Here is a 57,671-nt window from a genome sequence, read left to right as displayed (position 1 = left end):
CTGGAGTAGTTCTTAAGGCTGAAAAACGATAAACCTTAATTCCATTAGCAGATAGTACTTCTGCTACGGTTTGAGAAAGCGTATCGCTATTATGCCTACAGTCGTACGCTATAACTACCTTGATTTCTTGCCCAGCATAGATTTGTTTTAAGTAATTGCTTAAACCTTGTGTGTTTTTACCCAACGTATATTTGTTAATACGGTTGGTGCCAACACCCATTACCCCACGCATACCTCCAGTACCAAATTCTAGGTTTCTGTAAAAAGAATCTTGTAATTCTTCTGAATCTTCTTTGATGAGACGATTGATTTCTTCTTTTATCTGAGGATCAAAAAAATCTGTAAGCCAGGATTGTGCGGTCTTAATGATGGAGTCCATATCTTTTATCTATTTTCTTTAAGAATTTTCTTGCTAATTGAAGTAACGACTAAAGTATTAAATTATTTAAAAGTGATGCCTACTAAGCACTTAAACTTTTGGTTAATCTACTTCTGCAACAGAATCTGGGCTAATAACTGCTGCAATTTTGTAATTCTGAGGTGCCTTTTTGGTTCGGATGAATAATTCGCCAATAAAGCCAGCTAAAAATAATTGTGTACCAATGACCATACAGCTCAGTGCTATAAAAAATTGCGGTCTACTCGTAATTAATCTTCCAGTTGGGTTGATAAATAATTTATCTATTCCTAAATAAACAGAAAAAGCAAAACCAATAATAAAAACCATTGCGCCTAAAGCCCCAAAAAGATGCATGGGTTGTTTGCCAAATTTAGAAACAAACCATATGGTAAGTAAATCTAAAAATCCATTTATAAAACGCTCCATGCCAAACTTGGTAGCACCATATTTGCGTGCTTGGTGTTGTACTACTTTTTCTCCAATTTTACTAAAACCTGCATTTTTAGCTAGAACAGGGATGTAACGGTGCATTTCCCCAGAGACCTCTATATTTTTAATAACCTTAATGTTATAGGCTTTAAGGCCACAATTAAAATCGTGCAGCTGCACGTTAGAGGTGCGTCGTGCCGCCCAATTAAATAGCTTAGAAGGTAGGTTTTTTGCAAGGACGGAGTCGTACCGTTTTCGTTTCCAGCCAGAGACTAAATCATAGTGTTGTTCTTTAATCATTTGGTAGAGCTCTGGTATTTCTTCTGGATTGTCCTGTAAATCGGCATCCATGGTAATCACCACATCACCTTGCGCCATTTTAAATCCAGCATGCAATGCCTGCGATTTTCCAAAGTTTTTTAGAAACCGAATCCCTTTTACTTGTGGGTCTTTTTTTGACAATGCGTCTATAATTTCCCAAGATTTGTCTGTGCTACCGTCATCAATAAAAATGATTTCATACAAAAAACGATTGGATTGTACCACGCGGGCAATCCAATCGTATAATTCGTTCAAAGATTCTTCTTCGTTAAGTAAAGGGATTACAATGGATAATTGCATTGTTTGTTACAGTAATTCCCCTCAAAAGTAGTGTTTTTGTTTAATATTGAGGTTCACTCTTTTTTAAAGCTAGGGCAGGGATTAAGGTCCCTACAAAACCTATAAATAGATTAAAAATTAGACCACCAGCAATTTGTAGTACGTAATTGGGATCTTTTTGGCTTTCAATTTGTTTTTCTACCATTTCTGGGTCCATACCAGATTCTAACATCATATTAGTAGAGTACTCTATGGCTTTATCCGTCATATCTGGGTCAATGACATGTGCTAGTACAAAACCAAAAATAATTCCGATAAGCCCGCTAATCAGGGTAGCACCAACACCAATTTTTAATCCTTCTGGAAAAGAAATAAAACCGTTGTTCGCTTTGCGAAACTCTAAAATCCCTAATATTGAAGCAATTATTGTTAGCACTACACCTAAGCCTAAAGCAAGAAAAATTCTGCTCATATCTATTTGGTAATGTAAGTCTTGAAAATATAGCATAAGATTAAAAGCAATACCAATTAATCCTAGAATAATACCATATTTTAAAGCTACCTTGCCTGTGGTGGGTTTGTTGTTTTCCATCTTTGTGTTTGATTTAGTTGATTACAGCTAGTAAGTATTCTTTTTTTAAATTTTGTTACAACTTTAAAAATATTTTTTAGATTTTTACGCTTCAGGCATTGTGTGTGAGTATTTTTTGACTAAATTTGCAGCCTGAAAAATTGAGATAGATTTAAAGTTAAGGTAGTAATGAAAACAGGAATACACCCAGAAAACTATAGATTGGTTGCTTTTAAGGATATGTCCAATGAGGATGTTTTTATCACAAAATCAACCGCAGAGGCTAAAGAGACCATTGAAGTTGATGGTGTTGAATATCCTTTGGTGAAGTTGGAAATCTCTAGGACCTCTCATCCTTTCTACACAGGTAAAACTAAATTGGTGGATACTGCAGGTAGAATTGATAAGTTCAAGAACAAGTACAAAAAGTTCAAGAAGTAATAAACTTTTGTTTACGATGATATCAGAACGCTTTCGTTATTGTAACGAAGGCGTTTTTTTATTTTTACAATCTAGAAAAACTCAGGCATGAACTACATTCTTTTTGATGGTAATGACAAGCAAGCATTATTACCATTTACGTACACACGGCCAATAGGTGAAATCCGTGTTGGTATTTTATCCATTAAGGAAAAATGGGAAAATTACTTAGCTACAAAGGTTTCTTATTTTGTAGAAGATTATTTAGCTCAAAAATTTCCTTTACAATTAGGAAAAACCAATGTGGTAATTAACGCCACTTATTTACCAACAAAGACATTGCTTGCAGAAATAAACGGGTTGAAGATTGGAGAAGCATTATTTTTTAAAGAAGATATTGTTGCGTATGTTTCTAAGGAAGATTCCTTACAATATGATGCTTCCAATTATAAGATAAAGCAGTTAAATGATGTAGGATTAACTATAAAACATACTTGGGAAATTTTTGCAAAGAATGATGAGGCTATAAGGGAAGATTTTAATCTTTTAACAACGGGTAGGATAAGTGCACCAATATCAACCACTAATACGGTTATAGCACCAGAAAACATATTTTTAGAAGAAGGAGCCAAGGTAGAATGTAGCATTCTAAACGCATCTACAGGACCTATTTATATAGGTAAAGATGCGGAAATTATGGAAGGGTGTATTATCAGAGGTGCGCTGGCCATGTGTGAGCATGCTGTGTTAAAAATGGGAGCAAAAATTTATGGAGCATCTACATTTGGACCGTATTGTAAAGTAGGGGGAGAGGTTAATAATTCTGTCTTGTTTGCTTACAGTAATAAAGGTCATGAAGGTTTCCTTGGCAATTCTGTTCTAGGAGAGTGGTGTAACCTAGGAGCAGATACCAACACCTCTAACTTAAAAAACAATTACGCACCAGTGCGTCTTTGGGACTACCAAACGGAAGGTTTTGCGCATACCGGTTTGCAATTTTGTGGGTTAATGATGGGGGATCATAGTAAAGCTGGTATTAATACGATGTTTAATACAGGTACTGTTGTTGGGGTGAATGCCAATGTTTTTGGTAGTGGCTTTCCGCGCAATTTTATTCCTAGTTATAGTTGGGGTGGTGCCTCCGGTTTTACTACCTACAGGACCAATAAAGCTTTTGAGACAGCCAAAGCCATGATGGGGCGAAGAAATATAGAATTTGATGCTGTAGAAAAAGAACTTTTTGAAGCTGTTTTTGAGCTAACTAAAAAGTGGCGTAAAGATTAATTTACACACATTAGTTCAAGTGTAATTACATTGGCTAAATGCTTAAAAACCGCAAATTTTGTACCTTTGCAGGCCATTTTAGATAGGTAATGAAGAAGAAAGTAGCATTTTATACTCTTGGTTGTAAGTTAAATTTTTCTGAGACTTCTACGATAGCTCGGAAGTTTGAAGGAGAAGGTTTTGACCGAGTAGATTTTTCTGAGAACGCAGATATATATGTTATTAATACCTGTTCAGTAACTGAAAATGCTGATAAACGCTTTAAAACTATTGTAAAACAAGCACAAAAATCTAATCCCGAAGCCTTTGTTGCTGCGGTGGGATGTTACGCACAATTAAAACCAGAAGAGTTAGCTGCTGTGGATGGAGTTGATTTGGTTTTAGGTGCTACTGAGAAATTTAAAATCACCGACTACTTAAATGATCTTACCAAAAATGATAAGGGAGAGGTGCATTCTTGTGAAATTAATGAGGCTGACTTTTATGTGGGTAGCTATGCTATAGGAGACAGAACAAGAGCTTTTTTAAAAGTGCAAGATGGGTGTGATTATAAATGTACCTATTGCACTATACCCTTAGCTCGTGGAATTTCTAGAAGTGACAGCTTAGAGAATGTATTGAAGAATGCGGCCGAAATTGCTTCCAAAGACATTAAAGAAATTGTTCTAACGGGTGTCAACATTGGGGATTACGGCAAAGGGGAGTTCGGAAATAAAAAACACGAGCATACTTTTTTTGAGTTAGTGCAAGCCTTAGATAAAGTTAATGGGATTCATAGATTGCGTATATCTTCTATAGAGCCAAATCTTCTTAAGAACGAGACTATAGATTTTGTAGCTCAAAGCAATGGTTTTGTGCCACATTTTCATATTCCTTTACAAAGCGGTAGTGATAAGATTTTAAAGTTGATGCGTAGAAGATATCTTACTAATCTTTACGCAGATAGAGTGGCACGCATAAAAGAAGTGATGCCACATGCATGCATTGGTGTAGATGTTATTGTTGGTTTTCCTGGGGAGACCGATGAAGATTTTATAGAAACCTATAATTTTTTAAATGCTTTAGATATTTCTTACTTACATGTTTTTACGTATTCTGAGAGGGATAATACCGTTGCTGCAACAATGGACGAGGTAGTCCCTAAAAATGTGCGTAGTAAGCGCAGTAAAATGCTAAGAGGGTTATCTGCTAAAAAGAGGAGAGCTTTTTACGAGAGCCAGTTAGGAAGTATACGAACTGTATTGTTTGAAGGAGAAAACAAAGAAGGATACATTCATGGTTTTACAGAAAATTATGTAAAAGTAAAGACGCCTTGGAATCCAGCATTGGTAAATCAGTTACACCAAGTAGAACTGGGTTCAATAGATGAAGATGGCTTAGTACGATTTTCTTTTGTTACTCAACAAGAAATAGCATAAAAAAACCCTGACTAATTTGTCAGGGTATAATGTCTTAGATTCTGATGCCTACTGGCAACATTTCTTTGTATTGCCTATTTTTTCTAAGGAACCCGGCAATGTGGGGACTGGTTGGCACCACACGGAGATTTTGTTCTTGCAAGTGGTGTAATACGGCTTTGATGAAATTTTCTTTAAAACCTTCTTGCGTAACGCCTTCTGGGATAACTAATTTGGTTAAAAATACTTTTCTTTCTTGAGAAGAATACTCAATCTTGGCAAGTTGTCCATCAACTGTAGCTTCAAACTGGCGTAAGAAACTGTTGTCATTAATCTCCATTTCCATTATATAGTTTTGGTTTACTTTTAACTTTAAGCAAAAAAATAAACAATACCTTAGTATCGTATTTAACGGCTTAAATTCTATAATCCTATAGATAGGTTTCTTTCCAATTAAGGATAGACTGTAAAGTTAGTTAAAATATTGGTAATATCCTAGTAAATACAAGGCCTTACACATTGAGCACCAATAAAATCCACGTCTATTTTGTCCCTGGTATGGCGGCTAGTCCTGCCATTTTTGACCATATACAATTAGACCCTGAGCTGTTTACTTGTCACTTTCTAAAATGGCATCTTCCAGATAAGAAAACTACCTTAAAAGCATATGCGCAACAAATGGCTCATCAAATTAAACATACAGACCCAGTATTGATAGGGGTTTCTTTTGGTGGATTGGTTGTGCAAGAAATGGCTAAATTTCTAAAGGTTAGAAAGTTAATAATAATTTCTAGTGTTAAAACATATAAAGAGATGCCAAAACGTATTAGGTTAGCACGATTAACTCAAATCCATCGCATTTTTCCGATGTCTATTTTTGAGAACGTAGAGTTTTTGGCTAAATACGCTATGGGAGAAAAAGTCAAAAATAGATTAAAACTGTATCAAATCTATTTAGATGTAAGGGATAGGAGGTATTTGCATTGGGCTATAAATCAAATTGTAAATTGGAAACAAGAGTTGCCTCCTAAAAATATCATTCATATTCATGGCGATACAGATAAAGTTTTTCCTGTAAACAATATAAAGAATTGTATTACAGTTAATAATGGTAAGCATACCATGATAATTTACAGAGCTAAATGGTTTAATGAACATTTACCAGCAATAATTTTAGGAGAAAGTGACGTATTTTCATAGTATCTTGCTTTAAAATAAGAGGTAATAATGAAATATTTAAAAAATATTCTGGCAGGCATAGGGTTCCTTTTTGTAATGGGATCACTTATATATGCAGTACAACAGCAAACAGAAGAAAATGATGAGGAAACTACAATTTCTACATTTAGTAAAGTAGACAAAAATGTGGCAGATACCTATCAAATTAGCGCTATAGATATTCCGGAGAATTTGAATTTTGCTGGAGAGCCGGCGCCAATGGACGACCCAGAAATAGTGGAACGTATAGATAGGGAGTTTTTGGTGAATACCTACTGGCAGAGTAATGCCGTACTTTTAATGAAACGTGCGCACAAATATTTCCCTATCATAGAACCTATATTAGCTAAAAACGGCATACCAGAAGATTTTAAATATTTGGCTGTTGCAGAAAGTGGTTTGCAAAATGTAGTAAGTCCTGCTGGGGCAACAGGTTTTTGGCAGATAATGCGTGCTACAGGACGCGAATATGGATTAGAGGTGAATGATAATGTAGATGAACGATACCATATAGAAAAAAGCACTCAAGTGGCGTGCGAATATTTAAAGCGATGGAAAGATAAGTTTGGTTCATGGACGCTTACTGCAGCTGCGTATAATGCCGGTCCTGGTGGTATTCAAAAATATATGAAAATACAAAACGTGGATGACTATTACGATTTGTTATTGGGGCAAGAAACTGGTAGATACGTTTTTCGTATTATGGCGATAAAGGAGATTCTTTCAAACCCAGAAAAATATGGTTTTCAATTAGAAAAAGAAGATTACTATACACAAGTGCCAACATTTACTGTGGAGGTAGATACGGCTGTAACCAGCTGGGCAGAGTTTGCATCACTTTATGAAATTAACTACAAAGTGCTTAAAAGGCATAATCCTTGGTTGCGAGAGCCGCACTTAAACAACAGTTCTCGTAAAAAATATACCATAGAAATCCCTAACAAGGGGTATTACAGAGAGAGTAAATAATATTTTGTAGGCACAACAAATGAAGAAGATTAAATCTTCTTCATTTGTTGTTGCATCATTTTAATTTGCTCTGTGAGCATGTTGTTTTTGTCTAATTTTTTAGCTTCTTGTAAAAGGGTTGTTGCTTCTCTTTTACGTCTTTTTTGCATAGCAATACCTGCTAAACTTAATTTAGCCATAGCTACATCATAATCCATATTTAGCCCAAGCTTAAGTGCTTTTTTAAAGTATTTTTCTGCTTGCGTTAGATTTCTTTGAGAATAAATAATACCGTGTAAATAGTTGTAATATCCTTGTTGTTTTTTAACTAGAGAAGCTTCTGGATTTTTAATTTTAGTTAACCATTGCTCTGTACCTTCTAAGTCTTGTTTTCTCATTTTTAAGAAAGACATCAATATAATTTCGTTTCTAAAGTATAAGAAAACAAAAATACTAGCCAATAGAATTAATGCAATTCCATTGCCAATATTTCCTTCAATAAATTGATATACAGCATACCCAATAATAAGAGCAGCAATGACTAGTTTTATGTTTTTGTTGAACATAGGGGTGTTGTTATTCTGTAATTAATTCGTAAGTAATTGTTTGTTCTAAGGTGGTAGGTATTTCCATACCGTTCGCCAAGATAACAGATGTTCCGGTTCCTTGGCCAGAAACCATCATTTTATTTATAAATCCAGTAGAGGCATTTGCCTCTACCAATAATTCTTGTGTTCCTGTCAAATCTATAGAAAATCCTGCATCTGCATTTTGCATGGTCATTTCTGCGTTACCAGAAGTAAAAATTGTTTTACCTACTACTTTTTCTAGCGTCCAGTTGTTGGTTGCGGTTATTTTTCCTTTAAAATTGGTTTGCCATTCTTCACCCACTTTTTTGGGTTGTGTAGGGTAGATGTAGGTCATTTGTTCAAAACTGTTCGCTAATCCTGCTGAACTGAATTCTTTACTCAAAGAGTTCTTCATGATTTTTTTAGTATTCTCATCTAAATCGCCTGCATTGTTTACCATATTATCAACCAGTTCATCACCACCGTCTACTGTTATAATTTTACCTTCTCTGGTCATAGTAAGGATTAAAGGTCTATCCACAAGTTGCGCAAACATGTTATAAGTAACATCACCTTCAATAGGATTATTAGTATGCACCTCTATAATCACTCCTTGCAAATTTGACTCCGTTTTTAATCCAAATTCAACAAATTGAAGTTCAATTTTAAAAGCTGAGGGCTCTTTTTCTAGAATTTTAAATTGAAAAATTCCACTTAAATTATTGGTTAATTCGTGTTTTGTTCCTTGAATTTCTTGAGTCATTAACTGTTTGGCTTCTTGTTTTATCTTAAAAACAGCACCAGGCTCTAAGTTATAACCTAACTGTGTTTGGGTGTAACTTGTTGTTATACAAATAAAAAGAAGAATTATTGTTAGGTGTAAGTTTCGACGCCCCACTTTTTTTGGTTTATTTTGTTCTGCAACAAAACTAATACAAACATTTTTTAGAAAGGGTTTGTTAATGCAAAAACTCTTTGTATATTTGCGCCCAGAATTTTTCAAGACGCCTTTGGTTTTATAATAAAAGAGATACAATGAAAAGAACATATCAGCCTTCAAAGCGAAAAAGAAGAAATAAGCACGGTTTTAGAGAGCGCATGGCAACAGCCAATGGCAGGAAAGTTCTTGCTAGAAGAAGAGCTAAAGGGAGAAAAAAACTTACTGTTTCCTCAGAACCACGACACAAGAAATAAATGATTGTCGATAACTTATAAATTAATAGGTGCTACTGTTTCAGTTTAGCACCTTTTTTTTGACCTATATTTAACGATTAAAACAATACCCATAGTAGCATGCCAAAAAGAGAAGACTTAAAATCAATTTTAATCATCGGTTCCGGTCCAATTATCATCGGTCAAGCTTGTGAATTTGACTATTCTGGCTCACAAGCCCTTAGATCTTTAAGAGAAGATGGTATTGAGACCATTTTAATTAATAGCAATCCTGCCACTATTATGACAGACCCGTCAATGGCAGACCATGTGTATTTAAAACCGCTGAATACAAAATCGATTATAGAAATCCTAAAAAAACACCCAAATATAGATGCGGTTCTACCAACCATGGGAGGCCAAACCGCGCTTAACCTTTGTATTGAGGCAGATGAAAAAGGCATTTGGGAAGATTTTGGTGTAGAAATTATTGGTGTAGATATAGATGCAATTAACATTACAGAAGACCGAGAAAAATTCCGTGAGTTAATGCTTAAAATAGGTGTTGGTATGGCACCGCAATCTACAGCAACCTCGTTCCTAAAAGGTAAGGAAATTGCTCAAGAATTTGGTTTTCCATTAGTAATTAGAGCTTCTTTTACCCTTGGTGGGGCTGGAGCCTCTATTGTTTATGAACCAGAAAAGTTTGATGACTTATTGAGTCATGGTTTAGAAGTATCTCCTATCCACGAGGTAATGATAGATAAGGCAATGATGGGTTGGAAGGAATATGAGTTAGAATTGTTACGAGATAAGAATGACAACGTAGTTATTATCTGTACCATAGAGAATATGGATCCTATGGGGATACATACGGGTGATTCTATTACAGTAGCACCTGCAATGACCTTATCTGACCGTACTTTCCAGAAAATGCGAGATATGGCCATTAAAATGATGCGTAGCATCGGGGATTTTGCTGGGGGTTGTAACGTTCAATTTGCTGTAAGTCCGGATGAAGAAGAAGAAATTATTGCCATTGAGATTAACCCAAGGGTGTCTCGTTCTTCTGCATTGGCTTCTAAAGCTACGGGTTATCCCATTGCCAAAATCGCAGCTAAATTAGCTATAGGGTACACACTAGATGAGTTAGACAACCAAATTACAAAGTCAACCTCAGCATTATTTGAGCCAACATTAGACTACGTTATTGTTAAGATTCCAAGATGGAATTTTGACAAATTTGAAGGTTCTGATAGAACATTGGGTTTACAGATGAAGTCCGTAGGAGAGGTAATGGGTATAGGCCGTTCTTTCCAAGAAGCATTGCACAAAGCCACGCAATCTTTAGAAATTAAGCGTAATGGATTAGGGGCAGATGGTAAAGGCTTAAAAGATTACGAAACCATAATACAAAAACTTACTGTTCCTAGCTGGGACCGTGTTTTTGTTATTTATGATGCCATACAATTGGGTATCCCGTTAAAGCGTATTAACGAGATTACTAAAATTGACATGTGGTTCCTTAAACAGTATGAAGAATTACATTGTTTAGAGCAAGAAATTAACAAATATACTATTGCAAGCTTGCCAAAATCATTGTTATTAGAAGCTAAGCAAAAAGGTTTTGCAGACCGGCAAATTGCGCACATGTTAGATTGTTATGAGAGCGAAGTACATAAAAAACGTATGGAGTTCAATATCAATCGCGTGTACAAATTGGTAGATACCTGTGCCGCAGAGTTTACAGCAATGACTCCTTACTATTACTCCACTTTTGAAGAGGAAATAGAAACCGCAGATGGTAAACGTTTTGTAGCCAATGATTCTGTAGTAACAGATAGAAAGAAAATAGTAGTATTAGGCTCAGGACCAAACCGCATAGGACAAGGTATTGAGTTTGACTATTGCTGTGTACACGGAGTTTTGGCAGCAGCTGAGTGCGATTACGAAACTATCATGATTAACTGTAACCCAGAGACGGTTTCTACCGATTTTGATACCGCAGATAAGCTTTATTTTGAGCCTATTTTCTGGGAACATATTTATGATATTATTTTGCACGAAAAACCAGAAGGCGTAATTGTACAACTTGGTGGGCAAACTGCTTTAAAACTAGCAGAAAAACTAGATAGATACGGTATTAAAATTATTGGTACTAGCTACCAATCTTTAGACTTAGCAGAGGATAGAGGTAGTTTCTCTACACTTTTAAAAGAGAATAACATTCCTTATCCAAAATTTGGTACAGCGGAAACTGCAGATGAAGCTTTGGATTTAGCAGATGAGCTTGGATTCCCATTGTTGGTAAGGCCTTCTTACGTTTTGGGTGGCCAAGGAATGAAAATTGTTATAAACAAAAAAGATTTGGAGCAACACGTGGTAGATTTACTGCGTAAGATTCCAAATAATAAGTTGTTGTTAGACCACTATTTAGATGGAGCTATCGAGGCAGAAGCAGATGCCATTTGTGATGGGGAAGATGTGTATATAATTGGTATAATGGAGCATATAGAGCCTTGTGGTATCCACTCTGGGGATTCTAATGCTACCCTGCCACCATTTAACTTAGGGGAGTTTGTAATTCAGCAAATTAAAGATCATACCAAGAAAATTGCTTTAGCGTTGAACACCGTAGGTTTAATTAATATTCAATTTGCTATTAAGGATGATACGGTATATATCATTGAAGCGAATCCTAGAGCTTCTAGAACAGTGCCATTTATTGCAAAGGCTTACGGAGAGCCTTATGTAAATTATGCTACAAAAGTGATGCTAGGCGATAAAAAGGTAAAGGATTTTAACTTTAACCCACAACTAGAGGGCTATGCTATTAAGCAACCCGTATTCTCTTTCAATAAATTCCCTAATGTAAATAAGAATCTTGGTCCAGAAATGAAAAGTACTGGAGAAAGTATCTTGTTTATAGATAGCTTAAAAGATGACGAATTCTATAATTTATATTCAAGAAGAAAAATGTACTTGAGTAAATAATAAGGAAAGTTATTTCATAAAAAATGCCCCGTATATCGGGGCATTTTTATTTTAGGGCTATCGTTTAGGCTTCCCATTCCGTATGGAAAATACCTTCCCTATCAATTCTTTCATACGTATGTGAACCAAAATAATCACGTTGAGCCTGTATTAAATTCAATGGCAAACGTTCAGAGGTGTACGCATCAAAATAGGTTAGCGAATTGGATAAACCAGGTAAAGGAATGCCATTAGTAGCACCATAGGCGACCAATTCTCTAGTAGCTTTCACTGTGTTTTGTACTTTCTCTACAAAGCTTGGTGCCAACAATAGATTTTGTAGTTCTGGATTGGCTTGGAACGCTTCCGTAATGTCTGCCAACAACCCAGCTCTTATAATACACCCGGCTCTCCAAATTTTTGCAATTTCGCCAAGGTTAAGGTTGTAACCATATTCTTTGCTGGCATCTGCTAATTGGTGCATACCTTGAGCATAGGCCATAATAAAAGCAAAGTAAAGTGCATTTTCACTTTTTTCTACTAGTGCTTTTTTCATAACTTCTTCTGGGGTAGGTCTATCATATAGTTCGTCTGCTTTGGTACGTTCTGCCTTTAATGCGGAAATCTCCCTCATACTCACGGCAATATCAATCGTGGGTACGGGAATACCCAAATCCATTGCATTTTGAGAGGTCCATTTGCCAGTTCCTTTTTGCTTTGCTTTATCTAAAATCTGGTCTACCAAATCACCATCGGTTTCGGTGTCTTTTTGTGCAAATATTTCTGAGGTAATTTCAACTAGGAATGATTGTAATCTTCCTTGGTTCCATTTAGCGTAAGTTTGGTGCAACTCTTCGTTGGTAAGATTACCTGCTTTTTTTAGCAAGTCATAAATTTCAGAAGTCAGTTGCATTAGACCATATTCAATGCCATTGTGCACCATTTTCACATAATTCCCTGCCGATTTAGGTCCTAAATAGGCTACACAAGGCTCGTTATTATATTTGGCAGAAACGGCTTCAAAAATAGGTTTTACGTGTTGGTACGCCTCTTGGCTTCCTCCAGGCATAATACTTGGCCCTTTACGTGCACCCTTTGCTCCACCAGAAACACCAGCACCAAAAAAGTTGATGCCTTTCTCCTTTAGATAGGCCTCTCTACGGTCTGTATCTGTAAAAAAGGAGTTCCCTCCATCAATTATAATATCTCCCTGATTCAAAAAGGGTAAAAGATTATCTATAACGCTATCCACAATTTTACCTGCGGGCACTAAAAGCATAATTTTTCTAGGGGTATTCAGTGCATTAACAAACTCCTTAGCGTTGGTGCTTGCATTTACCTTGTCTGGGTCACCACCTTCTTCTATTAAAGCAGTTACCTTTTCTTGGTCCAAGTCGTTACCGAAGGCCGTAAAACCATTATCAGCTACATTAAGGATAAAATTGCGTCCCATAACCCCGAGACCAACCAATCCAAAATCATATTTGTTTGTCATAATTATTGTATTTACGTCTGTTAAGACATTGCTAAGTAAGTGAATTCTGAGAATCTTTACCTAAAATAAATGTTATATTCGACCCTTCAATTGATAGGTGATGGCCAAAACAAAAAAAACAGAAAATCAAATATTAGTAATATTTGGTGCCTCTGGCGATTTAACAGCGCGCAAATTAGTTCCAGCGTTATTCAATTTATACTTATCTGGGCATTTGCCTACCAATTTTGTAGTTCTTGGGGCAAGTAGAAGTGACATGACGGATAAGCAATTTAGAGCTCGCGTAGTTACGCAAAGTGGTTATTTAAAAAAGAAATTTCAAGATTTATCTGAGGCTAAAGTAAAAGCGTTTGCAGATAAATTTTTTTATGAAGATTTGGGAGGTAGCTATGATACCGATTACAGCCAGTTGCGTAAACGCGTAGAAACTTTAAAAGCTAAGTACGAGACCACGGGCAATATAATGTATTACTTGTCCACGCCACCTACCTTATACAAAACCATTGCCCAACGTTTGGCAGATGCGGGTATGAATACACAAAAAAATGGTTGGAAACGCTTAATTGTAGAAAAACCATTTGGATATAGTTTAGATACCGCCAAAGATTTAAATAGTGGCTTACAAGAATTTTTCAAAGAACATCAGATCTATCGCATTGATCATTATCTAGGTAAAGAAACGGTTCAAAATTTATTAGTGACGCGTTTTGCCAATAGTATTTTTGAACCACTCTGGAACCGTAATTATATTCACCATGTAGAAATAACTAATGCTGAGAGTGTAGGGGTAGAAAAACGTGGTGGTTATTATGATAAATCTGGTGCGTTACGTGATATGTTCCAAAATCATTTGTTACAAATTGTTTCTTTAGTAGTTATGGAGCCTCCGATAAGTGATGCTCCGGAAGATATAAGAAATGAAAAGGTGAAAGCTTTAAAATCCCTGCGAGTGATGAAAAGCGTTCAGGAATTATATGACAATACCATCCGTGCGCAATATGTAGAATCTACAATTGATGGAAAAAAGGTAAAAGGTTACCGAGAAGAAGAAGGGGTGGACCCAAATTCTACCACGGAAACCTTTGCAGCGATAAAGTTTTATGTAGATAACTGGCGCTGGAAAGATGTACCATTTTATGTACGTACAGCTAAACGTATGCCAACCAAGGTAACGGAAGTGGTCATTCATTTTAAAACGCCGCATCATCAAATATTCAAAGATTCTGGAATGGAAAACAGGGATAATAAGCTGATTATTCGTATACAGCCAGACGAAGGGATATTGATAAAATTTGGGGTTAAAGTTCCAGGGCAAGGTTTTAAAGTGGAACGTGCCAATCTTGATTTTTACTATTCTAGTTTGGCAGAGACCTACGTTATGGAAGCGTACGAACGTTTAATTTTAGACGCGATGCAAGGCGATGCTACTTTATATGCCCGTGCCGATGAAGTGGAAGCGGCCTGGGAGTTTGTAGATCCAATTTTGGAATATTGGGAAAAAGGTAAGGATGTACGCATGTATGGTTATGCTGCTGGTGTTTGGGGCCCAGAGAATTCTCATGACTTAATAGATGGTATTGGAGAATGGCGTAATCCCGGTCCGCATTTAACGGACGATCCCGGTTATTGTGTAATTTGTTAAGGATTAAAAGAAAATGGAAGTTAAAATATACGAGGATAAGCAAACGGTAGCAACGGAATTTTCTGCTTATTTTGCAGAACAAACAAGGCAAGATAAACCTTTTCATGTAGCATTATCTGGTGGTAGTACGCCTAAAATTGTTTTTGACACGCTTGCAGATGCTTATGGCGAAAATATAAATTGGAAAAATGTTCACTTTTATTGGGGAGATGAACGTTGTGTGCCGCCAACGGATGAACAAAGCAATTATAAGATGACAAAGGAACATTTATTTGATAAAATTGATGTTCCTGAAGAAAACATACATCGTATTTTGGGGGAAAATGACCCTAAAGGTGAAGCCATGCGCTACGCCAACTTGTTAGAGATAAATCTAGATAGGGTAGAAGGCGTACCGCAATTCGATTTAATTATCTTGGGTATGGGAGACGATGGCCACACGGCGTCTATATTTCCGCACGAGATAGAACTTTGGGATGCAGAGGACCATTGCGTGGTAGCTACACATCCAGATTCTGGTCAAAAAAGAGTATCCTTAAACGGGGCTGTAATAAATACTGCTAAAGAAGTTGCTTTTTTGGTTACGGGAGCAGCTAAAGAAGAAAAAGTAGCCATTATACATCAAGAAAAGGAGGGTTTTAAACAGTATCCTGCGGCGTTGGTAAAACCCAAATCGGGTAATTTACTTTGGTTTTTAGATAAAGAAGCAGCAGCTGGACTTTAGTCCAGCGCTAGCTTTATATTCTCTTCTTTAAGTTGACCCAAGTAGTCTTCTACCTTAAAGTTTTTATCATCAAATTTTGTATCGCGTTGAAACATGGCCATTTTACGTTCTATACTACGTGCAAAACGGCGTAATGCTTGTTTATCTTTGATTATAAGTCCCGGAACTTTTAAATTTTTTCCATTATCACCCTTTGCAACCATGGTAAAATAGGACGAGTTACAATGTTTTACTACTCCGGTAGTTACATTTTCTGCTTCTACACGTACCCCAACCACCATACTGGTATTTCCTGTATAGTTAATAGAGGCTTTTAGGGTAAGCAGTTCACCTACTTCTACAGGTTGTAAAAAATCTACTCTGTTAACACTTGCGGTTACACAATAGGCTTGAGAGTGTTTACTGGCACACGCAAAGGCTATTTGGTCCATTAAGTTAAGAATGTGACCACCATGTACCTTACCTCCAAAATTAGAATGAGAAGGCAGCATTAATTCTGTGATAGATACTTGTGACTCTTTGGCCGATTTATACTTTTTCATCCTAATTATTAAAATGAGGTGATTTTTCCTGTTTTACATCGGTTATAAAGTATTTGGTATCTCCCAACCAAAAGAATGTTGAATAACGCTCTATGTAGGTAACTTTCACGTACTCTCCTTGGTAATCTTTTAATTTTTGAATCACCTCTTTTTCAGAATCTTGCACGGAAAACGAAAAGATTTGCGCACCAGAGATACCCTGGCTTATTTCCCCTTCCCAAGTTTTTACCATTACGCCTTTTCTACTAAACTTGATTAACTCTCCAGAGCGGTACCCCTCGCTAAACGGAACATAATAGATGAATGCAAAATAACTGGCCAATCCTACTACAACAGCGGCAATGACTATGAATAAAACTTTTCTCATTATAACTTTAATTTAGATTGTTCTTCTAATTGTTCAGGGGTTTCGTCTTCTAAATCTTCCTTAGCGCGTTTTAAAATAGGTTCTGGTAACGATTTTTTCGCTTTAGCCCCCATTTTTTTAAGTTTCTCTATGCTGGTAATGATGTTGCCTCGACCTTCAAACAGCTTGTTCATGGCACCTTTATATTCGCTTTTAGCCTCGTCCATTTTTTTGCCCACCTTGGTCAAATCATTCATAAAACCTTCAAACTTATCATATAAAGCACCCGCTTGTCTTGCAATTTCAATAGCATTTTTTTGTTGCTTTTCATTGTTCCACATGGTGTCTATGGTACGTAAGGTGGCCAAAAGGGTAGAAGGGGTAACTATGACAATATTTTGCTCAAAAGCTTTATTATAGAGCGTACTATCCTCGTTAATAGCAATGGCGAATGCAGGCTCTATAGGTACGAACATGAGTACAAAATCCGGACTCTCCATTTCATATAAATCTTCATATTTTTTAGCAGAAAGTTGTTCTACATGGCGTCTTAAAGAATTTATGTGGTCTTTTAAAAACCTGGGTTTGTCTATTTCTTCCGCATTGGTAAAACGTTCGTAATCTGTTAAAGAGACCTTAGAATCCACTACCATTTTTTTGCCGTCTGGTAAATGGATGATTACATCTGGCATTACCCTACTACCATCTTCCCTTTTAAAACTTTGTTGTACGCTATATTCACGGTCTTTTTCCAATCCAGATTTCTCCAACACGCGCTCTAGCACCAGTTCCCCCCAATTACCTTGCATTTTGCTATCGCCTTTTAATGCTTTGGTCAAGTTTTCTGCTTCTTGCGTAATTTTTAAGTTTTGGCTTTGTAAATGAATCAGTTGCTCTTTTAAAGCTGAATGTATGCTGATGTTCTCTTTCTGTGTTTGTTCCACCTTACGCTCAAACAGCTGAATTTTTTCTTGTAACGGACTCAAGATTAATTTGATGTTCTTCTGATTCTGTTCTGTGAATTTCGAACTCTTTTCGTCTAAAATCTTATTGGCCAAATTTTCAAAATCCTTGGTGAATTTTTCTTGAAGCTTTTCTACTTCATCTTTTTGTTCTTGATTTACCTGTTGCAAGTGTTCTAAATCTGCTTGGTACCGAACAATTTTATTACCCAAAAGTTCTTTTTCTTGCAGAATTTGACGCTTTTCTTCATCTGAGGCTACCAGTTTTTGATTTAAACTAGTTAATGTGGCGTTCAATTGATTTTCTCGCTCCTGCCATACATCGGTGCTCGACTTTGTTTTTAGCTTTTGAATATAAAGCCCTAAAAAAATGCCTAATCCCAAGCAAACTAAAGCTAGGATAATGTAAATAATAGTAGTGTCCATGGAAATAAAAAAACTTCGGATAAAGATAAAATAATCTGCGCCAAGTAGGGGGCAACTAGGTTATCTATTTTGTGATTTTAAAGCTACCCGTACGTGCATCAAATTGTATTAAATCTTTTGGGAAGAGGTATTCAAAACTTCCTTTTTCTATAAGTTCGCATGGAGCGGCAAAGGCATTTTCTTTTCCATCTAAAAGCAACATATAATCGCATAATTGGATGGCTAGCTCTACCTCATGGGTTGTAAAAACAATGGTGCGTTGGTGTTTTGTTGCAAAACGATGTAAGAGTTTTAAAATATGCACTTTGTGCGATAAGTCTAGATGCGTAGTAGGTTCATCTAAATATACCAAAGGGGTTTCTTGCGCCATAGCACGTGCAATGAGTACGCGTTGCATTTGCCCATCACTCAACTCAAAACAATATTTGTCTTTCAAGTCTTCTAAAGAAAAGATATGTAGCTGTTGTTTGATAATTTCTTTATCATAGCCACCCAATGTGCCTAGCCAGTTGGTATACGGATGCCGACCCATTGCTATTAGCTCTGCAACTTTTAAATTTTTGGTTGCTATGGGGGTAGTTAAAACCAATGCCTGTTTTTGTGCCAAGGTTGAAGATGTATAGTCTGCTATCTGTTTACCGTCTAAGCTTATAGTGCCTGACAATGGAGGTTGCATACCAGACAGTGTACGTAAAAGTGTAGATTTTCCTATTCCATTAATGCCAACAATTGCCGTTAAGGATCCCTTTGGTATACTAAAGTTTAATTTGTTGGCAATGCTGGTTTTACCGTAGCCTATATTTAAATCCTCTACTTGGATGTATTTTTCCATTAAAACAGCATTTTACGTTTTCTTACCAATAGCCAAATTACAACAGGCGCACCAACAATAGAAGTGATGGCATTAATAGGTAATACAGTGGCAGAAGTTGGCAATTGTGCAATAGTATCGCAAATAAGTAACAATAAGGCACCGTATAAAAATACGGCAGGCAATAATATTTTGTGGTCCATAGTTTTGAACCATTGCCTGGTTAGGTGTGGAACGGCAAGCCCAATAAAAGCAATTGGTCCGGCAAAAGCTGTAATGGCACCAGCAACTATTCCTGTGGCAATAATTATAAAGAATTTTGTCTTTTTTACTGGAATACCCATGCTTTGCGCGTATTGTTCGCCCAAAAGAAAGGCGTTTAACGATTTTATACAAAATAGGCAAATGGTAAGCCCTACGAGTAATAGCAGTGCCAAAACACCTACTTTTTGCCAAGATAGATTGCCCACAGAACCATAAGACCAAAAAATAAACCGTTGTAATTGTTCAGCTTTGGAAAAGTAAGACAGAATACTAACTACAGCAGAAGTTATACTACCGAACATTAAACCGATGATAAGTAAGGCCATAGTATCTTTTACGCTATTGGCAACTACTATAACAATTAAAAGTACCAGAAAACTACCTAAACTTGCAGCTATGGCAATAGCTACATCATTTAACCAAAATAATTGGGTTAAGCCCAAACTAGTACCACCCAGTAGTAGTAAGGCTGCCCCTAAACTTGCTCCAGAGCTAATACCCAATACAAAAGGACCTGCTAAAGGATTCCTGAATAAGGTTTGCATCAAGAGTCCGCTCACTGCTAGCCCACCACCTATTAGAACTGCTGCAATGGTTTTGGGTAAGCGATAGTTCCAGATAATATACTCCCAGCCCTTTTCGGTTGTTGGTTGCCCCAATAAAATACTAAAGGTGTCGCCTAACGGAATGGAAACAGAACCTAAGCTTATGCTAATTAGCATACACAAGAGTAAGAGTAGAGTTAGCCCAATAAAGCCTAATTTATAAGACGATGGTTTTGTCATTACCGCAAAGGTGTAAAAAAATACGGGTTATAATTAGGTAAAAGGTCTGGATGAAGCCAATGTACCAAATCTTTTAAGACCAAATCTGGTCTCTGTGGGGCTAATTCGTAATATAACAAACCGCCGGTAAGCCCTTTGGTGTTAGAAAAGGTATATACTTTTTTATCTGTAAATGCTTTAAATTGTTGGTAATGTGGGTTAGCAGCATTCATTTCTTGGTAAGCGGTAAATTGCGCAGGTCCAATCCAATAATCTGCTTGGGTTCCTTTTTGTAAAACGGCTTCTACACTTAAGGCCAAGCTACCATTGCCTTTAGTATCTCTATATAGATAATTACCGCCAGCGTCTGCTATAAACTTGGCGGCCCAACTTTCTCCGGTAGGCATATACCAAACGTCTTTGTACAATGCACCAGATATTACCGTAGGATTATTGGTTTTGTTCTGCGCTAGTTTTTTAGTAGCGTTATAGTCTTTGGCAATCTGGGTAAAGATACTGTCTGCTTGTTTTTCTTTTCCTAATAGTACACCAAAGAATTTTATCCATTCCGCTTTTCCTAACGGATGTGTTTCCGCCCAATCACCATTGTATACAACTGGAATATTGGCTTGTTCTAAAGTGGAGTAGGTACTATTTTGGTTGTCTATACTGAAACCTATGATAACATCGGGCTGTAAGGCAATGGTCATTTCTGTGTTTAACTTTTCATTCTGCCCAAGTTCTTTTATTAGCCCTTTTTTAATTCGCTCTCTAGCCGGCATAGAAGAAATGTATTTCGTGTCTGGGAAACCAACCAACTTGTCCAATTCGCCCAAACTTTCTAAAGCAGGAATATGGGTGGTAGAGGTTACAACTAGTTTTTTTATCGGTGTGGTAATTACCGCATCATAAGCGTCTGCGGGGAATGTAATAGTTGGTAAAATAGAATCTGGAATTACCGCATAGGTAAATGCTTGTTCGGCACCCGGCCAAGGTTTGTTCACTTTTATGATAGGATAATTGCCATTTATATCTATAGAAAATCCATCAGCATACGCAACTTTTAAAAATGATTGTTGTGATTTTGAGTTGGTGGGTAGTTGCTCTTTTTTAACATCGCTCTTACAAGCATTAAAAAATAACACAATTGCAAGTGCAAAAAGTGGTATGGTAAAGGTCCGTTTCATGCACCAAAAGTAAATGAATTTAATTTTTATGAAATAACCTTAAACAAAATATGTAGTTTTGCCCGGATTTTTTGGTTCAGTTGTCTAGTGCAATTGATTAAAAGGGAATCTGGTGCAACTCCAGAACTGTTCCCGCAACTGTAAGTTTATACCAAACTAGAGTTTGGTTCCCCAAAAGGGATGCTGTTTTCTACAAAACCACTGTCTGGTTTTTAGGATGGGAAGGTAAAATAGCATAAAACAAGTCAGGAGACCTGCCAAAATTCATTAATTAAACTAGAAAAGCCTTCGGGATAAAGGTTTTAGAGTTATGAAAACTATTTACTCTTTTATTCTTTTTTTAGCTTTAGGTACTAGTTGCCTTCAAGCACAGGATGTGCCTATAACCCAATTGAAGGAAGTTGTAGTTGCAGATAGTCGCTTGCAAAAATTTAGTGATGGACATCAAAAAACGGAACTTAAAGATTCTATTTTAAAGAAAAATGACCCATTGTTGGCCAATGTTTTGGGTTTTAATACTCCAATTTACTTTAAACAAAATGGTTATGGTATGGTGGCGTCACCTTCATTTAGGGGGACCAATGCATCTCATACTGCAGTTGTATGGAATGGTATAAACGTGAACAGCCCTTTAAATGGACAAATAGATTTTAATACCATTAATGCACTAAACTACGATGCTATTACTGTTAAAAGCGGTGGAGCTAGCGCTCAATATGGAACAGGTGCTATTGGAGGCAGTGTACATTTAGGTAATGAACTCAGATTTAATGCAAAAACACATACTAAATTGTTTGCTGGTTACGGTAGTTTTAACACCCTTAATACAAGTGCTAAACACCATCTTAGTTCAGATAAATGGGCTTTTTCCTTAGCGGTTAATCAATTACAGTCAGACAATGACTATAAATATTTAAATACAAATCAAATAAATGAAAATGGAGCGTTCTCCCATACGGGAATAAATATGAATGTAGCTCACCGTTTGCGTGAGAATCAAATTTTAAAAATATACCATCAAACGCAACTAGGAGAACGTGAATTTAGCGGCACGCTTACAGCACCATCCAGAAGTAAGTATAAAGATTTAAACTTAAAAACTCAGCTGCACTTGCATTGGAAGCATCAGAAAGCGACTTCTCAAATACGTTTGGTCCACTTGTTTGAAAAGTACAAGTATTTTGAAAACAAGCAAAGCGATTTTTTTTCTTTTGGACAAGTGAATACGTTGCTAGCAAGATATGAATGGGAAAAAAATATAAGCCAGAAATGGACGTTAAATTCATTTTTAGAAGCAACTCATTTGGTAGGTGAAGGTTCTTCCATAGAAAAACCAAACAGGAGTAATGGTGGAGGTACATTTTTAGTAAAATATAAAAATTTAGACCGCCTAAATGTTACTTTACAAGCAAGAAAAGATTTCAATTCAGAATTTAGTTCTCCTTTAATTTTTGGAACAAACGGAGAATGGCAAATATCTAACAACTATGCACTAAGGTGGAATGCATCTCGTAATTATAATCTGCCTACGTTTAACGATTTGTATTGGCAGCCCGGTGGTAATTTAGAGTTGATTCCAGAAAATTCGTATCAAATAGATATTGGTAATGCTTTAGATTTCAATAATCTCGAAACAGCTTTGCATGGTTTTTTGATAAAAACAAAAGATATGATACGGTGGTTGCCAAACTCTAATGGCATTTGGTCCCCTGTTAATGAAGATAGTGTTACCATTTATGGCTTAGAATATAAACTTAATTATGCTGCAGCGTTTTTTCAAAAACTACAATTCTCTTCTAGCCTTAATTATAGTTTTACACGTTCTATAGATGATACAACAGACTTGCAATTATTTTACGTGCCCAAACATAGAGGTAATGTAAATATTGATTTTTACTATGGAGGCGTTCGTTTTTCTTACCAGCAATTGTATAACGGAGCTGTTAGGGTAATTGGGAATGAGTTAGAAGATTATACTGTAGCCAATGCAAGTCTTTCAATCCCGTTAGTCAATAAAAAGTCGCTCCAAACTACGCTGGGAATAAGAGTGCAAAATTTGTATAACACCTATTACGAAAATGTTGCTTTTAGGCCGATGCCAAATAGAAACTATAATTTTTTACTAACACTTAACTTTTAAATATGAATATGAAAAAAATCTTTTTAAGTATTATCACAGCAGGTGTACTATTGGTCTCTTGTTCTGATGATGACGATGTAACCTTACCAGAAGGTACTGTAAGTATTTCTTTATCTACTACTACCGTTAATGAAGAAGACGGAGATGTGGAAATTACATTAAATACTAATAATCCGTTTTTGACTGATGTAGAAATTGCATACGAATTATCGGGTACCGCTACCATTAATGAGGATTACACTATTGCTACTAGCCCCGTAACCTTGTCAGCAGGTGCAACTACCGTTAATATTACCCTATCAATAATTGATGATGAAACGGTAGAATTAGAGGAAACAATCACCATAGCAATTACCGGTATTACTGGTGATGACATGGCGGAATTTGTTGATGAAGAATTGACCATAACCCTAGTTGATAATGATAGTTATCCTTACGAAAATGGATTATTGTTGTTGCATGAAGGTAATTTTGGCCAAGGAAATGCCAGAATAGATTTCTTATCTAATGATTTACAAACAAATCAAACTTCAATTTTTTCTGAGGTAAATGGGAGACCATTAGGGGATACGGGACAAAGCATTGCATTTAGTGGAGATGTGGCTTATATCGTTTTAAATAATTCACAGAAAATAGAAGTAGTAAATCGTTTTACATTTGAGTCAATTACTACTATTGATAGTGGATTGCTAAACCCTAGATTCATGGCAATTGTAGGGAAAAAAGGATATGTTACTAATTGGGGAGACGGTACCAATCCTGACGATGATTATGTTGCTGTTGTAAATTTAACCACCAATAGTATAGAAAGTAATATTGCTGTTGCTGAAGGTCCAGAAGCTATTTTAGCCAATGGAGAAACAGTATATGTTGCGCATCAAGGAGGTTTTGGACAAAATAATATTGTTTCCGCAATTAATACTACAAATAGTGCTGTTGTTGAAATAACTGTAGACGATTCTCCAAATTCCATGCAGCTTACAGCAGAGGGAGAATTATTTGTGTTGTGCGGAGGTGTACCATCTTGGGCAGGTACTGAGTCTGGCGGGTCTTTAATTGTTATTGAAACAGCGGATAATACAGTTGCTAGGACACTAGAATTTTCAGAAACGGAGCACCCAGGTAGCCTAGAAGTTGATGCAGACGGGGAGTTATATTATATGGTAGCTGGTAATTTGTTTACCATGAATGTAGACGCTACCGAATTGCCAACAAATCCCATTCTTACCGGCAAATTTTGGTATGGTATGGATATAATTGGTACAACCCTTTACGGTTCTGATGCTAAAGATTATGTAAGTAATGGAGCAGTGGAAGTTTATGATTTAACAGATATTTCCTTGATTTCAACCCTAGATGTTGGCGTTATTCCAGCTGCCGTTTATGAGAATGTCTCTTCTAACTAAATAAAGAAGTGCTTAAAGTAAAAAGCAGCCTAATGGCTGCTTTTTTTATTTTAATCTAGGAGGATTGTCTAACCACATATTGTTTTTGACTGCCGTAAACATTTCTGAGCCTGTAAGTTCTTTTCTGTTGTACACCACCGGAGTAAAACCTTTAGCCGTAGCGCCCGTAATTTCTTGTAAACAGCGTGCTAACAGAGGCTCTGTTTCTTCGCCCAATACACCGAGGTTACCATAATCTTCTCTTTGGTAAAAATCTGGTGCAATACCTGCGGTATAATCAGAAAATCCATCTGCATTTTCATTGCGACCTACCAAAGGTTGAATAGCCCAGCTATTATCAGGATTGATGTTACCTTCTCTGGAAGAACGGTAGATATAACTATTATCTGGGTCGTCTACCATGGTAATGGAAAACTCGTTCTTACCTCGAGTAGTATCACCTACCTTTATCATTTCTATATACGGATTTAATCCGTTTATCAGCAATTCACTTGCAGAGGCAGTTCTGGCAGAGGTGATAACATACGCTTTAGATAAATTCAATGTGTTTAAAGCAGTGCCGTCTACATCGGCAGCAAAATAATCTTCTACATCTGCAGGGTCAAACTGAGCCTGAATTTTATCATTCCAGCGTTGTTTTATGTAAAGGTCACTTGTGTTTGTACCATAAACCATACTAGCCAAAAGGCGACTAGAATTTACAGAACCTCCAGGATTGTATCTAAAATCTAGTACTAATTCTGTAGCACCATTGGCTTTAAACTCAGCAAAAGCGTTATTCAATTCTTTATCGTACTCATTGGTGAAGCCATTGTACATTAAATAGGCAATTTTTGTTCCCTGTACATCTAATGTTTTGGCTATTAAAACAGGATTTTCTGCTAAACCTTCAAATTTGGTGAGGCTAACCTCTTCTTCAAGCTCTGTAATTTCACCTTCATTAAACGTGGCTAAACCCAAAGTGTAGGTGTCGTTACTGCCAAAAAGTAATTCTGTATAATTAGCATCTGTGAGCTGTTGCCCATCCACGCGATTAAAAATATCGCCACGAACAATATCTTTGTTAGAAGCATCAGAATTTGGTACTATATAACGTACATAACCAAAAATATTAGATCCTTCTGGGTAGCGTACCAAGCCAAATTCTAATCCATTACTTTTAGAAATACCACTAAGGTTGTTGACCAAAGTTTTATAATTAGGATTAGAAAAGCTAAAACGGTCTTCTTCTACTTGTAAGTTTTTGTAAAATAATTCAGGGTCGCTGGTTTGCGCTAGATAGTCTTGATACTCTTCTTCACTGCTAAAGCGGTCGTCTGCTAAATCGTTGACGTCTTGTTGCCAAAAGTACCAAAGATTCATAGCGCGCCACATAAAGTTTTGAGTGACAACATTGTTTTTTACTGTGACGTCATCGTCATTATTGCAGGCAAGTATCGATAAACCTAAAAGTAATAGGGATAAAATTTTTAACTTTTTCATACAAACATTTTAAAGGGTAAAATTTAGTGATAATTCATCAATAATGCATCACATTATATATCAGTTGTAGCATAAAACATGCCAATTATTTTAAAAAAAGGTAGTTTGCCTTGTAACAAATTTAAATGAGCATCGTCTGCATTATAGAAACCACCTTAAAGGTGTTTTAAACAATCAACCAAAAAATGAAACAACAAGAGTTTTTAGCAACAGTAATGCCTTTTAAGGATAAGCTGTATAGACTAGCAAAAAGGCTCCTTGTCTCTAAAGAAGAGGCAGAAGATGCAACTCAGGAAATTCTGTTGAAGTTATGGACCCGTAATGAGGCTATGACAAAGTATAAAAGTGTAGAGGCATTTGCTATGACCATGACTAAGAATTTTTGCTTGGACCGCCTAAAAAGCAAACAAGCAAGTAATTTAAAGTTAGTGCATAGTAATTATGAAGATGAAGGTAAAAAAGTACAGAAACAGATAGAGCATGCCGATAGTATTTCTTGGGTAGAAAAAATTATGGAAGAGCTCCCAGAGCAACAGAAAATGGTGTTGCAGCTCAGAGATATTGAAGAATATGATTATGAAGAGATAGAACAAATGTTAGATATGAAGCCTACGGCAGTAAGGGTAACCTTGTCTAGGGCTAGAAAAGCAGTGAGAGAAAAATTAATACAAAAACATAACTATGGAATCGCATAAACACATAGAAAGTTTAGTAGAAAAATATTTGGAAGCCGAAACTTCTTTGGCGGAAGAAAAAGAGTTACAAGCGTATTTTGCACAAGAGCAAATAGCACCACATTTGGTACAATACCAACCTATGTTCAGCTATTTTGCTAATGCCAAAAAAGAAACCTTTACAAAGCAGATACCATCAAAACCTAGTAAAAAAAGAAATTTTGGGTGGTTATCTACGGCGGCAGCGGTAGTTGTGGCCATAGGAGTATATTTTGGACAAGATACGTACCGTAAACAACAAGAACAGAAACGCATAGAACAAGAACAAGCTATGTATGCCTACCAAGAAACCAAAAAAGCATTAAATCTATTGGCAGAAAACTTTAGTAAGGGTACAGAGAAAATAGCTTATTTAAAAGAGTTTGAAGCTTCTAAACAAAAAATTTACAAAACAAATTAATAAGAATAAAAATGAAAAAGACAATTTTAATTGTATTGGTAGCTATACTTCCTATCTCTGCCATGGCACAGTCACTTTTTGATAAATACGAAGAGTTAGATGCGGTAACATCTGTGGTAGTAAACCAGAGTATGTTTAACCTTTTAGCTAAAATAGATGTAGAGGTTAATGACCCAGAAGCGCAAGACTTTGTGGATATTGCCACAAGTCTTAAAAGCTTAAAAGTTTTTACGACAGATAATAGAGATATTGGTGCAGATATGAAAGTTTCTGTAGACAAATACTTAAAAACAGCTTCTTTGTCTGAGTTAATGCGAATTAAAGATAAAGATGCCAATGTTAAGTTTTACATTAAAGAAGGTAAAGACAGTGACCACGTGAGTGAACTCTTAATGTTCATTACTGGAATTAAAGATGTAGAAGCTAACGGGCGCAAGTTTGAAACGGTTTTGCTTTCCTTAACGGGAGACATTGATTTAAATAAAATAAGTTCGTTAACCAAAAAAATGAATTTACCAGAGCAATTAAATGAAGCTGGTAAAAAAAGTAAGTAAATAATATACATCGGGTGGTGTAGCTGCCCGATGTTTTAAAACTATTCATCATCAATCTTAAAACAATCAATCATGAAAAAAGTATTAGCAACCCTTTGTTTGGCAATTTTACCAATTTTTGCAATAGCTCAATCTGTTTTTGATAAATATGAAAATTCTAAAGACGTAGCCACCGTGTCTATTGGTAAAGGGCTTTTAAAGTTAGCCTCTCATATAGATATTGAAACAGATGACCCAGAGGTAAAAGATTTTCTGAATTTGGCTAAAAACATAGACGAAATAAAAGTGTATGTCACAGAAAAATCTTCCGTAGCTGCAGATTTAAGCCATGCTGTAAAAGTACACCTTAAAGAAAGACGCTTAGAAAGTTTAATGAAGGTAAAAGACAAAGATGCCATTATTAATTTTTATGTAAAAAACACTAATAATGATGAAATTGTAAAAGAGTTATTAATGCATGTTGAACACAGAGATAGCCATAGAACCGAATCTGTTGTGGTGAATATTACCGGTAAAATTGAATTGGAAAAAATAGGTGCTTTAGTAAACCAATTGAATTTGCCAGAAGAAGTAAAAGAAGTAAAACGTAGTAAATAACAGTGGGTAAACTGGCTATTTTACCACCTAAAATCAACCAATATGAATAAAATTATAAAAGGGATAGCACTAGTTTGTGTGCTCGTATGCACGGCTTGTAGTGAAAAGCAAACTCTCCAAGAATATTATGTTGAAAATCAAGAAAACCCAAAGTTTTTAATTGTGGATATACCCGCAAGTGTGCTTAACATAGATGCGGTAGCCTTAACGGACACCCAACGAGAAGCCGTTAATTCTTTACGTAAATTAAATGTACTGGCTTATCAAAAAAAGGATGATAATGAAGCGGAGTTTACGGCAGAAAAGACCAAGGTTAATGCCATACTAAAAGACGATAGGTTTGTGGAATTGATGAAAATCAATACGCAATTTGGAAAAGGCGTGGTTAAGTATTTAGGGGAAGAAGATGCTATTGATGAGGTCGTTATTTTTGGCGCTAGCGATGATAAAGGCTTTGCAGTGGTAAGGGTTTTAGGAGAAAATATGAATCCTGCTCATTTAGTACAGTTAATCCAGGCTTTAGATAAATCTGATTTTAATGGGGAAGGATTAGAAGGAGTCGCAGACATATTTAAATAACACAATTCAGTTTTTAAATACTAAAATCCTGAACTACAGTGTGGTTCAGGATTTTTTTTGCGAATAATTCATCTTAAGTTAAGATTTACGTGTGACTTTATTCATACTTTGGTTTCTAAACTTACAAACACTATAAAAACCAATTAAAACATTATGGAAAACGCAGAAGTTTGGATAGAAAAAGGTATTGGCTTTGTAACTGAATATGGCCCTAAAATAATTGGTGCTATATTAATTTACATTATCGGTTCTTGGATTATCAAGAAGTTAACTGGTATGCTAAGAAAAGTGATGGCTAAAAGCAATTATGACGAATCACTTCAAAAATTCTTATTAAACCTAGTTACTTGGGGTCTTAAGATTTTTCTAATCATTACAGTAATATCAAAGTTAGGTGTAGAAACCACAAGTTTGGCTGCAGTAATTGCCGCAGCAGGTTTGGCTGTAGGTCTAGCCTTGCAGGGTTCACTTAGTAATTTTGCAGGTGGAGTGCTGATTATGATTTTTAAGCCTTATAGAATAGGTGATTTGATAGAAGCTCAAGGCGTATTAGGTGTAGTTAAAGAAATAGAAATTTTTACGACCAAGTTAGTTTCTCCAGAGAATAAATTAATTATAGTGCCTAATGGTGCTATGGCCAATGGCAATATTGTTAACTATACTGCTGAGGGCAAAATTAGAGTAGATACCGTTATCGGTGTTGGTTATGGAGAAGATATAAAGAAAACAAAAGATGTGTTGTTAGAGGTACTAACCTCTAATCCAAAAGTTTTGCAAGACCCCGCTCCTTCTGTTAATGTTATGGAATTAGCAGATAGTTCTGTAAACTTTGCGGTAAGACCATTTTGTAAGCCAGAAGATTATTGGGATGTGTATTTTGCAACGTGCGAAAATTGTAAGATTGCGCTTGATAAGGCTGGTATTGAAATTCCTTACCCACACAGTGTGGAAATTCATAAAGACGCTTAAATTACGTCCCCTATATATTTTAAAAAGCCCTGTTATAGTATTAAACAGGGCTTTTTTTTAATCTATATTACACTGCTAAACACCTGTGTAATTTGCGGGTGTTATTAGCTTTAATTCTTCTTTAATAGCTGCGCTAACTTCTAGCGTGTCAATAAATGCAGCAATAGAATCTTTTGTTATTTTTTCATTGGTACGGGTTAATGCTTTTAAGGCTTCATACGGATTAGGATAACTTTCTCTTCTTAATACCGTTTGTATTGCTTCTGCAACAACCGCCCAATTGTTTTCTAAATCTTCATCAAACTTAGCTTTATTTAATACAAGTTTGTTTAAACCTTTTAGTGTAGATTGTAATGCTATAATGGTGTGCCCAAAAGGAACGCCCACATTACGCAAAACGGTACTATCTGTAAGGTCTCTTTGCAATCTAGACACAGGTAGTTTTGAGCTTAAATGTTCAAAAATAGCATTTGCGATACCTAAATTACCTTCAGAGTTTTCAAAATCTATAGGATTTACCTTGTGGGGCATAGCAGAGGAGCCAACCTCACCTTTTTTAATCTTTTGCTTAAAATAATCCATAGAGATGTACGTCCAAATATCTCTATTTAAATCAATGTAAATTGTATTAATTCGTTTTAGGCCATCAAACAAGGCGGCCATATGGTCATAATGTTCAATTTGTGTGGTAGGGAAAGAGTGATGTAATCCTAATTTGCCCTGCACAAAATTTTGCCCGAAAGCTTTCCAGTCAATAGAAGGATAAGCCACTTTATGTGCATTATAATTACCCGTTGCACCACCAAATTTTGCAGCAGAGGGAATATCGTTTAGCAAATCAAATTGTTGTTTTAAACGCTCTACAAAAACAGCTAATTCCTTTCCTAACCTGGTAGGAGAAGCAGGTTGCCCGTGGGTGCGTGCTAACATAGATACATTGTCCCACTCTTCTACCAATGCCTTGAGTTTATCTAAAACTTCTAAATGTAGGGGTACATATACCGCATTCATGGCGTCTTTAATAGAGAGCGGAATTGCTGTGTTGTTAATATCCTGAGAGGTAAGTCCAAAATGAATAAACTCTTTATGTTTTTCTAAGCCTAATGCATCAAATTTTTGTTTTATAAAGTATTCCACTGCCTTAACATCATGATTGGTGGTTTTTTCTATTTCTTTAATAGCCAGCGCATCATTAGCAGAGAATTGCTTGTAGATTTCTCTTAAGGCATCAAATTTAGAGGAATCAAAATCTGCGAGTTGCGGTAAAGGAATTTCGCATAGTGCGATAAAATATTCTATCTCTACCAAGACACGATACTTAATTAGAGCTTCTTCAGAAAAGTAGTTACCTAAACTTTCGGTTTTATTTCTATACCTACCATCTATAGGAGAAATGGCATTTAAAGGACTTAAAGACATTTTGTTGCAATTTTAAAAGCCCAAATATAGCTAAACTTAAAGAGTCCTTAACCTTGTTTTTGTAGCAAGTCTAGCGTTTTTTTTGCCCTACTTTGGTAACCCGCAGTACCTGTATGTATTTCTGTTTCTAAAATAGCTTGCAATTGCGGATGTATCCACAAAAAATCCAAGCCTAAATAATACAAACTAGTCATGGCAAATACCTTTGTGGCCACCTTGTGCTCACCAATTAACCAATCAAAACAAAGTGTAGTTAATGTTTCTAGATGATTTGTTTGTATAACCTGTCTAAAACTAAAATGTTTCTCTTTGTAATAAGCAATGCAAGTTAGTTGTAATATATGTGCAAAGGGTCTAAGGCAAGATTCTGTTTTTACCGTTGCAAGTCCCTCTATATAAAGATTTAAATAGGGGAGAAGGAGGGTCTTTTCTTTTCTTAATGTGTGGTCTAGAACCCAACTTGCATTAAAACTGGTTTTAAGCGCGTCTTGTTCAAAGCTTGTAGTGATAAGCGGGTGCATTAGTTCTGGTTTATCTAGAACGAGTTCTACTAATGTTAGTATTTCATCTTTATTTAATCTTTTTTGATTGAGTTTTTGAACAAATGATGCTGTATTCATTGGTTTTATTTCAGCAGTTCTTGTACAAGTTTTGGAACACCATTAGCGGCTGTTTCTTGTATTATAGTAAGCTTGTCAAATTCGTTAGTATTTACGCTAGGGCTTGGGTCTATAAAGTAAATAGGTGTGTTGGGTTTGGCATAATTAACTAAACCCGCTGCGGGATATACTTGCATGGAGGTGCCTATAATTATAATTATGTCAGCTTTCATGGTATAGGTGATGGCTGGTTCTAGCATGGGAACTAGTTCTCCAAACCACACAATATGGGGTCTTAGCTGATGTCCTTTTTCGTCCAAATCTCCCAGCATTAAATCACCTTCCCAATCCAGAATTAAATCTTCATTTTTTGTGCTTCTTACTTTAAGCAATTCACCATGGAGGTGTAATACATCAGTACTACCAGCTTTTTCATGAAGGTTATCTACATTTTGTGTTATTATTTTTACTTCAAATTTTTCTTCCAATGCAACTAAGGCTTTATGACCAGAATTAGGTTGTACGTGGTGCAATTGCCTTCTTCTTTGATTGTAAAAATTGAGCACCAAAGCTGGATTATTTGCAAATCCTTCAGGTGTAGCTACCTCTTTTACATCGTGACCTTCCCAGAGTCCGTCTGCATCTCTAAATGTTTTAATACCGCTTTCCGCGCTCATGCCAGCGCCAGTTAAGATTGCTATTTTTTGCTTCGCCATAGTGTAAAAATACCATTTTCACTATCTTTCTCGCTATGTTTGATTATGATTTATTAGCGTACTTACAAGGTTATCTTACCGAGGAGCGTAAACTTAGATTCGAAGAAATTTTGGCCAATCGTACCAATTACTTAACCGTGGCTATAGAAGATGTGTATCAGTTGCATAACACAAGTGCAATAATAAGGAGTTGTGATGCCTTTGGTATCCAAAGTGCACATGTTATAGAAGATAGATTTGGTAAGCGATTAGATAAAAATATAGCCATGGGAGCACAACAATGGGTAGACGTTAAAAGATACGGTACACCAGAGGCTTGTCTATCTTACTTAAAAGCAGAGGGCTATGCAATAGTAGCAACAACGCCACATGGCAATTGTGTAGATTTACCAGATTTTGAGTTTAAGGGCAAGACAGCACTTTTTTTTGGTACGGAACGCACGGGCCTAAGTGACGCAATTTTACAACAGGCAGACTTGAATCTTAAAGTGCCTATGGTCGGTTTTTCAGAAAGCTTAAATGTTTCAGTATCTGCAGCAATCACAGTACAGGTTTTAGCAGATAAATTGCGTAAAACAGATTTACCTTGGCAATTGTCTAAAGCCTTTTTGCAAGAGAAGCGATTGGATTGGGCTAAAAAATCTATTAAAAGCGTAGAAGGAATAATTGAACGTTATTTAGCGGAGCGATAAAAGTTGTATATTTAAATTACAACCTAACACCATATTAATTATGTACATTTTCCTCTACGTTGTCATCAGCTTGCTGGCGCTTATTTTGTTATTAACCCTTTTGGCTCCAAAGGAGTATGATGTTTCTCGTTCTATTTTCATCAACAAGCCAAAAGCTGAAGTTTTTAATGTGTTACGCTCTTTAAAAGAGCAAGATACTTGGTCTCCTTGGGCTAAAAAAGATCCGGGTATGCATAAAGAATATCGTGGTGTGGATGGCGAAGTAGGTAGTGTTAGTTATTGGAATGGCAACAAGGAAGTAGGGGAAGGAGAACAAGAGATAACCAGCATAAAGGATGGTGAACGCATAGAAGGACAATTACGTTTTTTAAAACCTTTTAAATCAGAATCTAATTGTTACTTTATTACGGAAAGCGTAAATCAGGGAACTAAAGTAACTTGGGGATTTAACGGAAAAAATAAATTCCCGATGCGTATTATGATGTTGTTTATGAGTATGGATAAAATGGTTGGTAAGGATTTTGAGGAAGGTTTGGCTAGTTTAAAATCCAAAATGGAATCATAATTATGGATACTTTAGTAGGTTGGTTTGAGATACCGGTGGCGGACATGTTACGTGCGCAAAAATTTTATGAGGCAGTTTTTAATTGTACTATAAATGTTCAAATTTTTGGAGGAACTAAAATGGGGTGGTTCCCGCAGGGCGAAACTAAAAATGGGGCGTCTGGTTCTTTAATTGAACAGCCTAATCATTACCAATCTAGTGCTACTGATGGTGTACTAATCTATTTCAATTCTGTAGACGTACAGCATACGTTAGATAGGATTGCCAAGGCAGGTGGAAAAATATTGAAAGAGAAAACTTTGATAAGTCCAGAAATTGGATTTATGGGCTTGTTTTTAGATACTGAGGGGAATAGAATAGCACTACATTCTAGAACATAAGGAGCTTAAGTTAGTGTAGTTTATTTTCCTTAGGTTGGTGAGCTATAATGCAATATCAACCATCTCTTTTTTAAGATTAAAGTTCTTTTTTCTAATTACTCTTTAAATTTTAGTTTCAGCGATTTACTGAATTTTAGCTAAAATAGCTGTTTTGCAAAGCAAAGTTAACGCCCTTAGTAGGTGGTTTACCTTCCATATCCGTGTTAGATGACGATAGCATCATGATTGTTTTGGATAATTTTTATATGATTGTCGGTTGCTAAATTGAGTTTTTAGATTGTTTACAGGTTAAAAAACTAAGGAACGATGAAAATAAGAACAATAATAGGTGCTTCTTTCGATAGAATTACTGTTTTAATTCTAGTAATGCTGTATCGTATTCATTGTCTAAAACAACTTTTCCATTTTTAACTACAACCTCTTGTTTAGAATAAGTGTCATATAAAAGGGTGCCATCTCCAAAGAAGCCTTTAACAGAAAGTGCTTTTTTACCGGTTGGTAAATCTAAACCAATTACCACCTTGTCTCTCATTTCACCCTCTGTAAAACTTCTGGAAAATACATATGGTTTCTGAGAAAGTCTTTTGTGCTTACCCATCCCCACAGCCAAGTGGTTTCTTCTAAACTGCCCTAGTTTCTGCCAATGGGTATGAATACGTTTTGTAGTTGCTAAGCTATCTAGGTCTTGCCAGTTCATAGGAGAGCGCAAATTAGCATCGCCAATGGCACCTTCTACTTTTAAAGGGCGCATGGTTTCGTCACCGTAATATACTTGAGACGCACCTGGAGCTAACAAGAGCATATTTGCAGATTTGTACGGTTTGGTGCGGTCAACATCAAAAGGCGAGCTATCATCATGGCTACTTATGTAATTTAGAAACCCTTTTCCTTTAAACTTTGTATGTAGTAAATAACTGTATTTTCTAAAAACGGATTCGTAGTCTCTTTCTGCATCACTACGGAGCTCAAAATTGATTAAGGCATCAAATCCATTAGCAAAATAATCTACTTTTTTATCACCAAAGTCGTACATTCTTCCATTAGAGATGCCATAGAAGTATACTTCACCAACCATGTAAAAGGGTTGATTATCAAACACTTTTTCGGGATTTTTTTTCTTCCAAAGATTAAAGGCGTAATCGGCTTCTTTTCGTAATTCTCCCCATGCGTTTTCATTTACGTGTTTTACCGTATCTACTCTAAAGCCATCTACACCAAACTCGTGAATGTAATCTGTTAGCCATTTTATGATATAAAAACGTGGAGCTCTAGGGTATCCAGTCCTTTCAAAGAAGCGATTAAGTTCATCTAATTCCTTAGATAATCGGCCTTCCTTTTTCCATTTTGCTAATAATGCATCTGGTAATTCTACGGCTTCATCAGATTCGGTTAAAATATCTGGTAGATTTTCTACTAAAGTGCAGGCTGTTGTACCTTCATAACTTTCAAAATCGCATTGAGGACTTGTTCTTACCCATTCTTTTGGCCATACGGGATCTAATTCTGTAACAGGTCCAGTGTGGTTCAAAACAACATCTAATAGAATACGAATTCCTTTTTTGTGTGCAGTTTCTACAAGTTGTCCTAGTTCTTTCTTAGAGCCAAAATTTGGGTCTATCGTTGTCCAATCTTTGGTCCAATATCCATGGTAACCATAGGTTTGGCCCGTACCTTCATCAACACTTCCTTGTATTTGTTCCACAACAGGTGTAAACCAAATGGCATTAATACCTAAATCCGTAAAATACCCTTCTTCTATTTTTTGAGTAATACCAGCAATATCGCCACCCAAAAAGCCACGTAGAATTGCTGTAGAATCTTTACGTTCAAAATTGATGTCATTTTCGGTTTTACCATTATTAAATCTATCGGTAAGCAAAAAATAAATATTGGCAGCATCCCATTTAAAAGGCGTTTGTTGATGGTTAACTACGGCGGTGGTTTCTACTTTTTCTATCTCGGGCGCTGTTTCTTTCTTTTGATTTTTGCAACTACCCAATAAAGAAAATATAGCCATTGCAATAAGTAGTTTTCTCATAGTTGAGGATTTTGGCTAAAGCTATAAAATGCCCTTCAGAAAATAAAAAAAAATTAAGGGGTATGGGTATCAAACTATAATTTGATGTCTTACCTACGGTTTAGCACTTTATATTCTTCATAACAACTACTAATGGCATCAAGGATTTGCAAATCATTAGCGGTTTCTATAAATGAGCGTGAATAATTACAATTGTTTAGAATATCCTCAATATCCATCTTATCTAATTGTAATAACTGTGTAAGCGTTTCTCTATCAAACTTAGATGCTAGTAAATCGCGAATATTATCGTCCTCTTTCATCTGTCTAAGCTTGCGCATTTGCGCAGGTTTTTTACCAAAGAGGTTTCGTAATAAATCTGCAGGATTCATGATAGCTCCTAATACCTTAGTTACTGCTCCAGGGTTTTTGTTACCAGCCTCATAACTTTTATTAAGGCCAGAAATACTGTATTGATACCCTGTGTTAATAGGTAAGTTTTTTACATCTATTTCTAAGTAGCCCGTTAGTTGATATGGTCTTACAACCACTTCTTCTAACGCATAGGCAAGTTCTGTTAAGGCTACTTTGGTGCCTTGAAATTTAAACATGTCGTTGGTAACTCTAACTTTTTGAGGTTTAAAACCTAAGAAAGTAAAATAAAGAGTGTCGTTTACCGCTGCTTTCACGGTAAACTCACCCTTTTCATTCGTTATAGTACCAACTACTTTATTAAGGTTGATGATATGTACGCTCTCTAGTGGAAAATCAGTTTGAGCGTTGACAACTATGGCTTTTAATTCGCCCTCCTGTGACTCTGCATCATTGGTTTGCGCTGTCAGCGCTCCAAATAATAACAGAAAAATGGGCCAAATACGTAGGTTCATCTAATAATTTCTATGGTAAAATTACAAAACAACAAAAAATTAAAAGCTATGCCTACTTTTTAGCAAGGGATTAACTAAAAAAATCCGCCTCCCTTTTTTCCTTTTTTACCACCTTGTCCGCCACTTCTTTTCTTTTTAAAATTGCCGCCGCTACTATTACGGTCGCCTCTGCGTCTGTCACCGCCTCCGCGTTTACGATCTCTACGCTTACCTTTTCCTCCGCTTCGACCACCGGGGTTTTTAGAAACCTCTACGTTGACAAATCTGTCATTAACTTTAAATTCTTTAAAGGTCTCTAATACCATTGGAGCAAACTGTGCATCTGTATTAAAGAAAGAGAAGGTGTCTTTGGTATCTACCTTAAAAATATCATCACGGTCTAAGCCCAGATTATCCCTTAAAAAATCTTTGAGAGACATCCAATCATAGCCATCTTTTTCACCAACATTGATAAAGTAACGTACAGAGCCTTCTGTAGGAATTTCTCCAGGAGAAGAATCACTTCCTCTAGAACTACTATTAATATCTTTAGATTTGTTGTAGTAGTTGAAGAACCTTGTAAATTCTACAGAAACAATCTTTTTTATCAACTCTTCTTTATCAAGATTTTTTAGAACATCATTGATAGCTGGTAAATAGGATTCAATTTCTGGATTAATCGTAGTGTCTCTGATACTACTCGCTAAATGATACAATTGTATTTCACAAATTTCCATTCCGCTTGGAATTTGCTGCTCTAGAAATTTAGTTTGTATTTTCTTTTCTATAGCCTTTATCTTACGTATCTCACTACGGGTTACAATGACCATAGAAATACCAGATTTACCCGCTCTACCTGTTCTACCGCTACGGTGGGTGTAAGTTTCAATTTCGTCTGGTAGTTGGTAATTAATTACGTGGGTAACGTCATCAACATCTATACCTCTAGCAGCTACGTCTGTAGCAACAAGCATCTGTATTTGCTTTTTTCTAAAGGCATTCATTGCTAAATCTCGCTGATTCTGGCTCAAATCACCATGCAAGGCACCTGCATTGTAACCGTCTTCAATCAGTTTTTCAGCAATCTTCTGAGTATCCCTCTTAGTCCTACAAAATACTACTGAGAATATACCAGGATTGGCATCTGCCAATCGTTTTAATGCAGCGTATCTATCTCTACCACCTACAACATAATATTCATGCTGTACAGTATTAGCGCCAGAATTTTTTGAACCAACCGTAATTTCTTTAGGTTGATGCATGAATTTCTTAGCAATTGTAGCAACTTCTTTAGGCATGGTTGCAGAAAACAACCAAGTAGATTTCTCTTTTGGGGTATTAGATAAAATATCTTTTATGTCTTCATAAAAGCCCATGTTCAACATTTCGTCGGCTTCATCTAGAACACAATAATCAATCTTAGAAATATCTACCATTCCACGACCAATCATGTCTTTCATACGGCCTGGAGTAGCCACTACAATTTGCGCCCCTCTTTTAATTTGTTTTGCTTGGTCTGTAATACTTGCACCACCATAAATGGCAACAATGTTAAGGCCCTTCTCATATTTAGAGTAAGCCTTCATTTCTTTAGCAATCTGCAAGCAAAGTTCACGTGTAGGAGATAGTATTAACCCTTGTGTGGTTCTACTTTCCGTAACAATTTTCTGAATAAGCGGAAAACCAAATGCTGCAGTTTTTCCAGTACCAGTTTGTGCTAACGCAACCAAATCGGTCTCGTCTTCTAATAAAATAGGGATAGCTTTTTCTTGAACCTCAGAAGGAGTTTCAAAACCCATGTCTGCAATAGCAGAAAGTAATGAGGCGTTTAGCCCCAAAGAATCAAAATTTGACATAAATAGTTTATAAGTACTCGCAAATACGTGTGTTGCATGGAGCGTAATTACCTATAAACCAAAGCTCTGCGCAACACCCCAATCCTGTTATTTAAGGACCATCGGCGTAAATTAAGCGGCAAAGGTACGCTTAATTCTTTAGTTGAAACGATTTAAGTGAGATTTCTTTTAAAAGTGACTGTTTATGAGGTTTTTAAGAAGGCTAGCAACTTTTCTAAAGCTCTAGCGCGGTGACTAATGGTGTTTTTTGTTTGTAGTGGGAGTTGAGCAAATGTTTGGTCATAGTTTTCTGGAATAAAAATTGGGTCGTACCCAAAACCTTCTGTTCCTTGTTGTGCTAAGGCAATTGTTCCATGAACTTCCCCGTTAAATTGGTGTTTTTCTTTAGAATTTAAATTCAGCGCAATTACGGTCTTAAAATGTGCTTTACGATGGTCTTTATTTTCCAATGCAGCTAACAACTTATTCATATTGTCGTTTGCATCCTTTTGTGGGCCAGCGTAGCGAGCTGTATATACTCCAGGTGCGCCATCTAAGGCATCTACTAAAAGTCCTGTATCATCTGCAAAACATGGCAAATTGTAGGTTTTGGTAACATAATCAGCTTTAATTTGTGCATTGGCTTCCAACGTTAGACCAGTCTCGGCAATTTCTTCTGTACAGCCAATCATATCTAGGGTTACAAGCTCAATATGGTTAGGCATAAGCGCTTTTATCTCGGTATACTTATTTAGGTTATGGGTTGCGAAAACCAATTGCATAGTTGTAATTTTAGCGCTAAGGTAAAATTAGAATAGATGAAATTAAAATTGATTCCTGCATGGGTCACCGTTGTATTTGGTTTAGCAATGTTTGGTGTAGCAAAATTGTTGCCTTTTGGGCAATTTACCTTTTTTGGGCAGCAATACCTTATGTATGGATTGGTTTGCTTGGCAATTTGCATTGCATTAGCGGCATTATTGCAATTTAAAAATGCCAAAACTACTATAAGTCCGGTTGCATTACAAAATACAACTACATTGGTTACTACAGGTATTTATGGGTATACTCGCAATCCTATGTATTTGGCTTTATTATTGGTTTTATTGGCTTGGGGCTTGTATCTAGGTAATGCCTTTAATACTTTGCTTGCAGCGGGCTTTGTGTATTACATGAATGCCTATCAAATTATACCAGAGGAGCAAATGTTAATTTCAAAATTTGGTAAAGCATATAGAAGTTATTTAAAGGGGGTAAGACGTTGGTTTTAGTTTGAAAAAAAGAAAGGGAAATCCTTTTTTTGATAGGTAAAACGTAATGCGAAACACATTTTAAAATCAAATTGTTAATTAGTAGATGGTATTCTTGTTTTTTACTGAATTAAATCTGCTACCCAACTATTAATCCTTAATTTTACCGTCTATTCTGAGAACCTATCATGATAGCAACTAGTAGAAAATATATATTTGATTTTGACAGCACCTTGACAAGGGTAGAGGCTCTGGATGTCTTGGCAGAAATGACTTTAAAAGACAACCCAAAAAAAGATGAGATTCTTCAAGAAATACAAAATATCACCAATTTAGGGATAGACGGAGAGATTTCTTTCACGGAGTCTTTAGAACGAAGAATTCGTTTGCTCAATGCTCATAAATCGGACTTAAACGATTTAATAACAGAACTACGTCAAAAAATCTCCAAATCCATAGAAGAAAATATGGATTTTTTTCATTCACATTCAGATGACATCTACGTCATTTCTTGCGGATTTAAAGAGTTCATAGATCCAATTGTAGAAGAATTCAACATTCCATCAGAAAGGGTGTATGCCAATACTTTTACGTTTGATGGGAATGGAGCTATCGTTGGTTTTGACCGTGAAAATGTGTTGTCTTCCCATAATGGAAAAATACAGTGTTTAAAAGACTTAAACTTAGAAGGCGAAGTGCAGGTGATTGGTGATGGTTACAGTGATTATGTAATGAGAGAAGCCGGTATTGCCGATAAGTTTTTTGCATACACAGAAAATGTGCATAGAGATAAAGCTGCCAACAATGCAGATTATGTTACTCCTAACCTTAATGAATTTTTATTTGTGAACGATTTACCTAGAAAAATATCTTATCCCAAAAACAGAATTAAAATATTATTGTTAGAAGGGGTGCATCCAGACGCATTACAACGCCTTTCTGATGAAGGATTTACTGTAGAATTATTAAAGCATGCTTTACCGGAAGATGAGTTAATTGAGCGCATTAAAGGAGTACATGTATTAGGTATACGTTCTAAAACACAAGTAACTAAAAAGGTGCTAGAAGCCGCAGATAGATTGATGGTGGTGGCTGCTTTTTGTATTGGAACTACACAAATAGATTTAGATGCTGCTAAGAAAAATGGAGTAGTGGTGTTTAATGCTCCTTATAGCAATACCCGTTCTGTAGTGGAATTGGCTATAGGGCAAATTATCATGCTAAAGAGAAGCATTTTTGCTCGCAGTACAGAAATACATAAGGGGCAGTGGTTTAAAACAGCTTTGAATGCTCAAGAAGTAAGAGGAAAAAACCTTGGAATTGTAGGGTATGGTAATATTGGTAAACAATTGTCTGTGCTGGCAGAGGCCATAGGTATGCATGTGTATTATTATGATGTGGCAGACCAGTTAGCTTTAGGTAATGCCACCAAGTGCAGTACTTTAGAAGAGCTGTTAAGTATATCTGATGTGGTTACCTTGCATATAGATGATAATAAAGCCAATAAAAACTTTATTGGTAAAGAAGAAATTGCGCAAATGAAAGATGGCGCAATGCTAATAAATTTATCTAGAGGATTTGTTGTGGATATACCTGCCTTGGCAGAAGCCTTAAAGTCTGGAAAAGTAGGTGGTGCTGCAATAGATGTGTATCCAGAGGAACCAAGAAGTAACGGTGACTTTACGACAGAGTTGGCTGGATTAGAAAATGTTATACTAACACCGCATATTGGCGGCAGTACAGAAGAAGCACAACGAGATATTGCTGATTTTGTCCCTAATAAAATTATGGATTACATTAACTCTGGAAATACGGTAGATGCGGTGAACTTCCCAAATATTAGATTGCCAAAACAGAAAAATGCACATCGTTTTTTACATATCCATAATAATGTGCCAGGGGTAATGGCAAAAATAAATGAATTGCTAGCAAAGTACGATATGAATATCACGGGTCAGTTCCTTTCCACGGACCCAGATGTAGGCTATGTAATAACAGATTTAGATAAAGAATATAATACGGATATAATTAAGGAATTAAAAGCAATAGAGCATACAATCAAATTCCGAGTGTTATACTAGAGAATTCTGTTTACAAAAATGAATTGTTGACAGCAGTTTTATAGCGGTTCACAACATTTAGTATTGCGTAACAAATAACAAACCTATTTTGTAAGAAATTTCTTTACAAGATAGGTTTGTTTGTTTATGAAAAGGATAAAAGAATGGTTTGGACGTCACTTTAGGGCGTATTATTTATTGGTGGTATCTATCATAGTAATCACCATCATTATACAATCGGTTACCCAATATTCGTTGGAAAAACAACGGAAATCTGCTAAGGTCATTAATATTGCAGGGCAACAACGTTTACTGGCTCAGCAGCTATTTACAGAGTTTTACAACTGTAAATACATGGACTGTAATTTTGGAGAAGTAAAAGTATTGGTAAGTAAGCTGATACATAGAAATCAACAATTGCAAGAAGGTAATGCTGCTTTGGGAATTCCTACGTTAGAAGAAGCAGATATAGCTGTTAATTTTAATAGATTACACCCTTACATACAATGGCTAAATGCCAAATTTTCTGGCTTAGACAATTTAGATCAATTAAGAGAAGCAGATGTAAAATATCGGGTGACCCACTTTGTTGGGATTATGGGCGAGATTACAAATCAATTTCAACAGCAAGCAGAAGAAGATTTAAAATCGACCAGAATTTTAGAATTAGAACTGGCAATATTTTCGCTCTTAATATTGCTGTTTGAGATTTTCTTTATTGTAAATCCCATCATCAACAAAATTGTGGAACAGAAAAGAAGGCTGGGTTCATTGGCTTGGCATCATTTTCATGCATTCAAATCGCACATGAAAAACATTATGGATTTACAGTTTGTCTTGAAAATTGAAAAGAAAACAGAGCGCCGTGACGAGATTATGAATTTTATAGCAGAAGAATTAGAGGAGTTAAGAAGTGTGTCTAACAACATGTCTAAAGCGTTCGAAGAAAATAGAGGCACGCTTACTAAAGCGCCTTCCATTAGCGCAATGTTCACAAAAATTCCTAAGAAAAAAACTAAAGTTAGGAAAACGCCTATTCGTGATGGTAAGGTTCATTTCGTAGAATCGTAAAACCTCTATACAATTGTTCGGTAATAAAAAGCCTTATCATTTGGTGAGAAAAAGTCATTTTAGAAAGACTTAATTTGCTATTCGCTCTTTCGTAAACTGCATCACTAAACCCGTAGGGCCCCCCAATAACTAAAATTAAATTTTTAATTCCGCTGTTCATTCGTTTTTGTAGGAGCTGAGAAAATTCTATAGAAGAAAATTGTTTACCCTTGTCATCCAAAAGCATCACAAAATCAGCCGTAGATATTTTTGAAAGCAATAATTCCCCTTCCTTTTTTTTCTGTTCTGCTTCAGATAAGTTTTTGGCGTTTTTAATGTCACTTAAAAATGCTGTTTCAAAAGAAACATAAAAGTTTAATCGTTTGGTGTACAGTTTAATGAGGGACTCTAATTCTTTGCTATCTGTTTTTCCAATGCCTAACAAGGTAATTTTCATAGGTAAAAAGCTTACCCCAAAAGTACCAATACTATTTTATTAGCTGTAGTAACATGTGTAATTTAGTATTTTAGCTAAAACCACTGTTATGATTTCAGAAGCACAATTTAATCAAGAATTAGATATAATTATTGCCAATGCCATACGGGAAGATGCTGGGGATGGTGACCATAGTTCTCTTGCATGTATCCCTGCGTCTGCCACAGGTAAAGCCAAATTATTGGTTAAAGACGAAGGTATTTTGGCTGGTGTTGCTTTTGCAAAAAAAGTTTTTGCCTATGTAGATGCGGGTTTAAAAGTAGAAACCTTGTTAAAAGACGGCGCCAAGGTAACGCACGGCGATATTGCATTTTACGTAGAAGGAAGTTCACAGAGTATTTTAAAGGCAGAACGTTTGGTCTTGAATGCCATGCAACGCATGAGTGCTATAGCAACTAAAACGGCTTTTTTTGTAGGTCTTTTACAGGGAACAACTACTAAAATTTTAGACACCCGTAAAACCACACCGGGAATACGTGCATTAGAAAAGTGGGCAGTCAAAATTGGAGGAGGTGAGAATCATAGATTTGCTTTGTATGATATGATAATGTTAAAAGACAATCATATAGATTTTGCAGGAGGTATCACCAAAGCTATCACTCAAACACAAGCGTATCTTAAAGAAATAAATAAAGAATTAAAAATAATAGTAGAGGCTCGTAATTTAGAAGAAGTAAAGGAGATTCTAAAAACGCCAGGGGTCTACCGTATTCTACTAGATAATTTTAATTATGAAGATACACGAGCTGCCGTTGCACTAATTGGTGAGCAATGTTTAACAGAGTCTTCTGGTGGTATTAATGAAGAGACGATAAGACATTATGCAGAATGTGGTGTAGATTATATTTCTTCTGGAGCGTTAACCCATTCCGTTTACAATATGGATTTAAGCCTAAAAGCGGTGTAAATGTCCAAAGAGGTAGAGGAAAAGTTAGAGCGCATCCCTATAGTTAATTGGGTAATTCAGTTTTTAAAAGGAATTAAATTACCAGGTTTTGAGGGCTTGTCAATTTACGATTTGGCAGAAATGTATGCCTTAGGCATTGTACAGGGAGCAATTTCTAGTAGAGCGGGCTCCATTGCATTTAGCTTGTTTATGGCGCTTTTTCCTTTATTAATATTTTTAGTGACCTTGGTACCATTCCTTATCCCTTACGTCCGGGTTGGTAACGAGAATTTTGATACACAGTTTTTAATATTTTTAGAATCTTTTTTGCCAACAGCAACAGGCGATTACTTTAGTGAAATTTACCAGCAAATTAAAGACCAAAAAAGAGGAGGGTTGCTTTCTTCCGCTTTTCTATTATCCATTTTTTTAGTAGCGAATGGCGTAAATTCCATTTTTAACGGATTCGAAAATTCATACCATGTAGAATTAACACGAAACTATTTTAGACAGTATGGTTATGCTTTAATGGTGGGGCTTATTTTGTCCATTTTATTAATAGTTGGCGCGGTTGCTTTTGTTTATTTTGAATTTTACATTATTGAATATACCAGCGAATTGTTTGGTAAAACTTTTGGTATTGCTGTAGAGAGTGGTGATGCCTTTGGTGTGCAGTTGGCACAAGTAATTTTCTTTTTAATACTTACCTACTTATTTACGGCAATCCTTTATTATTTTGGAACAGTAGAGGGGAGACAAGCACGTTTCTTTTCTGTAGGGGCTTTGGTTACCACGATTTTGTTTATATTGACTTCCTATTTATTCGGATTTTATGTAGAAAAATTCGCCAGATATAGCGAGCTCTATGGGGCTTTAGGAGGATTATTGATTTTGATGGTCTTTATCTGGTTAAACTCTAATATATTGCTATTAGGATTTGAGCTTAATGCTACATTAAATTCGTTAAGAAAAAACGTAAATAAAGCTAAAGAAAATGTCTAAAGTGTTAAAGGTTCTTTTGTGTGTGCTTTCTCCTATAATGATGCATGCACAAACGGTAGAAGGTAAATGGCAAACCATTGATGATAGAAATGGTAATGCCAAAGCAATAGTCGAAATCTATAAAAAAGATGGTGCCGTTTATGGTAAAATTCTTAAGATTCTAGAAAAAGGAAGACAAGGAGCTGTTTGTGAGAAATGCGAAGGTGACTTAAAGGGCAAACCAATAGAAGGTATGGAAATCATAACCGCTTTTAAAGAAAGCGAACCTGGTGAATATAAGGGTAAACGCTTGTTTGATCCAGAACAAGCGATGACATTTAGGGGTAAATTGTGGTTAGACCCAGATAATCCAGACCAACTTAAAGTTAGGGGCTATTTGGCATTTATCTATAGAACCCAAACGTGGCTAAGACTCAAAGATTAGCGTAGATTTCATGGAATATTTCTTGGATGTAATTCTGCCCATTCCCTTGGAGCGGATGTTTACCTATCGTATTACTCGAGCAGAGGCAACTTACATAAAACAAGGAATGAGGGTGGCTGTACCTTTTGGTAAATCCAAGTTATATACGGGTATTGCATATAGGGTACATCAGGATAAGCCCTTAGCTTATGAAGCCAAGGATATAGAAGTTATTCTGGACGATGTCCCCCTAGTAAATCCTACCCAATTAAAACACTGGCAATGGATTGCATCGTATTACATGTGTACATTGGGAGAGGTAGTACGCAGTGGACTACCTAGCGCTTTTTTGTTAGAAAGTGAAACTATGATTCTACCGAATACCGATGCCGAAATAGATGAAACTACACTAGATGATGATGAATTTTTGGTAATTGAAGCCTTAAAACATCAATCTTCATTGCTTATAAAAGATGTGGTTGCTATTTTAGGAAAGAAAACAGTATTGCCTGTTATTCAGCGTTTGGTGGCTAAAAAAGGAATTCAACTTAAAGAAGACATCCAAGAAAAATATACGCCTAAGACTATAAAGTACATCCGTATAAGTGAGTTGTATAGAGATGAAACAGCTTTAGCAGAAGTCTTAAATAGTCTTAGCCGCGCTCCAAAGCAGAGTAAAGCAGTGCTTTCGTATTACCAAATGGAAGCGCAAACCCATAAACCTATAAAGGAAAGTGACTTGGTTGCAGAAGGGCAAGTATCCAAATCGGTAATAAAAGCGCTAGCAGACAAGGGTATTTTTGAAATATATTATTTAGAAACCGATAGGGTTCAATTTGAAGAAGGGGATAAGGATGTTGATAAGGTAGCTCTAAATGAGTTCCAAGCTCAGGCACTTGAAGCTATTAAAAACACTTTTGATGCCAATAAGGTGTGTTTATTGCACGGAGTTACCTCTGCAGGGAAAACAGAAGTTTACATAAAGCTTATAAAGCAGGTAATGGATCAGGGCAAGCAAGTTTTGTACTTATTGCCAGAAATAGCCTTAACATCACAACTTATTAATAGGTTAAAAGCCTACTTTGGCAACGCTGTTGGGGTGTATCATTCCAAATACAATGTTAACGAGCGCGTAGAAGTTTGGAATAGTGTTTTGCAGCAAAAAGAAAGTGCGCAAATTGTAATTGGTGCGCGTTCTGCTCTTTTTTTACCTTTTCAAGAATTAGGTTTAGTAATTATAGATGAGGAGCACGAATCTTCTTTTAAGCAGTTTGATCCTGCCCCCAGATACCATGCTAGAGATGCAGCTATTGTTCTGGCGCAATTACATAAAAGTAACTGTTTATTAGGTTCTGCAACGCCTAGTTTAGAAAGTTATGCCAATGCCAAATCTGGAAAATACGGATTAGCCAAAATAACAAGGAGGTATGGCAATGTGCTTATGCCAGAAATAGAACTGGTAGATATAAAAGAGGCAACACGTAAAAAGCGTATGCAAGGTCATTTTTCTGAACGTTTGTTTAAGGAGATAGAAGAGACTTTAGCAGAAAATGAGCAAGTTATTCTATTTCAGAATCGGCGTGGATTTGCACCTATTGTAGAGTGTACTACGTGTGGGCACTCGGTACAATGCCCCAATTGTGATGTTAGTTTAACCTACCATCAACACAGAACTCAATTGCGTTGCCATTATTGCGGTTACCACGTAGCCTTACCGAAGGCTTGCGAGGCTTGCGGCAATGCTACTTTAGATACCAAGGGTTTTGGCACAGAGCAAATACAAGAAGAGTTAAAAACACTTTTCCCCAATGCTACCGTTGGGCGCATGGACTTAGATACTACAAGGGGCAAGTACGGTTATCAAAAAATAATTGCTGCCTTTGAGTCTCAAGAGATGGATATCTTGGTAGGTACCCAAATGGTCACTAAAGGGCTAGATTTTAGGAATGTGGGTTTGGTAGGAATAATGAATGCAGATTCTTTATTAAATTTTCCAGATTACCGTGCTCATGAACGTAGTTTTCAATTAATGGTGCAGGTTGCCGGTAGAGCAGGCCGTACACAAAAAAGAGGTAAGGTGCTCATACAAGCATATAATCCCTATCACCAAATTTTACAGCAAGTGTCTACATATGATTATGAAAAGATGTTTGCGGAACAGGTTTATGAGCGAGAACAGTTTAAATATCCACCTGCTACGCGGATTATGCGGATTACGCTAAAAGATAGAGATTACAATAAGCTTAACGAGGCCGCAGAATGGTTGGCGGGCTCTTTAAGAAATAGCATGCAGGGCCAAGTGTTGGGACCAGAATTTCCAGCGGTTTCTAGAATTAGGAATGAGTATATAAAACATATACTTATAAAGTTTAAACCTAAAGAAGCCGTGCACCACACAAAAAAAAGCATCAAAAGAATACAACTATCTTTTGATGCTATTGCTCGTTTTAGAAGTATAAAACTAGTCTATAATGTAGACCATATTTAATTATACATTGGCTAATGCCTCTGCAAGCTCTGTCTTTTTGTTTCTACTTAGCGGAATTTGTCTGCCCCCCACTTCAACATTTTTACTGTTGAATTTTTCAATCTTTTCCAAATTCACAATGTAGGATTTATGTATTCTTAAGAATTTTTCAGCTGGTAACTGCTGTTCAAAAGATTTCATAGTAGATAGAATCACAATGTTAGCTTCATCTGTCACTAACTTGATGTAGTCACCAAGTGCTTCAATCCATTTAATATCATTTAGGATAACCTTTCTTTTCTTAAGGTTACTTTTAACAAAGATGTGCTCTTCGTCTTCTTCAGTTCTGTTGAGTTGCTCATATTTGGTTACCGCTCTTTTTACAGAAGCTTCAAACCTAGCAAGCGTAATAGGTTTGTGTAGATAGTCAGTAACATCATAATCAAAAGCCTTTAGCGCATAATCTGGCTTCCCAGTAATAAGGATTACCTGTGGCGGATTCTCTAAAGCTTCTAATAAATCAAAACCACTAATAATAGGCATCTCTACATCTAAAAAGATAAGGTCTACTTCATGGTTTTTTAATCCGTTTTTTGCTTCAATTGCATTACTGTACTCTGCTACCAAAGCAAGGTGTGGGTGGTTGTTGACCAACTTAGCCACAGCCATGCGCTGCATGGAAGAGTCGTCTACTATTATACTTTTAAGTTTCATAAGGGTGATTTGTGGGGTTTAAATCATCGGCAAATTACATAATTCACTCGGTAAAGTGCAACAAAAGATGTAAACATGGCATATTCTGTTGTGTAATTAGCATAAAGCATGATGTACGTTTCAATTATATATTTATGTGTTAATAACTTCTAAAATCCAAAACGAAGTTTTTCTAATTTTCTTGTGTAAGAAATTAAGAATGATTACTTTTGCGCTCCTTTAAAATAATATATTTATGAATCATTACGAAACTGTTTTCATTTTAAATCCCGTTCTGTCTGAAACACAGATAGAGGAAACAGTTAAGAAATTCGAAGATTTCTTAATCAATAATGGGGCCAAAATGGTCGCCAAAGAAAATTGGGGCCTTAAAAAATTGGCGTATCCAATACAACACAAGAAAAGTGGTTTTTACCATTTGTTTGAGTTTACTGCTCCAGGAGAGGCTATTGAGCCGTTTGAGTTGGAGTTTAGGAGAGACGAGCGCATCATGCGTTTTTTAACTGTAAAGTTAGACAAGCACGCTGTAGCTTGGGCAGAGAAAAGAAGAACAAAACTAAAAACAAAAGCGTAAGACCATGTCATCTATAGAACAACAAGCAAAGTCAAAGAAAGACGGGGAAATCAGATATTTGACCCCGCTTAATATTGAGACTAATAAACAAAAGAAATACTGTCGTTTTAAAAAGTCAGGTATCAAGTATATTGATTACAAGGACCCAGATTTTTTAATGAAATTGGTGAACGAGCAAGGTAAATTGTTGCCAAGAAGACTTACAGGTACTTCTTTAAAATACCAAAGAAAAGTAGCCCAAGCTGTAAAAAGAGCACGTCATTTGGCTTTGATGCCTTACGTAGGGGATATGTTAAAATAATAAATATTGAAGCATGGAATTGATATTAAAACAAGACGTACAGGATTTAGGCTTCAAGGATGATGTTGTAACTGTAAAGCCAGGTTACGGTAGAAACTTTCTAATACCACAAGGTATGGCAACTTTAGCTACACCTTCTGCAAAGAAAGTTTTGGCAGAAAATCTAAGACAAAGAGCACACAAAGAGAAAAAGGTTATAGAAGAAGCGCAGCAAAAAGCTACGAGCCTTAGGGAATTAGAAATTAAAATTCCTGCTAAAGTGGGTGCTGGTGATAAATTATTTGGTTCTGTAACTAGCATAGATTTGGCAGACGCCCTTGCTAAAGCAGGTCAAAATATTGATAAAAAGTTTGTAAATATCCAAGGGGGTTCTGTAAAGAGAACAGGTCCTTACAATGCGGTAATTAGACTACATAGAGAGGTAATTGTAGATTTTCCTTTTGAAGTTGTAGCAGAAGCTAAGTAATTTCAACATTCTTGGTTAATAAGTTTAAAAGAGCTATGCATGCATAGCTCTTTTTTTTTGCACTATATTCGCAAAAAATTAAACTTTATTTAACAAGAACAAGATGAAAAAAGTTTTACTCACGGGCCTTATTTGTATGTTGACTATGATGTCTGCATTTGCCCAAGTAACCACATCTAACATCAGGGGTACTGTTACTGATGATTTAGGCGAGCCTTTGTTAGGGGCTAATGTAATTGCAGTACATACTCCCACAGGAACAAATTACGGAGCTATTACTAATGAAGAAGGTAGGTTCAATTTATTAAACCTACGTGTAGGTGGTCCTTATGAAGTCAGTATTTCTTACGTTGGTTTTAAAACCCAAAACCAGAATGATGTTTTTCTTTCCTTAGGTAAGACCTTTAACATTAATGTAAAGTTGGTAGAAGATAGTCAGCAATTAGAAGAAGTTGTTGTAGTATCTGACCAATCTGGAACCTTTGGTAGTGACCGCACAGGTTCAGAAACCAATGTAGGTAGAAGAGAATTACAACGTTTGCCAACTATTTCTAGATCTGCAGCAGATTTTACAAGATTAGAGCCAAGTGCTTCCTCGCCTACTTCTGGTGATGGTGGAGCTTCTTTTGGTGGTAGAAATGATCAATACAATAACTTTTCTTTAGACGGTGCATTTTTTGCCAACCCCTTTGGTTTAGATGCTCCAACGCCAGGAGGTCAAACAGGTGCACAACCTATTTCTTTGGATGCTATTGATCAAATACAAGTATCCTTAGCGCCTTATGATGTTACCCAATCTGGATTTACGGGTGCAACGGTTAATGCTGTTACAAAAAGTGGAACCAATGAAATAAAAGGTACTGTTTATGGCTTTTATAGAGATGAAAGCATGACAGGTAAAAAAATAAAAGGAGAAGATGCGGTAAGGCCAGATTTAAAGCAAAATCAATATGGAGTAAGTATTGGTGGACCTATTGTAAAAGACAAATTATTCTTCTTTGCTAATTTTGAAAAAGACGAAAGGTCAGACTTAGGAACCAACGGTTTTGTACCTAATACAGGTTCTGGCTCTATGAGTGAATCCAGAGTTTCAGAAGCAGATTTAATATCTGTATCTAATGCATTAGCAACATTGGGTTATGATACAGGGCGATATGAAGGTTTTACCTACGGTTCTGAATCAACTAAAGGTATTTTTAAATTAGATTGGAATATTAATGATAACAATCGTTTAGCGGTTATTTATAATTTTCTCAATGCATCTAAAGAAAAACCAGCACACCCAACAGCATTAGGAGTTAGAGGGCCTAGTTTGCAAACCTTGCAATTTGAAAATTCTGGATATGAAATTAACAACAAAATACAAAGTGTACAAATAGAGTTAAATTCTACCTTGTCTAATGAGGTAACCAACAAACTTCAGGTGGGTTATACACATTTTGACGATTTTAGAAATCCATTATCTACTCCAGCTCCAAGTATATTAATAAACAACAACGGGTCTAGTTATATTGTTGCTGGTCATGAGCCATTTTCTATTAACAATAGATTGGACCAGAAAGTATTTCAGTTGACTAATAACATGAACATTTTTAAAGGAAACCATACATATACTGTTGGTTTTTCTTTTGAAAAATTTCAGTTCGATAATTCTTTTAATTTAGGAGTTTACGGAGGTACATTTGGTTTTGATGTAAATAATACACCAGGTAATTTTGGTGATGACAGACCGTTTGCATCTGTAGAAGAATTTTTAAGCTATGCGCAGCCAGGTGGTTTGATAGATAATTTGTTAGCTGGAGCACAAGCTACGTTCAATGGTAGTAGTGGTATAGAAGATGGTCAGCCTGGAGGTTGGGCATTGGCAGAAACTAATGTAGGTCAATTATCTTTCTACGTGCAAGATGATTGGAATGTTACGGACGATTTTAAATTATCGTACGGGGTGCGTTTTGATAAGCCTTTGTATTTTGATACGGCTGATAAAATTCGTGAAAATATAGATAGAGGTAAAGTATACATTCCGGGTATACCATATTTTAACCCCAATACCAATGAAGAAGTATTTTTGGATTCTGAGCAATTACCAAGTAATAAGTTCCTAATTTCTCCGCGTTTAGGATTTAATTGGGATGTTAATGGGGAAAATAGAACACAATTAAGAGGTGGTAGCGGTGTATTTACGGGTCGTTTTCCTTTTGTGTGGTTGGGTAACCAAGTACAAGGTTTAGATGTTTTCTTTTATCAGTTGGTAGACCCAGATTATGAGTGGCCACAAGTATGGAGAACCAATCTTGGTTTAGATCATAGATTTGATAATGATATCATCTTAACAACAGATGTATCTTACACCAAAGACATTAATGCAGCACACGTACAGAACTGGGGATTAAGAAATCCTTCTCTAACGTTAAATGCACCAGGAGACAACAGACCTTACTATGCAGCAGAAGATAAGGGGAATAATGCTTATGTGTTTACCAATTCTGATAAAGGTAGAATTTGGAATGCGTCTGTAAAAGCACAGAAAACCTTTGGTAATGGACTGTTTGCAAGTGTAGCGTATAACTATTTAAATGCTAAGGAAGTAAATTCTATTGAGGCAGAAATTACAGGAGACGCGTTCGATTTTAACCCAAACACGGGTAATGCAAACAATGATGTATTGTCTTATTCTAAGTACGGAGACAATCATAGATTTATAGGGGTAGCATCTAAGCAATTTAAGTATGGGTCTAATGACAAATGGGCAACCACAATCTCTGCATTTATGGAATATGCTAGAGGCGGTCGTTTTAACTACACTTATGCAGGAAATATAAATAATGATTCTTCTTTCCAGAATAATGACTTAATTTATATTCCTACTGCCGCAGAAGTACAGCAAATGCAGTTTGTAGACCCAAGCATGGCTGCAAGTTTTGAAGCTTACATTCAGCAAGATGATTATTTGAGTGATAATAGGGGTTCTTATATGGAGCGTTATGGTGCTTTATCTCCATGGAGAAGCAGAGCAGATGTACGTTTATTGCAAGATTATAATTTTACTGTAGGTGGAAAAACTAATACCATTCAGTTAAGTTTAGATATCTTGAACTTTGGTAACTTATTGAGCTCTGATTGGGGTGTAATTCAAGTACCTAGAAACTTAAACCCTATATCAGTAGTAAACGTAGATGAAAATCAGGTTCCTACGTTTAGTTTTGATCAGTCAGTAGAAGAAACGTTTGGTTTTGACCAGAGTTTATTATCTAGATGGCAAGCACAAGTTGGTTTACGTTACATATTTAACTAAGCGAAGTCAACTAATTAAATAAAGAAAACCCCTAGCTGAAAGGCTAGGGGTTTTTTGTTTGTAAATGGGTTAAGAACTTTAAATAAACGAGTAGTTGAACGAAAATAATTGCTATTCTTACGGTATGGTGTTATGTTTGATTTTAGGTTTATTTTTTATATGAAAAAGGTCTTAATAGTTTTATTATTTTTAATATGCTTAATTAATACCTATAGTCAAGACTATAGGGTTAAAACCACAATAAGATTTAATCCAACTAATAGCAATAGATTTACAATAGATACAAGCGGGAATTATTACATTGGAATTCAAGGATTAAGTCTTGCTCCTGGAAACTTAATTAAATATGAAGAATGTACAACTCCGTTACAAACAAGTTCTTATGTAATTGTTGGAGACAAAGAATTGAGTAAAACCTGTTATTTTGATTGGTTAGGGGATTTACCAAGTTTTATAAATACTTGGTTTGAAGGAAATACAAGCATTACGATTGATGGAAATAATTACAATGATTTTTCCGTTACTCATAATTTATCAGCTCCTCCTTCTGGGTTTAGGCCATGCAATACATATACATCTTGGGATACTAATACATCTAACGGATTTACAGCATCTTCAATGACCTCTATTAATTATATGTTTATTCCTCTTAATGAAGAAATCAACAATACTATTGTAGGTAATACTTTAGGTATGGATGATTTGTTTTTGTTAGAATTTGTAAGTGGAAATAACGCTTCAGGTTGGGAATATTCTTTAGATGAAGGTGTTAACTGGGAGCCATTTAATGATAGAGAAACAAGCTTATCAGAATTAGGTTTAACTATTAATGACATCAATAATGGTTTAATATGGATTAGAGGAGTCGCCTGTGGAAATCTGGATGTTTTTACAAATCATATCGTAATTGATGTAAGAGACGAAAGCATCGAACACAGTAGTTTAACTACCGAAGATGAGACTTGCGCTGGTTCAGGAGATGGAGAAGTTACGATAGGCTTTGACGAGCCCTTATCTAGTGGATACCAGATGCGTTATTATGTTTATGAGGGAGAAGCGTCTGAATTTAATATGGAAAACGTAGATTCCGGGAACCCAACAGTGTTTAGTGAAGCCTATGCTGATGGATTTGTTGGCTTGGTTCAAAACGGTACCAATTATGAATTTACCGCAACAGGTTTAGCAGGCCCGTCGCCATTGGATAATCCAGAAGGTGCTTATTACGTTGTTTACCAAGAAGCAAGGCGGGTAGACGGTCAAGATTTTTTAGACGTTAAGAGCGGTAATATCACGGAGACATTTTACATTAGGGCGCCATCGGCATTGTCAGTGAGCACACCCATTTTAACCCAGCCAGAATGTGCCGGAGACATGGGCACTATTAGTTTTAACGTTTCAGGAGGTGGTTATGCTAATACTGATGCTGCACGATATTATTACAGCGTAGCTAGTGGCGGTGGTTTTGTGGATTGGACCGAAAGTACCACGGGAGCTATTAGTATCCCCAATCTAAATGCGGGCACTTATAATATAAAGGTAGTTGCTGGGAACAGTAGTTTGGCCAATACGGATGGTTGTCATGTGACCCTTTCGGACCTCACCATTGCTGCCCCCGTTCCCTTAGGCTTTGATTTGAGCTCCAGCCCGGAGTCCTATCCAGGAGCCAATGACGGAACCGTAAGTGTGAGCAACATCATGGGTCGAGCAGGGATGACCTTGTCCATCAATACTACTCCAGAACAAAGCTTAACAGTGGCCGATGGCGGTAGTTATTCCTTCCAAGGATTGCCGTTTGACTCCTACGAGGTCACCCTAAGTGCAGGTACTTGTACGTATACGGATAGTATCGAGGTCACGGGTGTTACCCTACCCGTGATTACGGTCAACAGCACTACGGCAGATGATTGCGACCCTGCGGGAGCGGGTAGCGTGGATTTTAGTATAAGTGGTGGTGTAGGGGACCGTCCTTACCGTGTTTTGGCCAGTGACGGTACAACGGTAATCGCCAATGGTACTGCTACCAATGCCAATGCAATCACGATAAACAATTTGGTTTTTGACACCTACACTATACAAGCGGTAAACCAAGGCAATGATTTTAGTAATCCGAACCTAATATCCTCAGGAGAATTTACCATAGACTCTGGAGCCAATATAGAAATAAGTAACGTAGCTACCACGGTGATAAACTGTTTTGGAGGTACCAGTACCCTGACCTTTGATACCAACCTAGGGGCCACCGCGGAATACTACTTAGATACCCAAGCGAACCCCGATTTAACAACGGTTACTTGGACGACCTATGATGTAGCAGGCCAATCAGGATTAACGGCAGGCACGTATTACCTTTGGGTACGTAGTACTACGGATACGAGCTGTGTGGAGCGCTATGATGGGGGTGTTATCCAAATCGTATCGCCTACGGCACTGGACTATACACCTACGGTGATAGACAATACGGAAGAAGGTGGTACGGCGGGTCAGATAGACCTAGGGCCAATAACGGGTGGCACGGCACCCTATACCATAACATGGGTATCTGGTCCTGCAGGTTTTGATCCTGTCATAGCAGGTAACAGTCCTGTCATAGCGGGGCTTTCCTCAGGGATATACACGGTAATGGTACGCGATAATAATGGGTGTGATATGCCTATGAATATAGAGGTTCGAGACCCAATTTTACGGATTGTAAGCACGGCAGTTCTGGACGAGCGTTGTTTTGGAGCAGGGGACGGTAGCATCCAAGTAAATTATACGGGTCTGGGAACGGTAACATTGGATTATACGGGTCCTGAGTCGGGTAGTTTAGACGGTACAGGACAAAACAGCTTGGTATTGCAAGATTTAGCCCCTGGTGAATATACCTTAACCTTGAGCAACAACCGTGGGGAGGCAGACCAAACCGCAACGGTAACAGTAGGGGGTTCTCCTTCGTTGTTTGAATTGGCAGGGAACTATACAGTCAGTCCCGTTAGCTGCGTTGGCGCATCAGATGGTGTACTTACCCTAACTCTTACAGGAGGTTGGGGAGACTACCAATATAGTTTGGATGGCGCAGCGAATGCTAGTAGTACTGGCGGCACCTTAACCTTTGCTAATCTTACCGTAGGGACACACAGTTTATTTGTTACCGATAGGGCAAGTAACGGATGTAGTTATGCGATAGACTTTGAAGTGGACGAACCGGAACCGATAACAGCTACGGCTTCTGTGTTAGGACTATCGTCCTTTGGGTCAAATGATGGTACTATTCGTATCACGGAAATCACCGGAGGCACCTTAAACGGTGCGGACACCTATCAATTGGCTTGGTCAGGAGTAGGAGCGGTAACCACCACAGATGATGGATGGACGGCAATAGATTTAGCACAAGGCAACTATAGTGTGCGTATCACGGACAGTAATGGTTGTTTAGCGGTTTTTGACTATGTGGTCACCGAACCAGGAGAGCTTGCGGTAACCCTTACAGCGGATGGGGAAGTATCTTGTTATGGCGAACAAACGGTATCTCTGATTAGTACTATTGTAGGCGGTACCCCTGGGTACGCTTACCAATGGTATCAAGAAGAGGGCGGTAGTTATACGGCGATAGCAGATGCTACTGAAGCTGACCTTTTTGATGTTGGTGCAGGG

The 57,671-nt window shown here is 36.6% G+C and carries 55 protein-coding genes and 1 riboswitch (1 of these 56 running past the window's edge); of the genes, 32 read left to right on the top strand and 23 right to left on the bottom strand.

Annotation, left to right across the window (positions count from 1 at the left end):
• The 3 genes from HCO57_RS15200 to HCO57_RS15190 all read right to left on the bottom strand — a co-directional run.
• Nucleotides 1–379, bottom strand: partial view of a phospho-sugar mutase gene (locus HCO57_RS15200; protein ID WP_167989736.1) — the 5' end (the start) only. 1,331 nt of this gene lie to the left of the window's left edge; the window shows 379 of its 1,710 coding nt (coding positions 1–379); the start codon lies at nt 377–379; the stop codon falls past the left edge of the window.
• A 102-nt stretch (nt 380–481) separates the two neighbouring features.
• On the bottom strand, nt 482–1,450 hold the full coding sequence (locus tag HCO57_RS15195; RefSeq protein WP_167989735.1) for a glycosyltransferase family 2 protein: 969 nt from the start codon (nt 1,448–1,450) through the stop codon (nt 482–484).
• A gap of 40 nt (nt 1,451–1,490) precedes the next feature.
• The gene (locus tag HCO57_RS15190; RefSeq protein ID WP_167989734.1) at nt 1,491–2,021 is read right to left on the bottom strand and encodes a DUF4199 domain-containing protein; all 531 of its coding nucleotides are present in this window, start codon (nt 2,019–2,021) and stop codon (nt 1,491–1,493) included.
• 168 nt (nt 2,022–2,189) lie between these two features.
• Here HCO57_RS15190 and HCO57_RS15185 point away from each other — a divergent pair, with 168 nt between their 5' ends.
• From HCO57_RS15185 to mtaB, 3 genes are all read left to right on the top strand, one after another.
• Nucleotides 2,190–2,441 carry a type B 50S ribosomal protein L31 gene (locus tag HCO57_RS15185; protein WP_136951511.1) on the top strand — a complete coding sequence of 84 codons (252 nt, stop codon included), beginning with the start codon at nt 2,190–2,192 and terminating at the stop codon, nt 2,439–2,441.
• A gap of 87 nt (nt 2,442–2,528) precedes the next feature.
• Nucleotides 2,529–3,704 carry a GlmU family protein gene (locus HCO57_RS15180; RefSeq protein ID WP_167989733.1) on the top strand — a complete coding sequence of 392 codons (1,176 nt, stop codon included), beginning with the start codon at nt 2,529–2,531 and terminating at the stop codon, nt 3,702–3,704.
• 89 nt (nt 3,705–3,793) lie between these two features.
• The gene (mtaB, locus tag HCO57_RS15175; RefSeq protein WP_167989732.1) at nt 3,794–5,122 is read left to right on the top strand and encodes a tRNA (N(6)-L-threonylcarbamoyladenosine(37)-C(2))-methylthiotransferase MtaB; all 1,329 of its coding nucleotides are present in this window, start codon (nt 3,794–3,796) and stop codon (nt 5,120–5,122) included.
• Between the two features lie 34 nt (nt 5,123–5,156).
• Here the strand turns inward: mtaB and HCO57_RS15170 are convergent, their stop codons facing one another.
• The gene (locus tag HCO57_RS15170) at nt 5,157–5,447 is read right to left on the bottom strand and encodes a GNAT family N-acetyltransferase (RefSeq protein ID WP_209066180.1); all 291 of its coding nucleotides are present in this window, start codon (nt 5,445–5,447) and stop codon (nt 5,157–5,159) included.
• Nucleotides 5,448–5,620: 173 nt separating this feature from the next.
• Here HCO57_RS15170 and HCO57_RS15165 point away from each other — a divergent pair, with 173 nt between their 5' ends.
• Both HCO57_RS15165 and HCO57_RS15160 read left to right on the top strand, forming a co-directional pair.
• The gene (locus HCO57_RS15165) at nt 5,621–6,301 is read left to right on the top strand and encodes an alpha/beta hydrolase (protein ID WP_167989731.1); all 681 of its coding nucleotides are present in this window, start codon (nt 5,621–5,623) and stop codon (nt 6,299–6,301) included.
• Between the two features lie 27 nt (nt 6,302–6,328).
• Entirely contained in the window at nt 6,329–7,288 is a 960-nt protein-coding gene (locus HCO57_RS15160; protein WP_167989730.1) for a lytic transglycosylase domain-containing protein, read from the top strand.
• Nucleotides 7,289–7,317: 29 nt separating this feature from the next.
• Here the strand turns inward: HCO57_RS15160 and HCO57_RS15155 are convergent, their stop codons facing one another.
• Together HCO57_RS15155 and HCO57_RS15150 are read right to left on the bottom strand one after the other, a co-directional pair.
• Nucleotides 7,318–7,833, bottom strand: a complete 516-nt coding sequence (locus tag HCO57_RS15155) for a DUF2892 domain-containing protein (RefSeq protein ID WP_167989729.1) — start codon at nt 7,831–7,833, stop codon at nt 7,318–7,320.
• Nucleotides 7,834–7,843: 10 nt separating this feature from the next.
• Nucleotides 7,844–8,734 carry a DUF6263 family protein gene (locus HCO57_RS15150; protein ID WP_167989728.1) on the bottom strand — a complete coding sequence of 297 codons (891 nt, stop codon included), beginning with the start codon at nt 8,732–8,734 and terminating at the stop codon, nt 7,844–7,846.
• A gap of 137 nt (nt 8,735–8,871) precedes the next feature.
• On the opposite strand from HCO57_RS15150, the gene rpmH reads away from it, so the two are divergent.
• Together rpmH and carB are read left to right on the top strand one after the other, a co-directional pair.
• Nucleotides 8,872–9,030, top strand: coding sequence for a 50S ribosomal protein L34 (gene rpmH, locus HCO57_RS15145; protein ID WP_082433296.1), 159 nt, complete (start codon nt 8,872–8,874; stop codon nt 9,028–9,030).
• A 99-nt stretch (nt 9,031–9,129) separates the two neighbouring features.
• Nucleotides 9,130–11,982, top strand: a complete 2,853-nt coding sequence (gene carB, locus HCO57_RS15140; RefSeq protein WP_167989727.1) for a carbamoyl-phosphate synthase large subunit — start codon at nt 9,130–9,132, stop codon at nt 11,980–11,982.
• A 64-nt stretch (nt 11,983–12,046) separates the two neighbouring features.
• Here the strand turns inward: carB and gndA are convergent, their stop codons facing one another.
• The gene (gene gndA, locus HCO57_RS15135; protein WP_209066179.1) at nt 12,047–13,456 is read right to left on the bottom strand and encodes an NADP-dependent phosphogluconate dehydrogenase; all 1,410 of its coding nucleotides are present in this window, start codon (nt 13,454–13,456) and stop codon (nt 12,047–12,049) included.
• 100 nt (nt 13,457–13,556) lie between these two features.
• Between gndA and zwf the strand changes: the two genes are divergently transcribed.
• Both zwf and pgl read left to right on the top strand, forming a co-directional pair.
• The gene (zwf, locus tag HCO57_RS15130; RefSeq protein ID WP_167989726.1) at nt 13,557–15,098 is read left to right on the top strand and encodes a glucose-6-phosphate dehydrogenase; all 1,542 of its coding nucleotides are present in this window, start codon (nt 13,557–13,559) and stop codon (nt 15,096–15,098) included.
• A gap of 13 nt (nt 15,099–15,111) precedes the next feature.
• Complete coding sequence (pgl, locus tag HCO57_RS15125) at nt 15,112–15,822, top strand: 6-phosphogluconolactonase (protein WP_167989725.1); 711 nt, start codon at nt 15,112–15,114, stop codon at nt 15,820–15,822.
• Here the strand turns inward: pgl and HCO57_RS15120 are convergent.
• From HCO57_RS15120 to HCO57_RS15095, 6 genes are all read right to left on the bottom strand, one after another.
• Complete coding sequence (locus HCO57_RS15120; protein ID WP_136951522.1) at nt 15,819–16,364, bottom strand: acyl-CoA thioesterase; 546 nt, start codon at nt 16,362–16,364, stop codon at nt 15,819–15,821. The genes pgl and HCO57_RS15120 overlap by 4 nt on opposite strands.
• Nucleotide 16,365: 1 nt before the next feature.
• On the bottom strand, nt 16,366–16,731 hold the full coding sequence (locus tag HCO57_RS15115; protein WP_136951523.1) for a 6-phosphogluconate dehydrogenase: 366 nt from the start codon (nt 16,729–16,731) through the stop codon (nt 16,366–16,368).
• Nucleotides 16,731–18,098 carry a DNA recombination protein RmuC gene (gene rmuC, locus HCO57_RS15110; protein WP_167989724.1) on the bottom strand — a complete coding sequence of 456 codons (1,368 nt, stop codon included), beginning with the start codon at nt 18,096–18,098 and terminating at the stop codon, nt 16,731–16,733. Before rmuC ends, HCO57_RS15115 begins: the two co-directional genes overlap by 1 nt.
• Before the next feature lie 64 nt (nt 18,099–18,162).
• Nucleotides 18,163–18,930 (bottom strand): ABC transporter ATP-binding protein, encoded by a 768-nt coding sequence (locus tag HCO57_RS15105; RefSeq protein ID WP_167989723.1) that lies wholly within the window; start codon nt 18,928–18,930, stop codon nt 18,163–18,165.
• Nucleotides 18,930–19,958, bottom strand: a complete 1,029-nt coding sequence (locus tag HCO57_RS15100; protein ID WP_167989722.1) for an iron ABC transporter permease — start codon at nt 19,956–19,958, stop codon at nt 18,930–18,932. Before HCO57_RS15100 ends, HCO57_RS15105 begins: the two co-directional genes overlap by 1 nt.
• The gene (locus HCO57_RS15095; protein ID WP_167989721.1) at nt 19,958–21,124 is read right to left on the bottom strand and encodes an ABC transporter substrate-binding protein; all 1,167 of its coding nucleotides are present in this window, start codon (nt 21,122–21,124) and stop codon (nt 19,958–19,960) included. Before HCO57_RS15095 ends, HCO57_RS15100 begins: the two co-directional genes overlap by 1 nt.
• A gap of 55 nt (nt 21,125–21,179) precedes the next feature.
• A riboswitch (cobalamin riboswitch) is annotated at nt 21,180–21,401 on the top strand.
• Nucleotides 21,402–21,434: 33 nt separating this feature from the next.
• Between HCO57_RS15095 and HCO57_RS15090 the strand changes: the two genes are divergently transcribed.
• A complete protein-coding gene (locus tag HCO57_RS15090) occupies nt 21,435–23,264 on the top strand; it encodes a TonB-dependent receptor plug domain-containing protein (RefSeq protein ID WP_167989720.1) in 1,830 nt (609 codons plus the stop codon).
• Between the two features lie 8 nt (nt 23,265–23,272).
• Entirely contained in the window at nt 23,273–24,670 is a 1,398-nt protein-coding gene (locus HCO57_RS15085) for a DUF5074 domain-containing protein (RefSeq protein WP_167989719.1), read from the top strand.
• A gap of 45 nt (nt 24,671–24,715) precedes the next feature.
• On the opposite strand, the gene HCO57_RS15080 is transcribed toward HCO57_RS15085, so the two are convergent.
• Complete coding sequence (locus tag HCO57_RS15080) at nt 24,716–26,152, bottom strand: S41 family peptidase (RefSeq protein ID WP_167989718.1); 1,437 nt, start codon at nt 26,150–26,152, stop codon at nt 24,716–24,718.
• Between the two features lie 185 nt (nt 26,153–26,337).
• Here HCO57_RS15080 and HCO57_RS15075 point away from each other — a divergent pair, with 185 nt between their 5' ends.
• The 6 genes from HCO57_RS15075 to HCO57_RS15050 all read left to right on the top strand — a co-directional run bounded on the left by HCO57_RS15075 (nt 26,338) and on the right by HCO57_RS15050 (nt 29,985).
• The gene (locus HCO57_RS15075) at nt 26,338–26,847 is read left to right on the top strand and encodes an RNA polymerase sigma factor (RefSeq protein ID WP_167989717.1); all 510 of its coding nucleotides are present in this window, start codon (nt 26,338–26,340) and stop codon (nt 26,845–26,847) included.
• Nucleotides 26,834–27,286 (top strand): hypothetical protein, encoded by a 453-nt coding sequence (locus tag HCO57_RS15070; protein ID WP_167989716.1) that lies wholly within the window; start codon nt 26,834–26,836, stop codon nt 27,284–27,286. Before HCO57_RS15075 ends, HCO57_RS15070 begins: the two co-directional genes overlap by 14 nt.
• Nucleotides 27,287–27,297: 11 nt before the next feature.
• Nucleotides 27,298–27,840 carry a DUF4252 domain-containing protein gene (locus HCO57_RS15065; RefSeq protein ID WP_167989715.1) on the top strand — a complete coding sequence of 181 codons (543 nt, stop codon included), beginning with the start codon at nt 27,298–27,300 and terminating at the stop codon, nt 27,838–27,840.
• A gap of 72 nt (nt 27,841–27,912) precedes the next feature.
• Nucleotides 27,913–28,437 (top strand): DUF4252 domain-containing protein, encoded by a 525-nt coding sequence (locus tag HCO57_RS15060; RefSeq protein WP_167989714.1) that lies wholly within the window; start codon nt 27,913–27,915, stop codon nt 28,435–28,437.
• A 42-nt stretch (nt 28,438–28,479) separates the two neighbouring features.
• The gene (locus tag HCO57_RS15055) at nt 28,480–29,016 is read left to right on the top strand and encodes a DUF4252 domain-containing protein (protein ID WP_167989713.1); all 537 of its coding nucleotides are present in this window, start codon (nt 28,480–28,482) and stop codon (nt 29,014–29,016) included.
• A 153-nt stretch (nt 29,017–29,169) separates the two neighbouring features.
• Nucleotides 29,170–29,985, top strand: coding sequence for a mechanosensitive ion channel family protein (locus HCO57_RS15050; RefSeq protein ID WP_167989712.1), 816 nt, complete (start codon nt 29,170–29,172; stop codon nt 29,983–29,985).
• Between the two features lie 75 nt (nt 29,986–30,060).
• Here HCO57_RS15050 and purB read toward each other — a convergent pair whose 3' ends face one another.
• From purB to HCO57_RS15035, 3 genes are read right to left on the bottom strand one after another with little or no spacing between them, the layout of a single operon-like run.
• Nucleotides 30,061–31,404 carry an adenylosuccinate lyase gene (gene purB / locus HCO57_RS15045; RefSeq protein ID WP_167989711.1) on the bottom strand — a complete coding sequence of 448 codons (1,344 nt, stop codon included), beginning with the start codon at nt 31,402–31,404 and terminating at the stop codon, nt 30,061–30,063.
• A 47-nt stretch (nt 31,405–31,451) separates the two neighbouring features.
• A complete protein-coding gene (locus HCO57_RS15040; protein ID WP_167989710.1) occupies nt 31,452–32,024 on the bottom strand; it encodes an adenylosuccinate lyase in 573 nt (190 codons plus the stop codon).
• Between the two features lie 5 nt (nt 32,025–32,029).
• A complete protein-coding gene (locus tag HCO57_RS15035) occupies nt 32,030–32,719 on the bottom strand; it encodes an SIR2 family NAD-dependent protein deacylase (RefSeq protein ID WP_167989709.1) in 690 nt (229 codons plus the stop codon).
• A 35-nt stretch (nt 32,720–32,754) separates the two neighbouring features.
• Here HCO57_RS15035 and HCO57_RS15030 point away from each other — a divergent pair, with 35 nt between their 5' ends.
• Genes HCO57_RS15030 through HCO57_RS15020 form a run of 3 tightly spaced genes read left to right on the top strand, consistent with a single transcriptional unit; the run spans nt 32,755 to nt 34,356 of the window.
• The gene (locus HCO57_RS15030) at nt 32,755–33,411 is read left to right on the top strand and encodes a TrmH family RNA methyltransferase (protein WP_167989708.1); all 657 of its coding nucleotides are present in this window, start codon (nt 32,755–32,757) and stop codon (nt 33,409–33,411) included.
• Nucleotides 33,412–33,451: 40 nt separating this feature from the next.
• Entirely contained in the window at nt 33,452–33,976 is a 525-nt protein-coding gene (locus HCO57_RS15025) for an SRPBCC family protein (RefSeq protein ID WP_167989707.1), read from the top strand.
• Nucleotides 33,977–33,978: 2 nt separating this feature from the next.
• Nucleotides 33,979–34,356: a VOC family protein gene (locus HCO57_RS15020; RefSeq protein WP_167989706.1), complete on the top strand. Its 378-nt coding sequence runs from the start codon at nt 33,979–33,981 to the stop codon at nt 34,354–34,356.
• Nucleotides 34,357–34,702: 346 nt separating this feature from the next.
• Here the strand turns inward: HCO57_RS15020 and HCO57_RS15015 are convergent, their stop codons facing one another.
• The 4 genes from HCO57_RS15015 to HCO57_RS15000 form a co-directional block, all read right to left on the bottom strand.
• Nucleotides 34,703–36,394, bottom strand: a complete 1,692-nt coding sequence (locus tag HCO57_RS15015; RefSeq protein ID WP_167989705.1) for an alpha-amylase family glycosyl hydrolase — start codon at nt 36,392–36,394, stop codon at nt 34,703–34,705.
• 89 nt (nt 36,395–36,483) lie between these two features.
• Nucleotides 36,484–37,260, bottom strand: a complete 777-nt coding sequence (locus HCO57_RS15010; RefSeq protein ID WP_136951544.1) for a carboxypeptidase-like regulatory domain-containing protein — start codon at nt 37,258–37,260, stop codon at nt 36,484–36,486.
• A gap of 74 nt (nt 37,261–37,334) precedes the next feature.
• Nucleotides 37,335–39,095: a DEAD/DEAH box helicase gene (locus HCO57_RS15005; protein ID WP_136951545.1), complete on the bottom strand. Its 1,761-nt coding sequence runs from the start codon at nt 39,093–39,095 to the stop codon at nt 37,335–37,337.
• 182 nt (nt 39,096–39,277) lie between these two features.
• Entirely contained in the window at nt 39,278–39,856 is a 579-nt protein-coding gene (locus tag HCO57_RS15000) for a non-canonical purine NTP diphosphatase (RefSeq protein WP_167989704.1), read from the bottom strand.
• Nucleotides 39,857–39,892: 36 nt separating this feature from the next.
• On the opposite strand from HCO57_RS15000, the gene HCO57_RS14995 reads away from it, so the two are divergent.
• The 3 genes from HCO57_RS14995 (at nt 39,893) to HCO57_RS14985 (ending at nt 43,455) form a co-directional block, all read left to right on the top strand.
• On the top strand, nt 39,893–40,345 hold the full coding sequence (locus tag HCO57_RS14995) for a methyltransferase family protein (protein WP_167989703.1): 453 nt from the start codon (nt 39,893–39,895) through the stop codon (nt 40,343–40,345).
• A 167-nt stretch (nt 40,346–40,512) separates the two neighbouring features.
• The gene (serA, locus tag HCO57_RS14990) at nt 40,513–42,405 is read left to right on the top strand and encodes a phosphoglycerate dehydrogenase (protein ID WP_167989702.1); all 1,893 of its coding nucleotides are present in this window, start codon (nt 40,513–40,515) and stop codon (nt 42,403–42,405) included.
• A 126-nt stretch (nt 42,406–42,531) separates the two neighbouring features.
• Entirely contained in the window at nt 42,532–43,455 is a 924-nt protein-coding gene (locus HCO57_RS14985) for a type IV pili methyl-accepting chemotaxis transducer N-terminal domain-containing protein (RefSeq protein WP_167989701.1), read from the top strand.
• Here the strand turns inward: HCO57_RS14985 and rlmH are convergent.
• Nucleotides 43,418–43,891 (bottom strand): 23S rRNA (pseudouridine(1915)-N(3))-methyltransferase RlmH, encoded by a 474-nt coding sequence (gene rlmH, locus HCO57_RS14980; protein WP_136951550.1) that lies wholly within the window; start codon nt 43,889–43,891, stop codon nt 43,418–43,420. The genes HCO57_RS14985 and rlmH overlap by 38 nt on opposite strands.
• 88 nt (nt 43,892–43,979) lie before the next feature.
• Between rlmH and nadC the strand changes: the two genes are divergently transcribed.
• Genes nadC through priA form a run of 4 tightly spaced genes read left to right on the top strand, consistent with a single transcriptional unit; the run spans nt 43,980 to nt 48,709 of the window.
• Nucleotides 43,980–44,837: a carboxylating nicotinate-nucleotide diphosphorylase gene (nadC, locus tag HCO57_RS14975; protein WP_167989700.1), complete on the top strand. Its 858-nt coding sequence runs from the start codon at nt 43,980–43,982 to the stop codon at nt 44,835–44,837.
• Nucleotides 44,838–45,818 carry a YihY/virulence factor BrkB family protein gene (locus HCO57_RS14970; protein ID WP_167989699.1) on the top strand — a complete coding sequence of 327 codons (981 nt, stop codon included), beginning with the start codon at nt 44,838–44,840 and terminating at the stop codon, nt 45,816–45,818.
• On the top strand, nt 45,811–46,242 hold the full coding sequence (locus HCO57_RS14965; protein WP_167989698.1) for a DUF2147 domain-containing protein: 432 nt from the start codon (nt 45,811–45,813) through the stop codon (nt 46,240–46,242). Before HCO57_RS14970 ends, HCO57_RS14965 begins: the two co-directional genes overlap by 8 nt.
• Before the next feature lie 10 nt (nt 46,243–46,252).
• Nucleotides 46,253–48,709, top strand: coding sequence for a primosomal protein N' (gene priA, locus HCO57_RS14960; protein WP_167989697.1), 2,457 nt, complete (start codon nt 46,253–46,255; stop codon nt 48,707–48,709).
• Here the strand turns inward: priA and HCO57_RS14955 are convergent, their stop codons facing one another.
• Complete coding sequence (locus tag HCO57_RS14955; RefSeq protein ID WP_136951555.1) at nt 48,710–49,402, bottom strand: LytR/AlgR family response regulator transcription factor; 693 nt, start codon at nt 49,400–49,402, stop codon at nt 48,710–48,712.
• Nucleotides 49,403–49,637: 235 nt separating this feature from the next.
• On the opposite strand from HCO57_RS14955, the gene rpsF reads away from it, so the two are divergent.
• The 5 genes from rpsF to HCO57_RS14930 all read left to right on the top strand — a co-directional run.
• A complete protein-coding gene (gene rpsF, locus HCO57_RS14950) occupies nt 49,638–49,976 on the top strand; it encodes a 30S ribosomal protein S6 (RefSeq protein WP_136951556.1) in 339 nt (112 codons plus the stop codon).
• A 4-nt stretch (nt 49,977–49,980) separates the two neighbouring features.
• Nucleotides 49,981–50,277: a 30S ribosomal protein S18 gene (rpsR, locus tag HCO57_RS14945; protein ID WP_054557866.1), complete on the top strand. Its 297-nt coding sequence runs from the start codon at nt 49,981–49,983 to the stop codon at nt 50,275–50,277.
• Nucleotides 50,278–50,290: 13 nt separating this feature from the next.
• Complete coding sequence (rplI, locus tag HCO57_RS14940; RefSeq protein WP_167989696.1) at nt 50,291–50,743, top strand: 50S ribosomal protein L9; 453 nt, start codon at nt 50,291–50,293, stop codon at nt 50,741–50,743.
• A gap of 103 nt (nt 50,744–50,846) precedes the next feature.
• On the top strand, nt 50,847–54,038 hold the full coding sequence (locus HCO57_RS14935) for a carboxypeptidase regulatory-like domain-containing protein (RefSeq protein WP_167989695.1): 3,192 nt from the start codon (nt 50,847–50,849) through the stop codon (nt 54,036–54,038).
• 159 nt (nt 54,039–54,197) lie between these two features.
• A partial coding sequence (locus HCO57_RS14930) for a SprB repeat-containing protein (protein ID WP_167989694.1) occupies nt 54,198–57,671 on the top strand: 3,474 nt, incomplete at its 3' end.

The organism is Croceivirga sp. JEA036 (assembly GCF_011882165.1).
GTDB lineage: Bacteria > Bacteroidota > Bacteroidia > Flavobacteriales > Flavobacteriaceae > Croceivirga.
This window is presented reverse-complemented; position numbering and strand designations above follow the sequence as displayed.

Bases quoted from the DNA above. Each gene is read 5' to 3' on its own strand.
- HCO57_RS15195 (WP_167989735.1), bottom strand. From the start codon at position 1,450: ATGCAATTATCCATTGTAATCCCTTTACTTAACGAAGAAGAATCTTTG.
- HCO57_RS15190 (WP_167989734.1), bottom strand. From the start codon at position 2,021: ATGGAAAACAACAAACCCACCACAGGCAAGGTAGCTTTAAAATATGGT.
- HCO57_RS15185 (WP_136951511.1), top strand. From the start codon at position 2,190: ATGAAAACAGGAATACACCCAGAAAACTATAGATTGGTTGCTTTTAAG.
- HCO57_RS15180 (WP_167989733.1), top strand. From the start codon at position 2,529: ATGAACTACATTCTTTTTGATGGTAATGACAAGCAAGCATTATTACCA.
- mtaB (WP_167989732.1), top strand. From the start codon at position 3,794: ATGAAGAAGAAAGTAGCATTTTATACTCTTGGTTGTAAGTTAAATTTT.
- HCO57_RS15170 (WP_209066180.1), bottom strand. From the start codon at position 5,447: ATGGAAATGGAGATTAATGACAACAGTTTCTTACGCCAGTTTGAAGCT.
- HCO57_RS15160 (WP_167989730.1), top strand. From the start codon at position 6,329: ATGAAATATTTAAAAAATATTCTGGCAGGCATAGGGTTCCTTTTTGTA.
- HCO57_RS15155 (WP_167989729.1), bottom strand. From the start codon at position 7,833: ATGTTCAACAAAAACATAAAACTAGTCATTGCTGCTCTTATTATTGGG.
- rpmH (WP_082433296.1), top strand. From the start codon at position 8,872: ATGAAAAGAACATATCAGCCTTCAAAGCGAAAAAGAAGAAATAAGCAC.
- carB (WP_167989727.1), top strand. From the start codon at position 9,130: ATGCCAAAAAGAGAAGACTTAAAATCAATTTTAATCATCGGTTCCGGT.
- gndA (WP_209066179.1), bottom strand. From the start codon at position 13,456: ATGACAAACAAATATGATTTTGGATTGGTTGGTCTCGGGGTTATGGGA.
- zwf (WP_167989726.1), top strand. From the start codon at position 13,557: ATGGCCAAAACAAAAAAAACAGAAAATCAAATATTAGTAATATTTGGT.
- pgl (WP_167989725.1), top strand. From the start codon at position 15,112: ATGGAAGTTAAAATATACGAGGATAAGCAAACGGTAGCAACGGAATTT.
- HCO57_RS15120 (WP_136951522.1), bottom strand. From the start codon at position 16,364: ATGAAAAAGTATAAATCGGCCAAAGAGTCACAAGTATCTATCACAGAA.
- HCO57_RS15115 (WP_136951523.1), bottom strand. From the start codon at position 16,731: ATGAGAAAAGTTTTATTCATAGTCATTGCCGCTGTTGTAGTAGGATTG.
- rmuC (WP_167989724.1), bottom strand. From the start codon at position 18,098: ATGGACACTACTATTATTTACATTATCCTAGCTTTAGTTTGCTTGGGA.
- HCO57_RS15105 (WP_167989723.1), bottom strand. From the start codon at position 18,930: ATGGAAAAATACATCCAAGTAGAGGATTTAAATATAGGCTACGGTAAA.
- HCO57_RS15100 (WP_167989722.1), bottom strand. From the start codon at position 19,958: ATGACAAAACCATCGTCTTATAAATTAGGCTTTATTGGGCTAACTCTA.
- HCO57_RS15095 (WP_167989721.1), bottom strand. From the start codon at position 21,124: ATGAAACGGACCTTTACCATACCACTTTTTGCACTTGCAATTGTGTTA.
- HCO57_RS15090 (WP_167989720.1), top strand. From the start codon at position 21,435: ATGAAAACTATTTACTCTTTTATTCTTTTTTTAGCTTTAGGTACTAGT.
- HCO57_RS15085 (WP_167989719.1), top strand. From the start codon at position 23,273: ATGAAAAAAATCTTTTTAAGTATTATCACAGCAGGTGTACTATTGGTC.
- HCO57_RS15080 (WP_167989718.1), bottom strand. From the start codon at position 26,152: ATGAAAAAGTTAAAAATTTTATCCCTATTACTTTTAGGTTTATCGATA.
- HCO57_RS15075 (WP_167989717.1), top strand. From the start codon at position 26,338: ATGAAACAACAAGAGTTTTTAGCAACAGTAATGCCTTTTAAGGATAAG.
- HCO57_RS15070 (WP_167989716.1), top strand. From the start codon at position 26,834: ATGGAATCGCATAAACACATAGAAAGTTTAGTAGAAAAATATTTGGAA.
- HCO57_RS15065 (WP_167989715.1), top strand. From the start codon at position 27,298: ATGAAAAAGACAATTTTAATTGTATTGGTAGCTATACTTCCTATCTCT.
- HCO57_RS15060 (WP_167989714.1), top strand. From the start codon at position 27,913: ATGAAAAAAGTATTAGCAACCCTTTGTTTGGCAATTTTACCAATTTTT.
- HCO57_RS15055 (WP_167989713.1), top strand. From the start codon at position 28,480: ATGAATAAAATTATAAAAGGGATAGCACTAGTTTGTGTGCTCGTATGC.
- HCO57_RS15050 (WP_167989712.1), top strand. From the start codon at position 29,170: ATGGAAAACGCAGAAGTTTGGATAGAAAAAGGTATTGGCTTTGTAACT.
- purB (WP_167989711.1), bottom strand. From the start codon at position 31,404: ATGTCTTTAAGTCCTTTAAATGCCATTTCTCCTATAGATGGTAGGTAT.
- HCO57_RS15040 (WP_167989710.1), bottom strand. From the start codon at position 32,024: ATGAATACAGCATCATTTGTTCAAAAACTCAATCAAAAAAGATTAAAT.
- HCO57_RS15035 (WP_167989709.1), bottom strand. From the start codon at position 32,719: ATGGCGAAGCAAAAAATAGCAATCTTAACTGGCGCTGGCATGAGCGCG.
- HCO57_RS15030 (WP_167989708.1), top strand. From the start codon at position 32,755: ATGTTTGATTATGATTTATTAGCGTACTTACAAGGTTATCTTACCGAG.
- HCO57_RS15025 (WP_167989707.1), top strand. From the start codon at position 33,452: ATGTACATTTTCCTCTACGTTGTCATCAGCTTGCTGGCGCTTATTTTG.
- HCO57_RS15020 (WP_167989706.1), top strand. From the start codon at position 33,979: ATGGATACTTTAGTAGGTTGGTTTGAGATACCGGTGGCGGACATGTTA.
- HCO57_RS15015 (WP_167989705.1), bottom strand. From the start codon at position 36,394: ATGAGAAAACTACTTATTGCAATGGCTATATTTTCTTTATTGGGTAGT.
- HCO57_RS15010 (WP_136951544.1), bottom strand. From the start codon at position 37,260: ATGAACCTACGTATTTGGCCCATTTTTCTGTTATTATTTGGAGCGCTG.
- HCO57_RS15005 (WP_136951545.1), bottom strand. From the start codon at position 39,095: ATGTCAAATTTTGATTCTTTGGGGCTAAACGCCTCATTACTTTCTGCT.
- HCO57_RS15000 (WP_167989704.1), bottom strand. From the start codon at position 39,856: ATGCAATTGGTTTTCGCAACCCATAACCTAAATAAGTATACCGAGATA.
- HCO57_RS14995 (WP_167989703.1), top strand. From the start codon at position 39,893: ATGAAATTAAAATTGATTCCTGCATGGGTCACCGTTGTATTTGGTTTA.
- serA (WP_167989702.1), top strand. From the start codon at position 40,513: ATGATAGCAACTAGTAGAAAATATATATTTGATTTTGACAGCACCTTG.
- HCO57_RS14985 (WP_167989701.1), top strand. From the start codon at position 42,532: ATGAAAAGGATAAAAGAATGGTTTGGACGTCACTTTAGGGCGTATTAT.
- rlmH (WP_136951550.1), bottom strand. From the start codon at position 43,891: ATGAAAATTACCTTGTTAGGCATTGGAAAAACAGATAGCAAAGAATTA.
- nadC (WP_167989700.1), top strand. From the start codon at position 43,980: ATGATTTCAGAAGCACAATTTAATCAAGAATTAGATATAATTATTGCC.
- HCO57_RS14970 (WP_167989699.1), top strand. From the start codon at position 44,838: ATGTCCAAAGAGGTAGAGGAAAAGTTAGAGCGCATCCCTATAGTTAAT.
- HCO57_RS14965 (WP_167989698.1), top strand. From the start codon at position 45,811: ATGTCTAAAGTGTTAAAGGTTCTTTTGTGTGTGCTTTCTCCTATAATG.
- priA (WP_167989697.1), top strand. From the start codon at position 46,253: ATGGAATATTTCTTGGATGTAATTCTGCCCATTCCCTTGGAGCGGATG.
- HCO57_RS14955 (WP_136951555.1), bottom strand. From the start codon at position 49,402: ATGAAACTTAAAAGTATAATAGTAGACGACTCTTCCATGCAGCGCATG.
- rpsF (WP_136951556.1), top strand. From the start codon at position 49,638: ATGAATCATTACGAAACTGTTTTCATTTTAAATCCCGTTCTGTCTGAA.
- rpsR (WP_054557866.1), top strand. From the start codon at position 49,981: ATGTCATCTATAGAACAACAAGCAAAGTCAAAGAAAGACGGGGAAATC.
- rplI (WP_167989696.1), top strand. From the start codon at position 50,291: ATGGAATTGATATTAAAACAAGACGTACAGGATTTAGGCTTCAAGGAT.
- HCO57_RS14935 (WP_167989695.1), top strand. From the start codon at position 50,847: ATGAAAAAAGTTTTACTCACGGGCCTTATTTGTATGTTGACTATGATG.